43 protein-coding genes (2 of these 43 only partly in view) are annotated in these 57,671 nt (G+C 55.5%); 14 read left to right on the forward strand and 29 right to left on the reverse strand.

Features of this window, described 5'->3' with window-relative positions:
- On the forward strand, nt 1–326 hold the 3' portion of the coding sequence (locus tag AB4Y89_RS00880) for a fibronectin type III domain-containing protein (protein ID WP_442299025.1). It extends 7,051 nt beyond the left edge of the window; only the last 326 of its 7,377 coding nucleotides appear in the window; its start codon lies off the left edge, out of view; its stop codon occupies nt 324–326.
- Nucleotides 327–676: 350 nt separating this feature from the next.
- Entirely contained in the window at nt 677–1,999 is a 1,323-nt protein-coding gene (locus tag AB4Y89_RS00885; RefSeq protein WP_442299026.1) for a sialate O-acetylesterase, read from the forward strand.
- A 174-nt stretch (nt 2,000–2,173) separates the two neighbouring features.
- Here AB4Y89_RS00885 and AB4Y89_RS00890 read toward each other — a convergent pair whose 3' ends face one another.
- A complete protein-coding gene (locus AB4Y89_RS00890; RefSeq protein WP_442299027.1) occupies nt 2,174–2,659 on the reverse strand; it encodes a hypothetical protein in 486 nt (161 codons plus the stop codon).
- 149 nt (nt 2,660–2,808) lie between these two features.
- Nucleotides 2,809–5,232, reverse strand: coding sequence for an ABC transporter permease (locus AB4Y89_RS00895; RefSeq protein WP_442299028.1), 2,424 nt, complete (start codon nt 5,230–5,232; stop codon nt 2,809–2,811).
- A 210-nt stretch (nt 5,233–5,442) separates the two neighbouring features.
- Here AB4Y89_RS00895 and AB4Y89_RS00900 point away from each other — a divergent pair, with 210 nt between their 5' ends.
- A complete protein-coding gene (locus AB4Y89_RS00900) occupies nt 5,443–5,577 on the forward strand; it encodes a hypothetical protein (RefSeq protein ID WP_442299029.1) in 135 nt (44 codons plus the stop codon).
- A 247-nt stretch (nt 5,578–5,824) separates the two neighbouring features.
- Here the strand turns inward: AB4Y89_RS00900 and AB4Y89_RS00905 are convergent, their stop codons facing one another.
- From AB4Y89_RS00905 to AB4Y89_RS00930, 6 genes are all read right to left on the reverse strand, one after another.
- Nucleotides 5,825–6,367: a winged helix-turn-helix domain-containing protein gene (locus AB4Y89_RS00905; RefSeq protein ID WP_442299335.1), complete on the reverse strand. Its 543-nt coding sequence runs from the start codon at nt 6,365–6,367 to the stop codon at nt 5,825–5,827.
- Nucleotides 6,368–6,644: 277 nt separating this feature from the next.
- Nucleotides 6,645–7,568 carry a universal stress protein gene (locus tag AB4Y89_RS00910; protein WP_442299030.1) on the reverse strand — a complete coding sequence of 308 codons (924 nt, stop codon included), beginning with the start codon at nt 7,566–7,568 and terminating at the stop codon, nt 6,645–6,647.
- Nucleotides 7,569–7,725: 157 nt separating this feature from the next.
- The gene (locus AB4Y89_RS00915) at nt 7,726–8,169 is read right to left on the reverse strand and encodes a CBS domain-containing protein (RefSeq protein ID WP_442299031.1); all 444 of its coding nucleotides are present in this window, start codon (nt 8,167–8,169) and stop codon (nt 7,726–7,728) included.
- 225 nt (nt 8,170–8,394) lie between these two features.
- Nucleotides 8,395–9,045: a phosphoribosyltransferase gene (locus AB4Y89_RS00920; RefSeq protein WP_442299032.1), complete on the reverse strand. Its 651-nt coding sequence runs from the start codon at nt 9,043–9,045 to the stop codon at nt 8,395–8,397.
- Between the two features lie 441 nt (nt 9,046–9,486).
- Nucleotides 9,487–11,376: a glutamine--fructose-6-phosphate transaminase (isomerizing) gene (glmS, locus tag AB4Y89_RS00925; RefSeq protein WP_442299033.1), complete on the reverse strand. Its 1,890-nt coding sequence runs from the start codon at nt 11,374–11,376 to the stop codon at nt 9,487–9,489.
- Nucleotides 11,377–11,435: 59 nt separating this feature from the next.
- Entirely contained in the window at nt 11,436–12,404 is a 969-nt protein-coding gene (locus tag AB4Y89_RS00930) for an NAD-dependent epimerase/dehydratase family protein (protein ID WP_442299034.1), read from the reverse strand.
- A gap of 370 nt (nt 12,405–12,774) precedes the next feature.
- Here AB4Y89_RS00930 and AB4Y89_RS00935 point away from each other — a divergent pair, with 370 nt between their 5' ends.
- Together AB4Y89_RS00935 and AB4Y89_RS00940 are read left to right on the forward strand one after the other, a co-directional pair.
- A complete protein-coding gene (locus AB4Y89_RS00935) occupies nt 12,775–13,923 on the forward strand; it encodes a DegT/DnrJ/EryC1/StrS family aminotransferase (protein ID WP_442299035.1) in 1,149 nt (382 codons plus the stop codon).
- 1 nt (nt 13,924) lies between these two features.
- Nucleotides 13,925–15,265 carry a sugar transferase gene (locus tag AB4Y89_RS00940; protein WP_442299036.1) on the forward strand — a complete coding sequence of 447 codons (1,341 nt, stop codon included), beginning with the start codon at nt 13,925–13,927 and terminating at the stop codon, nt 15,263–15,265.
- 48 nt (nt 15,266–15,313) lie between these two features.
- On the opposite strand, the gene AB4Y89_RS00945 is transcribed toward AB4Y89_RS00940, so the two are convergent.
- Entirely contained in the window at nt 15,314–19,915 is a 4,602-nt protein-coding gene (locus AB4Y89_RS00945; RefSeq protein WP_442299037.1) for a beta strand repeat-containing protein, read from the reverse strand.
- Between the two features lie 199 nt (nt 19,916–20,114).
- On the opposite strand from AB4Y89_RS00945, the gene AB4Y89_RS00950 reads away from it, so the two are divergent.
- On the forward strand, nt 20,115–20,681 hold the full coding sequence (locus AB4Y89_RS00950) for a serine O-acetyltransferase (RefSeq protein WP_442299038.1): 567 nt from the start codon (nt 20,115–20,117) through the stop codon (nt 20,679–20,681).
- Nucleotides 20,678–21,961: a glycosyltransferase family 4 protein gene (locus tag AB4Y89_RS00955; RefSeq protein WP_442299039.1), complete on the forward strand. Its 1,284-nt coding sequence runs from the start codon at nt 20,678–20,680 to the stop codon at nt 21,959–21,961. Before AB4Y89_RS00950 ends, AB4Y89_RS00955 begins: the two co-directional genes overlap by 4 nt.
- Here the strand turns inward: AB4Y89_RS00955 and AB4Y89_RS00960 are convergent.
- The 19 genes from AB4Y89_RS00960 to AB4Y89_RS01050 all read right to left on the reverse strand — a co-directional run bounded on the left by AB4Y89_RS00960 (nt 21,941) and on the right by AB4Y89_RS01050 (nt 47,198).
- Nucleotides 21,941–23,512: an IPT/TIG domain-containing protein gene (locus tag AB4Y89_RS00960; RefSeq protein WP_442299040.1), complete on the reverse strand. Its 1,572-nt coding sequence runs from the start codon at nt 23,510–23,512 to the stop codon at nt 21,941–21,943. The genes AB4Y89_RS00955 and AB4Y89_RS00960 overlap by 21 nt on opposite strands.
- Nucleotides 23,496–24,599: a polysaccharide deacetylase family protein gene (locus AB4Y89_RS00965; RefSeq protein ID WP_442299041.1), complete on the reverse strand. Its 1,104-nt coding sequence runs from the start codon at nt 24,597–24,599 to the stop codon at nt 23,496–23,498. The genes AB4Y89_RS00960 and AB4Y89_RS00965 overlap by 17 nt, the downstream gene beginning before the upstream one ends.
- A complete protein-coding gene (locus AB4Y89_RS00970) occupies nt 24,589–25,794 on the reverse strand; it encodes a glycosyltransferase family 2 protein (RefSeq protein WP_442299042.1) in 1,206 nt (401 codons plus the stop codon). The genes AB4Y89_RS00965 and AB4Y89_RS00970 overlap by 11 nt, the downstream gene beginning before the upstream one ends.
- Complete coding sequence (locus tag AB4Y89_RS00975; RefSeq protein ID WP_442299043.1) at nt 25,775–26,974, reverse strand: glycosyltransferase; 1,200 nt, start codon at nt 26,972–26,974, stop codon at nt 25,775–25,777. The genes AB4Y89_RS00970 and AB4Y89_RS00975 overlap by 20 nt, the downstream gene beginning before the upstream one ends.
- Entirely contained in the window at nt 26,971–28,380 is a 1,410-nt protein-coding gene (locus tag AB4Y89_RS00980; protein ID WP_442299044.1) for an O-antigen ligase family protein, read from the reverse strand. The genes AB4Y89_RS00975 and AB4Y89_RS00980 overlap by 4 nt, the downstream gene beginning before the upstream one ends.
- Complete coding sequence (locus tag AB4Y89_RS00985; protein ID WP_442299045.1) at nt 28,377–29,924, reverse strand: oligosaccharide flippase family protein; 1,548 nt, start codon at nt 29,922–29,924, stop codon at nt 28,377–28,379. Before AB4Y89_RS00985 ends, AB4Y89_RS00980 begins: the two co-directional genes overlap by 4 nt.
- The gene (locus tag AB4Y89_RS00990) at nt 29,921–31,831 is read right to left on the reverse strand and encodes a DUF2079 domain-containing protein (protein WP_442299046.1); all 1,911 of its coding nucleotides are present in this window, start codon (nt 31,829–31,831) and stop codon (nt 29,921–29,923) included. Before AB4Y89_RS00990 ends, AB4Y89_RS00985 begins: the two co-directional genes overlap by 4 nt.
- A 19-nt stretch (nt 31,832–31,850) precedes the next feature.
- Complete coding sequence (locus AB4Y89_RS00995) at nt 31,851–36,065, reverse strand: BACON domain-containing protein (protein WP_442299047.1); 4,215 nt, start codon at nt 36,063–36,065, stop codon at nt 31,851–31,853.
- Nucleotides 36,066–36,118: 53 nt separating this feature from the next.
- On the reverse strand, nt 36,119–36,697 hold the full coding sequence (locus AB4Y89_RS01000) for a tyrosine-protein kinase family protein (RefSeq protein ID WP_442299048.1): 579 nt from the start codon (nt 36,695–36,697) through the stop codon (nt 36,119–36,121).
- A gap of 229 nt (nt 36,698–36,926) precedes the next feature.
- Nucleotides 36,927–38,399: a GumC family protein gene (locus AB4Y89_RS01005; protein ID WP_442299049.1), complete on the reverse strand. Its 1,473-nt coding sequence runs from the start codon at nt 38,397–38,399 to the stop codon at nt 36,927–36,929.
- On the reverse strand, nt 38,389–39,495 hold the full coding sequence (locus AB4Y89_RS01010; RefSeq protein WP_442299050.1) for a hypothetical protein: 1,107 nt from the start codon (nt 39,493–39,495) through the stop codon (nt 38,389–38,391). Before AB4Y89_RS01010 ends, AB4Y89_RS01005 begins: the two co-directional genes overlap by 11 nt.
- A gap of 173 nt (nt 39,496–39,668) precedes the next feature.
- Complete coding sequence (locus AB4Y89_RS01015) at nt 39,669–40,223, reverse strand: polysaccharide biosynthesis/export family protein (protein ID WP_442299051.1); 555 nt, start codon at nt 40,221–40,223, stop codon at nt 39,669–39,671.
- A gap of 163 nt (nt 40,224–40,386) precedes the next feature.
- Entirely contained in the window at nt 40,387–41,751 is a 1,365-nt protein-coding gene (locus tag AB4Y89_RS01020; RefSeq protein ID WP_442299052.1) for a glycosyltransferase family 4 protein, read from the reverse strand.
- Nucleotides 41,720–42,841 (reverse strand): glycosyltransferase family 4 protein, encoded by a 1,122-nt coding sequence (locus AB4Y89_RS01025; RefSeq protein WP_442299053.1) that lies wholly within the window; start codon nt 42,839–42,841, stop codon nt 41,720–41,722. The genes AB4Y89_RS01020 and AB4Y89_RS01025 overlap by 32 nt, the downstream gene beginning before the upstream one ends.
- A 70-nt stretch (nt 42,842–42,911) precedes the next feature.
- Nucleotides 42,912–43,676 carry a polysaccharide deacetylase family protein gene (locus AB4Y89_RS01030; protein ID WP_442299054.1) on the reverse strand — a complete coding sequence of 255 codons (765 nt, stop codon included), beginning with the start codon at nt 43,674–43,676 and terminating at the stop codon, nt 42,912–42,914.
- A 210-nt stretch (nt 43,677–43,886) separates the two neighbouring features.
- Nucleotides 43,887–45,296, reverse strand: a complete 1,410-nt coding sequence (locus AB4Y89_RS01035) for an NAD(P)/FAD-dependent oxidoreductase (RefSeq protein ID WP_442299055.1) — start codon at nt 45,294–45,296, stop codon at nt 43,887–43,889.
- 1 nt (nt 45,297) lies between these two features.
- Nucleotides 45,298–45,669 (reverse strand): SMR family transporter, encoded by a 372-nt coding sequence (locus AB4Y89_RS01040; RefSeq protein ID WP_442299056.1) that lies wholly within the window; start codon nt 45,667–45,669, stop codon nt 45,298–45,300.
- The gene (locus AB4Y89_RS01045; RefSeq protein WP_442299057.1) at nt 45,666–46,049 is read right to left on the reverse strand and encodes an EamA family transporter; all 384 of its coding nucleotides are present in this window, start codon (nt 46,047–46,049) and stop codon (nt 45,666–45,668) included. Before AB4Y89_RS01045 ends, AB4Y89_RS01040 begins: the two co-directional genes overlap by 4 nt.
- 24 nt (nt 46,050–46,073) lie before the next feature.
- Nucleotides 46,074–47,198, reverse strand: a complete 1,125-nt coding sequence (locus AB4Y89_RS01050; protein ID WP_442299058.1) for a Gfo/Idh/MocA family protein — start codon at nt 47,196–47,198, stop codon at nt 46,074–46,076.
- A gap of 266 nt (nt 47,199–47,464) precedes the next feature.
- Between AB4Y89_RS01050 and AB4Y89_RS01055 the strand changes: the two genes are divergently transcribed.
- From AB4Y89_RS01055 to AB4Y89_RS01075, 5 genes are read left to right on the forward strand one after another with little or no spacing between them, the layout of a single operon-like run.
- Nucleotides 47,465–48,832 carry a nucleotide sugar dehydrogenase gene (locus tag AB4Y89_RS01055; RefSeq protein WP_442299059.1) on the forward strand — a complete coding sequence of 456 codons (1,368 nt, stop codon included), beginning with the start codon at nt 47,465–47,467 and terminating at the stop codon, nt 48,830–48,832.
- A gap of 35 nt (nt 48,833–48,867) precedes the next feature.
- Nucleotides 48,868–49,707: a glycosyltransferase family 2 protein gene (locus AB4Y89_RS01060; protein ID WP_442299060.1), complete on the forward strand. Its 840-nt coding sequence runs from the start codon at nt 48,868–48,870 to the stop codon at nt 49,705–49,707.
- 54 nt (nt 49,708–49,761) lie between these two features.
- Nucleotides 49,762–50,562: a DapH/DapD/GlmU-related protein gene (locus tag AB4Y89_RS01065; RefSeq protein WP_442299061.1), complete on the forward strand. Its 801-nt coding sequence runs from the start codon at nt 49,762–49,764 to the stop codon at nt 50,560–50,562.
- Nucleotides 50,559–51,671: a non-hydrolyzing UDP-N-acetylglucosamine 2-epimerase gene (wecB, locus tag AB4Y89_RS01070; protein ID WP_442299062.1), complete on the forward strand. Its 1,113-nt coding sequence runs from the start codon at nt 50,559–50,561 to the stop codon at nt 51,669–51,671. Before AB4Y89_RS01065 ends, wecB begins: the two co-directional genes overlap by 4 nt.
- A complete protein-coding gene (locus AB4Y89_RS01075) occupies nt 51,668–52,675 on the forward strand; it encodes an NAD-dependent epimerase/dehydratase family protein (RefSeq protein WP_442299063.1) in 1,008 nt (335 codons plus the stop codon). The genes wecB and AB4Y89_RS01075 overlap by 4 nt, the downstream gene beginning before the upstream one ends.
- Before the next feature lie 243 nt (nt 52,676–52,918).
- Here AB4Y89_RS01075 and AB4Y89_RS01080 read toward each other — a convergent pair whose 3' ends face one another.
- Nucleotides 52,919–54,181, reverse strand: a complete 1,263-nt coding sequence (locus AB4Y89_RS01080) for a sigma-54 interaction domain-containing protein (protein WP_442299064.1) — start codon at nt 54,179–54,181, stop codon at nt 52,919–52,921.
- An 826-nt stretch (nt 54,182–55,007) separates the two neighbouring features.
- On the opposite strand from AB4Y89_RS01080, the gene AB4Y89_RS01085 reads away from it, so the two are divergent.
- Nucleotides 55,008–57,131: a winged helix-turn-helix domain-containing protein gene (locus tag AB4Y89_RS01085; RefSeq protein ID WP_442299065.1), complete on the forward strand. Its 2,124-nt coding sequence runs from the start codon at nt 55,008–55,010 to the stop codon at nt 57,129–57,131.
- Between the two features lie 155 nt (nt 57,132–57,286).
- Nucleotides 57,287–57,671: the 5' portion of an Hsp20 family protein gene (locus AB4Y89_RS01090; protein ID WP_442299066.1), read on the forward strand. It continues 137 nt past the right edge of the window; the window shows 385 of its 522 coding nt (coding positions 1–385); its start codon is at nt 57,287–57,289; its stop codon lies off the right edge, out of view.

Consider the following 57,671-nt stretch of genomic DNA (forward strand, 5'->3'; position numbering starts at 1 on the left):
GGATCACGGATTTTCAATATGCCTTCCCGTACGGTAACGGTGGAGCAGCGCTCACCGAAGTGCATCATAGTCCGTCGTCGCTGACGGGTGTGGTGTTTGCACAGCAGAACACCACTGGTGGCTATCAGATGGTCATGGCATTTCCTTGGACAACGCTCGGAACCACACCCGTTGTGGGACATCAGTATGGTTTAGACGTGATGGTGGATACGGCCTCCGCACAAGGAACGCGTCAGGGCAAGCTGGCCTGGTGGGCAACCTGCGACTGCACTTGGAACAACCCATCGAACATGGGGCCCCTCGTATTGACACAAGCCGCCCAATAGTAGCCCATCAGCGCTTTCATCCCTGGCACTGATGGGCGGCGAACTTCCCGTGAATCCATCCGCAGATGGGTTTGATTCCTGGCGCTCAAGCGCCGAACTGCTGGAGGAGCTTTTGTAACGTGATTGCCAGAACTGCTTATTCAATCGTCATTGCCGCGTGCCTGCTTGGGGGTTCAGTTGCCAGGGTTTGTGCCGAAGTGCGCTTCCCAAAGTTGATCTCCCATCATGCCGTCTTGCAGAGAGATAGTCCGATTCATCTATGGGGCTGGTCCACTCCGGGTGCCCATCTATTGGCGCATTTTCATCTACAAACTGCACCTGCTATCGCGGATGACATCGGACGTTGGAGCTTGTATCTGCAACCCGAATCGGGTGGAGGCCCGTACACTCTCACGGTTTCGGGCGATGGTCCGGACAACACATTGAACGATGTTTTGGTAGGAGATGTTTGGCTGGCGTCCGGCCAAAGCAACATGGAGTTTCCTCTGCAAGGCTTTGGGCCTGATACGCCTTTGAAGAACCAGGAAAAGGAGATTTCGGCGGCGCTCCGGCCGAATCTGCGTCTTCTACGAGTGCAGCCTATGAGCAGTGATGTGCCTGCTCAGGACATCACGAGTTCATGGACGATGTGCACACCGGAGACGGCCAGGAGTTTTTCCGCAGTCGCCTATTTCTTTGGCCGGGAAATCTCGGAGAGGGAGAAGGTTCCGGTCGGATTGATTGACATCAGCTATGGGGGAACTCCGGCAGACGCGTGGGTCTCGATGGACACGCTTGGGAATGATGCTCGGCTTCAGCGAGCGTTCGCCAGTCGTGCCACATTTGCGAATAGATCCGCCGGCCTGGAAGCCGTCTGGGCCGAAGAAAAACGCGAGGACGAAGCCGCCAAAACTGCTGGTAGGCCGATTCCTCGGCATCCGTGGCATCCCAACCCGTCTTCGTGGATGCCGTCCGGGCTTTACAACGGGATGATTGCGCCCTTCGTCCCGATGACGATCAAAGGGTTTCTCTGGTATCAGGGCGAAGCAAATGCCGGCCTGGACCGAGCGCCGTTCTATAGCGACCTGCTGGCTGCTCTTATTGGTGACTGGCGAATGCACTTTGAGCAGGGAAATCTGCCATTCCTGTTTGTGCAGATTTCGAGTTTCAATGCCCCAACAGAGGAGTGGCCAACGGTTCGTGACCAGCAGCGCCGCACGCTAAACGTAGCGAATACGGCAATGGCTGTTTCACTCGATGTAGGCGATGTGACGAACGTTCACCCCTCTGACAAACAGACTATTGGAGCGCGGCTCGCTTTGGCCGCCCGAGCTCTTGCATACGGTGAAGCCATTGACTATCAAGGGCCGCTCTTCCGGCAAGCCACCTCGGAATCGTCTCCGGATGGTTCGAATGCCATGCGGGTGTGGTTCGATCATGGCCAGGGACTGAATATGCAGGGAAAGCTGGTTGAAGGATTTGAGATCGCTGGTGAAGATCGACATTTCGTTCCGGCTTCCGCAACGATACAGGGTACGACTGTGCTCGTGAAGTCCAACATCGTGAAGGATCCCATGTTTGTGCGTTTTGGATGGAACAGCGTTGTTCGAGATAGTCTCTACAACGCAAATGGGTTACCGGCTTCGACGTTCACCTCCGAATCAACCGTTCAGTTCTCCTCTAGCTCGAAGTAATGGAATAGGCAGGAGGGATCCGGCAACCCCATCGCTCATCTGTCATAGTGCACATCAAGAGAGTGATAGATAAGCTCATCGGAAAGTTTATGTTTTCCGATGAGCTTTATCTTTCTAGGTAGAGTGGCTGCTGGAGTTGTCGAGGATGGAGCGGAGCGTTGGCCCCCCGGGTCTCTATTCTCCGACTGGTAGAACTTCTTCAATCCCTGCCCAGGGGCCACCTTGAAGCACGAGATATTTCAGATAAAGCACTGTGCCCATCCGATCTGCGGATCCGAGCAAGTTCTGAGCAGCCCCTTGCACCTGCTCATTTGTGAGGGTTGCGAGGTCAAACGACTCCTCGATCATGCCGTCGACATGGGGAATCTTGAGTAATTCAAGAAACCTGATAATCACGGCACGATGCTCGTGGAGTAGATACTTCTTCAGCAGATCATCCACGACCTGGTCTGGAAGTGACAGGGTTGCCGCCGTCCAGTTGGCCAGCCTCTCAATCGGAGTTTTGCGGACCGTGATCTCACGCATGTTTTTTGCTCTTGCGAGAGATGCGAAGAGGAACTGCTTCTCAACGCCTTTTGACTCAGCCCAAAAAAGTTTACAGGCAGCGACTCGGATCTCTTCCGGCAATTGTCGCCAAATACGATTTGCAGAAACTGACATCAGTGGTCCTCTCGTACGGTGAATCTGAAGGTTCAGCTTTGATGATAGCGATCGCAGGAAAAATTCGTATGGGGACGAGGGTCCCTTCCGACGGGTGATGTGTCACGACCGACGTCCAATCCCGTCAAAACGATATCAATGGATTGAACTCACTCGGAACGAAGTGCCTGCATCGGCTCAACTGAGGCTGCGCGCCACGCTGGGATGAGGCATGCAATCAAGGCAGCAACGAGCAGAACGAGCGAGACGGATGCAAATGCTGAGATATCCATGCGACCAATTCCATACAGCGTCTTCTGCATGCCCCTGCCAACGAAGTAGGCTCCGATGAGACCCAATGACAGTCCGATCCCCGCGAGAATAAGGCCTTCTCGGACGATCAGGGTTACGACCCGGCTTCGATCTGCTCCAAGAGCCATCCGAAGAGCAACCTCATGTGTGCGTTGCGCCACAGAGAATGACATGACTCCATAGACTCCGATTGCAGCAAGCACTAGAGCTACCGCAGCGAAGCAGACGAAGAGAATGAGTGTAAAGCGATCGTTTGAAAGAACCAGATCCCGGACCTCTTCCATTGATCGGGGCTGCGCCAAGGCGATTTCCGGGTCGACAGAGTGTATGGCAGCAGCGATGCTTTTGGTCATGGTGGCGGGATCATTGATCGTTCGAACACCGATACCCGCGGTCGACCAGGGTATCTGCCAGAAGGGGATCTCCATCTCTGGCCTATCCTGGCGAAAGCCACCGCTGCGAACGGTGTGATAAACGCCGATGATCTGCCATTCAACAGGTGGCCCAAGCTTGGTGACGCCGGGGATTAGTTGTTCTACCGAGACCCGCTGCCTCAGCGGATCACTGCCTTTGAAGTACTTTTTTACGAACTCCTCATTGACGACCGCCACCTTTACGCTCGAAGCCGTGTCCTGATCCGTGAAACCGCGACCCTTCACAATTTGGATACCGAAGGTTTTGAAGAAATCGGGTGTCACCATCCCAAATCCCGTATTCGGCCTCATGGAGGGATCATTGAATGCCGGCTGTCCGACGATGGTGAATGGCATTCCGAATCCCGCGCCGAAGAGAGGGAGACCCGTCATGGCGGAGGTCGAAGTGACCCCAGGGACAGCGCTGACCCGGTCAAGGATCTGTCTATAGTAGGCAACGATCTTCTCTGGGTCTTTCGGTCGGGAGTCGGGAACGGGAAGGAAAAATGTCAGAACATGATCGGTGCGAAGACCAAGGTCGACGCGCAGGAGATTGAGAAAGCTATGAATCGCGAGACCTGCCCCGGCCAACAGCGCTAGTGCCAACGCAAATTCTCCGATGACAAGACTCTGCCTCAAGCGATGTCGGCCGCTACCGACTCCTGTGCGGTTGCCTTCTTTGAGCGTTTCGCCTGGATCGACGCGGGAGGCATACCAGGCAGGAGCGCTTCCGAATAGGAACCCGGCCAGAGTTGTGGCAATAAGCGTGAAGAGAAGGACGGGCAGATTAAGCGTGAGATCAGCCTCATTCGGCAGAGTTCCTTCCGGCATGATCGCGATGAGACCGCGAAGCAACGCATAACCAATCCCGACACCAAGCAGACCGCCGGTTATCGCCAAAAGCAGGCTTTCGGTGATGAGCTGCTCAAAGATTGTTCGACGGCTGGCGCCGAGCGCCGCTCGCACGGCCAGTTCTTTCTGTCGCGCAAGACCGCGTGCCAGCAGCAAGTTGGCGACGTTCACGCAGGCAATCAGCAGAATGAAGGCGACGGCTCCGAGCAGGAGCCAGAGCGTCTGCTTGCGTTCGCTTGGAAGGAAGTCATTTTTGAGAGGTTCGACAAAGACTCCCCAGCCCTTATTGCTCTTCGGGTTGTCCTGAGCAATATGGAGGGCAACGGAATCCATGTCCTTTTGCGCTTGTTGGACCGTCACTCCCGGCTTCAGGCGGCCTATCGAGAGAAGCCAATGGAAGTCATGATTGAGTTGCTCCGGTTTGAAGACGAGAGGCACTGCGAGCTGGTCATTACCGCGGTCATCGACGCCCGGCGACAGCACGCCCACAACGGTATATGGCTGGCCATCGATTCGCATGGACTGACCAATAATCTTGCGATTCTCGCCAAGATGCATCCAAAGCTTGTGGGTAAGAATCACTACGTGGTTTTTGCCATCGACGCCTTCTTCCGCCAGGAAGTCTCGACCAAGAAAGAAAGGTCGTCCGAACATGGTGTAAAACCCAGTTGTCACCTGTCTTCCATCGATGTTTTCAGGCTGTTCTTTGCTCGCGATATTGAAGGAGCTTCCAGTAAAGGCATGGAGGTCCCGAAGCGTTGAATTTTCCCGCCTCCAATCGGCAAAGTCTCCTGCGGAGATTCCGTTGTGGAAGCCTTGAATTTTCGACCAGACGACGACCAATTGATCGGGTTCTCGATACGGAAGAGGAGCCAACAGCGTCGCATAGTCAATGGTGAATATCGCCGTGTTCGCACCAATGCCGAGAGCGAGGGTCAGCAGGATTGTGAGCGTCAGGCCAGGATTCTTCGCAAAGCTGCGGAGCGAGTAGAGCAGGTTACGGAGGAAACTCGACATCGTAAAACCTCTCGATTTCGTCTCGAGCGGTTCCTGCCCAAGATCTATTGATGCAGAGAAGAAAATAATTATCTCCGGGCCATTGATGCCGGTCAACCTACACAAAAGCGCCGATCCAGCCTGTTAGCTAACCAACGGACTCCTGGAGTCTCACCTGGCATTGGCACCGTCGTGGCGAAGAGCTTCCTCACTCCAGCTCAAGTGAGCTGGATGGAGCTGTTAAATCGGCAGATTGAAGAGTTGGTGGTAGAAGCCAAACGGCTCTTGATCGATGTAGATGAGGTCACCGCAGCTATTGAGAAACACTGGCAGCGCTTGTCACAGCATGAAGAGGCCCATGGATGACGGTCGTTGCGCCGGCAATTGAATCCCGTCAGTTGAGTAAGCGTATTGGAAAGAACATGCTGCTTGCGCCGCTGGACCTCACGGTTCCGCGTGGAGCTATCCGGTCCGGGACGACAGAGATCTGCTCGACGAGTTACAGCTTCCGTTGGATCGCTGGATCAAACACCTCTCCCGGGGGAGTTAGTGAAGGCCCTGCTCTGTCGGATACATGTCAAGAACTCAGCCTGCGAAAGGTGGCTGAAACCGATTACAACGCAGCTCGGGAGGAAGAATTGAATCTCCGCCAGATCTGGCCTAGAGAATGGACGAATCCCGACCCCCGCGATGGGCGCTTCCACGGGTTACTTTCCGGAGAAGCCAGGCCCTGCTGGGAAATGCTTGCGGCGATCCGGTAGCCATAGCGGGGGACCGTTTCAACGTATTCTCTTCCGTCGGGCATCTTACCTAACGTTAGCCTGAGAAGATAGATCGTTTGGACAAGGGTATGGTCTTCCACGTCGGAGCAAGGCCAAGCTTCGCGCAGCAGGGTTTCTTTCTTTACCGCATTACCTTCTCCCTGGAGCAGGACGCGAAGCAGGCTGAGTTGCTTAGAGGGCGCAGGAATAATCTGCACTCCGCGGGATAGGGTATCGGGAGCGGTCTCGAAAATGTAGTCACCGAAAATATAAACACTTCTCACGGGCCTTCTCCGCGGAGGTCGAAGTGATCTTTCAGGTTCCTTTGTAACGCGAAAGAGATCATAACACGTACCTACTGTAAAAGACATTTTTGTGCTGTTTTCGCCGGGCATCGATCGCTCTGAACAGTAATTCAATGCAACCCGGCTTGTTAGGGGGATGTAATACACACTGGAAAGATCCTTCCTGGCAGGAAATTTCTCCAAAAAGGTAAATTCGAGCTTAGTCAACGAAAGCTATGGCTGCATTCTGGTGTCTAATGGCTTCTATCTCTATAAGGGTCATAAGCCCTAGCTCAGGGAATAACTTATGGACTAATAGTGAATGGAATACTGGCGCAATTTGACGCGAGCAAAACCTTGAGCAGAGTCCCGGGGAAGGGCAGAAAGCCTATCCGCGCGCGGAAATATCGGGTACAGCGAGGACTGGACATTTCGCCACATGTAAGACCTTACTGAGCGTGCTACGCGGAGAGTGGTCTGCCAGGGCCAGATGATGGCCGGTCCCGGTAACAATAAGGGTCGCATCGCAATTGTTTTCCATGGCCAAGATCTCTTCCGCCGGGTCGCCATACGCGAGCTCCATGTGAGGACGGCACCACAAGTCTGCGGCTTCCGGCAGTAGAAACTCGAGTTGCAGCCTGCTTGCGGTCTCACATTCTTCGCGGCGGCCGCCTGCTACAGACTCCTTCTTCTCCATGGCGTGAAACATCGTGAGCATCGATTGGAACTGCTCGGCCAGCGCTACTGCGTATGTGGCGGCGCGTGTGCCGGTTGTAGTCAGGTCGGTCGCAAAGAGGATTGAGCGAAATAAATTGGATATTCGCTGACACCTGGGTCCTGCTATAAGCACAGGGCAAGGAACGTGCCTCATGACGCTTTCGGCCACCGATCCGAGTGCGATGCGAGCTATTCCCAACGAGGCATGGGTCCCAAGTACGAGAAGGTCGATCTCTTTCTCTCGGACAGCTCCCAGAAGCACCTCTTCCGCACCACCGAACGCAACGACTTTTTCGATCGGCGCCACGTTTTTCCGATGCGACCAGATAGCCTTGTCGAGCTCCTCTTTCGCTGACTGGACAAGAGCGTCGACCGCCTCCGGAACAATGCCGGCCGAGGCCATGCTGGGCAGCATCAGTGAGATGGCATGGGCAATGGAGAGATGAGATCCGAACTGTTCCGCGAACTCCAATGCGATATCGAATGCCAGCTGCGCTGGCTCAGAAAAATCGGTTCCAACGAGGATTCTCTCGAAGGAGATTGGCGAAGCTGTCAGATGATTGCCGGACGGTTTTTGAGATCTTGAGATGGTCATTGCCGGCCCTCCGGAGAACGCGACGTCACACTACCGCAGTCGAGGGGATGCTGCAGTGATTGAGGTCACATCAGGAGGGGCCGATTGGACAAGGTCCATGCAGGCTGAACGAGAGTAAGGGCGCATGGAGCTACCGGTTGCGCCCTCTTTTTCGAGGTCAGGCAGCCAAAAGGGGATCAGGCCTTGAGATGGTTGAAACGGTCGATTGCAGGTGCTGCGCATCATCGTGCAAGGCAACATCTGCTTGAGACACTATGCCGATGCAGGACCCGAGCTCGTCGACGACAGGGACGCGGCGAACGCGATGCAGACGCATCTTTTCTTCGCAGACGTCGAGGGGATCGTTGGCCCGGCAAGTGATGGGGTTCATCGTCATTACATTGAAAACAGGGACAGCCGCATTCCGCCCCATTGCAACTAGTTTCATGGCGAGATCGCGATCGGTGACAATCCCGATGAGATGCCGGCTGTTTTTATCGCTGACAACCGGAATAGCGCCCACCTGGTGCCTTCGCATAAGTTCGGCCGCGCGTTGGCACGATTCCGTCGAAACACATGCCACGACAGACTTACTCATTGCATCCTTTACTGTGATGTTCATATCAGATAGTCCCTCCCGCATGTCAGGCCCTATGATTTCTACAGAACAATTGGCGAATCTGTGCAACTGCCTGAGGCGCGTCAGGCAGTTTGCTACGGTTCTTCACGTTCTAGCCATGACCATCTTTCTTTCGTGGTATTCATATTCGTCCTGAGACGCGCCGCGTGGATGTGATACGGGTCACCGTTCCAGCGACCGACGGACAAGTCTCCACCTTTCCGCATTTCATGAAGCCATGCGCATCGGATTTTGATCGAGAAGTGCGACTACTTCCTGATCGGTGGTCTGTCCAAAATCCTCGTAGAATTGGCCCACTGCATAAAAGTCAGTAGGTTCACTTACAACAAACAGTTCGTCAACCTCGCTGGAAAGCCATGCACGGGTAGATTGCGGGGCGACGGGAACCGCGACTACCAGATGCGCAACGTTCATGGAACGAAGCGACCGCACCGCCGCCAGGATGCTCGACCCAGTCGCAATTCCGTCATCGACGAGGATGACTGTCTTTCCCTGTAGAGGGAGAGGGGGTCTTGCATGCCGATAGAGTTGGGCACGTTCGGCTAATGCAATCTTGGCCGCGCGGGTGATCTCCTCCACCTTTTCGGAGGTGATTCCTGCACTGCGCATCACAGAATGGTCAAAATGGCATCCCTCGCCTACTGAGACGGCGCCAAATGCATACTCTTCGTGACCTGGAACTCCGAGCTTACGGGCAAGAAAGGTATCGAGAGGGAGGTGTAATGCATGGGCTACATGAGATGCGACCGGAACGCCCCCGCGTGGGATTCCGAGAACAACGGTGTCCGGCCGATTTGCGAACTTTTCGAGAAGCTGCGCCAGCCGCATACCGGCATCGGTACGGTCTTTGAACTTCATTGCCTCTCCTCGCTCAGGTCGCTGTGGAAGTCGAGTGAGCACTCCTCTTCTTCTTCCTTCTTAAATGAGTGAGCAGGGCGCCGCCTGTTCCTACGATGATGAAAAGAGCGCCAAGAACTGTGACCAGGATGAGAATGAGCGTCTGCATTGACGGCCCCCTTCTGGAGGGGAGGTTCTCCGGATTAGGGCTACCTGTAAGTATCCGCGATTCAGACACAAAGGAAAGTGACGCCAGTCACAACTGGCTGGTTTTCCCTGGTGGTCTCGGTTCCGCCTTAGAGCATTTTCCTGGGGGTGTGATGTAGGGTTTCCGGGAGCTGGTCAACCAAATCGCTGGACATTCCTTCAACATGGGAGGGGTCAATACTACGCTTCGGATTTTCCATAGAACCAGATCCGCATGACGCTGGAATGCAGATCCCGTCTTTTGGGATCTCCTGTTTATTCCACAGTGACGCTCTTTGCGAGGTTGCGGGGTTGGTCGACATCACATCCGCGCTCTACAGCGATGTAATAGGCGAATAATTGCAGCGGAACAACTTCGAGGATGGGCAATAAGGCTTCCACGGTCGATGGAATGAAGATGACGTGCTCGACGAGCCGGGAGATCTCCTGATCGTTTTCACATGCGACGGCAATAACGCGCCCATTGCGCGCTGTCACTTCCTGGATATTGCTGAGGGTCTTTTCGTACTTGAGTACACTTTCGGGATCATTTGGATCTTTTGTCGCAATACAAACCACCGGCAGGGTTTCGTCGATCAGTGCGTTGGGGCCATGCTTCATCTCGCCCGACGGATATCCCTCAGCGTGGATATAACTGATCTCTTTCAACTTCAATGCTCCTTCCAAGGCAATGGGGTAGTGGATCCCACGGCCAAGGAAGAGAGAATCCTCTGCACGGTAGAACGCCTTCGCAAGCTGTTTGCAGACAGGGGCAGCGGTGCGCAGAACCGCATCAACCTGGTTGGGCAACTCCCCCAGCGCCGAGAGAAGGCGGCTGCATTCCTCGCCGCTCAGCGTCTTGCGGATCTGTGCAAGGTAAACCGAAAACAGAAACAGAGCTGTCAGTTGTGCCGTAAAAGCCTTTGTACTGGCAACGCCTATCTCCGGACCGGCGTTGGTGGAGATTGATCCCAGGGCTCTGCGGGGAATGGCGGATCCGATAACATTGCAGACCGCGAGCGTGGGCATTGTGTGTGCGATCATCTCAGCCTGCGCGGCGAGTGTATCTGCAGTCTCTCCGGATTGGCTGACGAGGATTCCCAGATCAGTCTTTCCTAAAATCGGTGTGCGATAGCGAAACTCGCTTGCGTAGTCGACCTCAACGGGAAGACGCGCAAGGCGTTCGATCATGAACTTCGCCACCAGGCCCGCATGCCAGCTTGTGCCGCAGGATGCGATGACAACACGTTGTACCTTGAGAAGTTCTTCTTCTGACAGCTTCAGATCAGGCAGGCTGACTAGGCCCGTGGCCAATGAGAGGCGGCCTCTGATCGTGTCACGGACCGCGCGGGGCTGCTCATAGATCTCCTTGAGCATGAAGTGCGGGTAGCCTTCCTTCTCAGCCTGGGTTGCATCCCACGCAACATATTGCGGCGGCCGCGAGAGAGCATTGCCTTCGAAGTCGCTGAACTGCACGCCGGCAGGTGTCAGCACGGCGACATCGCCATCCTGGAGGAAGGCAATGTTGCGTGTATGGTGAAGAATGCCCGGTATGTCGGAAGCGAGAAAGTATTCGCCGTCTCCGAAACCGATTACAGCCGGCGGGCCGCTTCGGGCTGCGACCAGTTTGCCGGGATCATGCGCAGAGAGTACACCGATAGCGAAGGCGCCTTTCAACTTTCGCACCGCACGGCGAACTGCTTCTTCCAGGGGCAGAGGCGCCGCAGAGCCCGGCGCATCATCCGCGTCGAAGAACTCCTGTTCGATCAGATGAGCAATGATCTCTGTATCGGTCTCTGTAACGAAGACATGCTCCTTGTCCTGCAGATCCCGCTTGAGGGTGAGGTAGTTCTCCACGATTCCGTTGTGGACAACAACGAGGGAGCCGGAGCAGTCACGGTGAGGATGTGCGTTCTCTTCTGTGGGGCGGCCGTGTGTGGCCCATCGTGTGTGTCCCAGGCCATAGCTGCCGGTTAGCGACATACCGGCAACCAGAGCCTCCAAATTGCGAAGCTTACCGGGTGCACGATAGACAGACAGATCGCCAGCACCATCGGCAAGTGCGATGCCGGCCGAGTCATATCCTCGGTATTCAAGGCGGCGCAGACCTTCAATAATGACAGGGACAACAGGTTTCGGGCCGACGTATCCGACGATTCCACACATGAGGTCTCCTTACTCAAGATCCCGTGATCTTATGTAGATGGGCCGCACTCCCGGCGGCGTTAGGCTGTGTGTTTGGTGATGGTAAGTGCTTCCCGCTCAAGGAACCATTGCACCGTTTTTGCGATACCGTCTTTGAAGTTGCTAACGGGGGCGTACTTGAGCGTGCGTTTCGAAAGACTGAGATCAGCTTCAGAGTGCTGAACGTCGCCGAGCCTTGGCGCCGTATAGAGCGCTCTCTTCTTGAAGCAGAGGAAGTGGGCCAGAAGATCGTACGTCTGGTTAAGGGTATGACTCTGGCCCGTACCGATGTTGAAGACTTTCCCGGAGACCTCAGCGGCAGGAGTAGTGCAGGCCAGGAGATTCGCAGAGACCACATTGTCGATGAAGGTGAAATCCCGGCTCTGATTGCCGTCACCAAAGATCAATGGAGATTCGCCTTTGAGCATCTCAGATGCAAACTTCGCGATAACGCCGGAGTAGGGAGAATCAGAACTCTGCCTGGGGCCAAAGACGTTGAAGTAGCGCAGGCACACGCCCTCCAGCCCATAGACATGCCAGAAGCTACGGACGTAGTACTCGCCTGCAAGTTTCTGTGCCGCATACGGAGAGAGAGGATCCGGCAACATCTCTTCATGTTTCGGCTGCGACGACTTATTGCCGTATGCGGAGGACGATGCGGCATAAACCACTCGGGAAACGCCTGCATCCCGTGCGGCCATGAGGACGCTCAGGGTTCCATCGACATTGGCAACATGCGTCGAGAGAGGGTCGCGGACAGAGCGCGGAACGGATGCGAGTGCTGCCTGGTGAAGAACAAAGTCTACACCCCGGCAGCACTCGCGCAGGCGGCTGGTCTCGTTTACATCCATGACGCGGAAATCGAGGTCCCGAATGATGCCATCAAGATTATGAACGTCACCGGCGGTAAGGTTATCTACGCCGATCACCTCGTGCCCTTGTTGTAAAAGTTCATGCGCGAGGGAAGATCCGATAAACCCTGCTACACCAGTGATGAGATAACGTGCCATCCTGCCCACTCCTAGGCCATTCTGAGAATCGCGATGGTTGGTGCATTTCAAAGACCATCGCGGGCCGGTCCAACGACGGCCCTTCAGGTTCACAATTTCCGCAACTGGCGTACGGATGCGTAGAGAGCGAAAGGACTTGCGACACCCGCTAAGCGAATAATCCACGGGCAGCACTTTTGTAAAAGTGTGCAAACCGTTGCATCGCAGCGGGAGCTTGCAGGCCCCTGCAAATCCCCGTTTCCTGCCCGTAATCCGCGCATAGTCGCCACTTTGAAGCAAGCTCAGGTTCTGGCTTCCAGCGTGCAGAGAAGCCGGATGACGGTGACCTGCGCCTCATAGGGCCGACGGATCCACGGGGAGGAAAGAGTCAATGCAGAAGATTCAAATGCTTAATCTCGAGCGCCAATATGCCTCGCTTCGCGAAGAGATCGACAGCGCGATTGAAAACGTGCTGGAAAAGCAACATTTCATCCTCGGACCTGAGGTTGCCGCTCTTGAGTCGGAGGTGGCGAGCTATTGCCAGGTGGGGCACGCCGTGGGTGTCGCCTCGGGAACCGATGCACTGCTTCTGGCCATGAAGGCCGCCGGAGTTGGCCCCGGAGACGAGGTCATTGTTCCGGCTTTTACCTTTGTTGCCACGGCGGATACTGTGAGTTTGCTGGGAGCGACACCAGTCTTTGCCGACATTGATCCAGTTACCTACACCATGGACGTGAAGGGGCTTGAAGCACTGGTAGGTCCGGCGACAAAAGCGATTATTGCCGTGCACCTCTATGGACAGGCGGCAGATATCTTCGAGATTGCGAAGTTTGCGCGTGCGCACAATCTTGTCTTTATTGGGGACACGGCGCAAGCACTCGGCGCCAAATATGCCGGAGATGCGGTCTGCTCGTTTGGCGATTTCGGATGTCTGTCCTTCTTCCCCAGTAAGAATCTCGGCGCTTACGGAGACGGCGGCATGATCGTGACCAAGAGCGCCGAACAAGCCGCATATCTGCGAATGGCGCGTGCTCACGGCAGCGCGAAGAAATATAAGAGTGAATTTCTTGGGTGGAACAGCCGCCTCGATGAGATTCAGGCGGCGATCCTGCGGGTCAAGCTCCCACATCTCAATCGATGGAACGAACAACGGCGTGAACGCGCCGCTCTCTATCACCATGTGTTACGGAATATCGATGAAGTCGTCCTTCCGGAGACCGTCGCGGGACGGACGCACGTGTTTCATCAATATACGATCCGGGTCCCGAATCGTGACGCGGTGCAGACCGAGCTACGCCAGTTAGGGGTGGAAACTGCGGTTCATTACCCCATTCCGCTGCACCTGCAGCCCATGTACGAACACCTAGGATATAAAAAAGGCCGTTTGCCAGAGGCGGAGAGGGCCGCCGGGGAGGTGCTCTCATTACCGATCTATCCCCACCTGCTTCCTGAAGAGATCCACTACGTCGGTGAAGCGTTGAAGCAGGTCATGGCAAAACCCGAGATGCGGACCAAGGTGATCCTGGCACGGGTGAGCTGATATGAAGATTTGCGGAAAAGCATTGCCTCCGAGGGCGGCGCTGCTCCTCTCATTGGACTTTGTTGTTCTGGTGATTGTGGCGCCGCTGCTCTTTATCCTGCCGCTGGTCGCGGGATCGAGCAGCAAGCCCATCGGTTCGGTTCTGCTTGGCCTGCTGCGGCTGATGCTGGTAGGGATTGTCTGTCAGGTTATCTTCTACTATCACGACCTCTATAACCTGCAAACAGTTCGAATTCCCAGAACTACGATTGTGCAGGTTCTGCGTGCCTTTGCTCTCTTGTTCCTGCTGCTGGCAGCGGGAGTATTCCTTCTTCCCTGGCTGACTCCCGTGCTGTCAAAGGTGTTGCTGTTCGCCGGCTTTCTTGCGCTTGTGACGCTGGTTTCGAGAAGACTGGCTCTGCCTAGCAACCGGCAGCGAGTCCTTGTTGTTGGGGCCGGTGATGAGGCCGCGGAGTTACAGGCAATTGTGCTTTCAAGTCCGGAATGGAATATGGAAGTCGCCGAAATTACACCGCCTGCCATGCTGACCAAGGTGCTTCAAGGGGGGAAGAGGGCAGGCGAAGGCTTCGAACGTATCATCGTGACGAACGTGAAGGCGCAGTCTGACGACAACCTGGAAACCTTGCTGAGTTGCAAGATGGCCGGTATGGAGATCGAGGACGCTCAAGCCTTCTTTGAGAAGGCGACTGGAAGAGTCCGCGTCGATCATTTGAGTGCGGAACAATGTATCTTCTCTGACCGCTATAGCAATCGGATAGGGAAGCGGTTTGCGAAACGGATCTTCGACTTTCTGGTTGCCGGAATGCTGTTGGTTGTTACGAGTCCGGTCGTTCTTATCGTTGCATTGGTGGTTTATCTGCAGCAGGACGGTCCCGTATTTTACCGGCAGCAGCGGATCGGGCTTTTTGGAAAGCCGTTCAGCATTCTGAAGTTCAGAACGATGTCACCGGTCACATCGGTCCAGAAGACCGGATGGGCGGGGAATGAGACACACCGCATTACGCGGCTTGGGAAGCATCTGAGGAAATATCGTATTGATGAGTTGCCGCAGCTCGTCAATGTATTGCGCGGCGAGATGAGCCTGATTGGGCCAAGACCTGAGCAGCCTCATCTATGTGAAGTACTCGAGCAGCATGTGCCGTTCTACAAACACCGCCACTCGGTTCCTCCTGGACTGACCGGCTGGGCGCAAGTGCGGTACCACTACGGTTCCACGATAGAAGAATCAAAACGCAAGCTTGAGTATGACTTGTTTTATGTAAAACATCTTTCATTGTGGCTCGATTGTGCAATTGCGCTGGAGACGGTGAAAGTGGTCCTGGTGGGGCGGGGCGCTGTCTAAAAGAAAACGGGGAGCGCAGACTTCGCGCCCCCCGGTGCAGAGAGGATTTTATTGGTAGGCTCCCATCGACGGCGCAGAGCCTCGAGAGGCGCCTACGATGTCGATGGTGGAGGTTGTGCTTGTAGTTCCAGTCGACTTGGCGGGCGACTGTGACTGCAGCGCGAAGTTGCTGGTTGAGAGGAAGAGCGGGTTCGAGCCTATCGGCGATGAATCCCAGGATGGAGCGGCGCCTGCACCGTACCACAGGTTATGGGAGCCGCTGACATTCGTCGATCCACCTTCGACATAGGGCTGCGAACTGGATGGCTGTGAACAGATATTGTTCGTCATGTGTAGTCCGGCTCCGCCGCTCACAACACCAAAGCAACCGTTCTGGTTTCCGGTCGAGTAAGCTCCTGCATCGACAACGGTGTTGTTATAGACCTCAACGTTACCGCTGCTTGAACCTGCAGCAGGGTCAGTGTTGATGGCGATGCCGGCTTCATTGGCAACTCCATACGGATTGGAAGCAAGCGCAACATGTGCCACAACATTGTTATAGATTTCGACCGTTCCCTGTGACGGATTCACGGAAGCAAGTGCAATGCCGTCGCAATAAGAGTTGGTCACAACATTGTCGTGAATATGCAGATCGTACTGGTTGCTGCCGAGGGTGGCGTGGAACATAATGCCGCGGCAGTATCCCTTGAAGTTCTGGCCGACATTATTCCAGCCCACGTCGGCATGATTGACGTTACTCGAGAAGTAGACGGCGTGATAGGTCTTGTCGACGTTGCCACCGGTGTCGTGCACATTGTTGCCGTGGACAGTCCAGGTTTCGGATGGGTCAGTGGTTTCTCCAAGGAGACATGCCGTGCCGCTCAGGCCCGAGGGCGGTGCGGGGCAGGAGAGGCTGTTATTGATGATGCGGGCATTTCCAGCTTCAGCACCGATTGCCGAGCTTTGGCCTACGATATTGAGGTTCGCGATGGTGACGTACTTACCCCATCCGTGAACGCCATACGTAATGGAAGAGCTGCCCACGTTCACCGTTCCGCCGGGATAACCCACGATCGAAAGCTGGCTGGTCGGAGAGGAGCCGCCAATATCCGTCGAGATCGCCGACTTGTACCCGCGGCCGTCATCGAAGCTGACATCCGTACCCGGAAGCAGATAGATGACCGTATTACGTACCGGGGTCATCGAGTCGGACGAAGTGACAGAGTTGAAGGCTGCACGCCACGACTTGAAGGGCGAGGTGAAGCTGCCTGTGTTGGTATCGGCCCCATTCGGAGAGACGAAGACAATATCTGTCTGCGTGACCGTGAAGGGGACGCCATTCGAGGCCGCGCCATTTACAGTGACGACAATATTGCCGGTCGTCGCCGCACTACCGAGTTGCGCAATGATGGTCGTATCGCTCCACGAGCAGAGGCTGCAGTTCGTGATCAACTGTCCGCCGAGGGCGACGGTACTGCTGCCCTGAGTCGAGCCAAAGTTGCTGCCGAAGATGCGGACATAGACGCCGTTTCCGTTGTCTCCACCGGTGCCGCTGCCAACGTTCAGATCGGTGTAATTGATGTGCGGTCCTCCTCCCGACGATCCCGAGGAAGGAGCGGCATTGACCGTCACGACCACCGTGCCCGTGGTGGATGCAGTGGGAGAGCTGGAATCCGTGGCTTTGATGGTGAGTGCGGAGGCGCCCGCAGTTGTTGGCGTGCCAGAGAGCGAGCAGTTAGTCAGGGTGAGACCTGCAGGAACTGTCCCGCCGCTCAGGGTGCAGGTATACGGTGCGATTCCTCCGGAGACACCGATTGTGCCGTTGTAGGCGGAACCCACCGTCGCTGTCGTCGGCGAGGTGAGCGTCAATGTAGCAGCGGCGGCGGCTTTCACGGTAACCGAGACAGAGCCGGTCGTCGAGTTTGCAGGGTTGCCGGAGTCCGTGGCCTTGACGGAGAACGAGTAGGTTCCCGCAGTGGTCGGCGTTCCGGTGAGGGAGCAGCCACTAAGTGTCAGCCCTGGAGCCGAGCCGCTCACGAGCGAGCAGGTATACGGTGCTGTACCACCGGAGATACCGATCGCGCCGGTGTAAGCAGTCCCGACCGTGGCAGTCGCAGAGGGAGATGTAATCGCCAAGGAAGCAGCAGCAGCCTTTACGGCGACGGAGACAGAGCTGGTCGTCGAGGTTGCGGGGCTGCTGGAGTCGGTTGCCTTGACGGAGAGCGAATAAGTTCCAGCGGTAGTCGGCGTTCCGGTGAGAGAGCAGCCGCTGAGCGTGAGCCCTGGTACCGATCCGCTTACAAGCGAGCAGGTGTACGGTGCGGACCCGCCGAAGACACCAATCGCACCGGTATAAGCAGTACCCACCGTGGCGGAGACGGGCGAGCTGATAGTAAGCGTGACAGACGCTGCGCCGATGATGTTCAGGGGCACCGTTGCCGTCGTCGTGTTTGCCGGTGAAGCGGAGTCTGTTGCCTTGATGGACAGGCTATAGGATCCAGCCACAATCGGTGTTCCGCCGATGGTGCAGTTGTTGAGCGTAAGTCCGGAGGGCATGCTTCCGCCAGCCAGTGAGCAGGTATACGGAGCTGTGCCCCCCGAGACACCGATGGTTCCGCTGTAAGCGACACCAACATTTCCAGAGGATGGCGCGGTAAGGGCCAACGTTACTGGAGCGGCGGCGATATTGAGTGTGACCGGTCCAGTTGTAGCGTTGGCCGGACTGCTGGAATCGATTGCCTTGATTGAGAAGGTCGAGTTCCCAGCAGTGGTGGGTGTTCCGGTCAGTGAGCAACCGGTCAGCGTCAATCCATTGGGAATCGTTCCACTCGCCGGTGCGCAGGAGTAAGGTGCCGTTCCACCTGCAACCCCAATAGCGCCGTTATACAGTGCTCCAACGGTGCCCGATGGCGGCGAAGAAATTGTCAGTGTTGCTGGTGCAGCGATGACGGTCAGCGTGATCGATGAGGTTGCCGAGTCCGTAGGATTGTTGGAATCCGTCGCTTTTACGACGAGGCTCGTGCTGCCTGCGACCGACGGGGTTCCTGTGATTGTGCAGTTGCTGATGCTCAAACCCGAAGGAAGAGTTCCGCTGACAATCGAGCAGGCATAAGGAGAGGTTCCGCCGGTGATGCCGATCGTGCCGTTGTATGCCTGGCCGACGGTGGCTGAAGATGGCGAAGTAATTGTCAGTTGTGTTGTGGAACCCTGGACAACAACGGAGATCTTCTTCTTCCCCTGAGCCGTGGGTTTGGAGGAATCCGTTGCGCTGATACCAAGTGTGTAGACACCAGCCGTCGTCGGAGTGCCCTGAAGCGTGCAATTGTTCAGAAGGATGCCGTTGGGCAGAGTACCGTCGGTCATATTGCAGGTGTATGGACCCTTTCCACCTGAGACGCCGATGGATGCAGAGTAGCTGACACCGACGGTTCCTGAGGCCGGGGAGGTAATGTCCAACGTGGCTGCGTCCGCAATGGTGAACGCCAGGCTCTTGCTGGAAGCGGATGTGCCGGCCGCATCAGTGACTGAGAACACCAGCGAAGAGTTGGCGGCAGCAGTAGGGGTTCCGTTGATAGCGCAACCCGAGAGCGACAAGCCGCTGGGCAAGCTGCCGGATGTAACTGCGCAGGCATAAGGAGATACCCCTCCCGCGGCGCCGATTGCCGCAGTGTAGGCAGTACCGACAGCGCCAGATGGCAATGATGTCGTTGTGACAGTCAGCGTTGACGTTGACGCAGCAACGGTAAGTGTAAGGGGAGTGGATGTCGATGCCCCCGTGGCATCCGTGACAGTCACTGTAACCTCGGAGGTGCCCGCATTGGCAGGCACTCCACTGATGCTGCCTGTGGAAGCGAGTGTGAGACCGGTTGGAAGCGAGCCTGGTGAGGCAGCCCAGCTATACGGGGAAGAGCCGCCGGAGGCGGAAAGCTGAGTCGAATACTCTGCGCCTACCGTACCGTGTGGAAGAAAACGGGACGTAATGGTAATCGGAGATACTGTCGAGCCGACGCGGATCGTTTTTGGGGTAATAACGTTCGTCTGCGCGTTACTGGCGTCGGTCGTTTTGAACGTGAACGTATATGTGCCGGCAGCGGTGGGGGTGCCTGCGATTTTGCTGGTGGACGGGTCAAAGGAGAGGCCCTCCGGAAGACTGCCAGAGGAGATCGATGATTGAACTGGATTCGATCCTCCCGAAGTTGTCAGCGAACCCGAGTAGGAAGAGCCAACTGTGGCTGAATCCAGATTCGCCGTCACCGTCAGCGCCGGATTAACGGTAACTGCGATGGACCCAGCGTCGCTTACCGTGGCAAGAGTGGCATTGATGGTTGTATGGAGCTGGGATGATACCGCCTGCGGCGCGGTGTAATTGATGTATCCAGATCCCGGGGTAACGGTGCCGCAACTTCCATCGGAGCATCCCGTTCCATTGACGGCCCAGGAGATGTTTGACGTAGTTGTTGCGGGAATCTGGATTGATTGACCGGCGTTCAGCGTAATCGTTGATGTATTTGAAGCTGCGTTGACCTTGGATCCCCCCCAACCGCACCCGTTGGTGCCCAGGAGGAGCAGCGTCAGACTGAAGAGGAGTAGAGGAAACCCGAAAGAACGGGCGCAAGATGCGGTTCGATGTTGAGTAGTTCCTTTGAAGCAAACAGAAATTTCCTTGAGCACGCGCTCGTCTCCCTGAAAAAGGTGGGGTGAAAAAAATATGTCGAATGGAGCCCGACTTGGTGAACGTGTGCAAAGGCTTGCAATCTTGTCTCCGCTAATGCCAAGCGCCTAAGTCATTGATTTTTCGTTTCTCTTTTACCTGGTTCCCGGAGATTTAATCCCTGTCCCGGAAAAAAATTCCGATCCATGAGCGCAGTAAATGGCCTGCGACGTGCTCGGAGACAATCGGGGGCCAGTCCGTTGCCTCAACGAGCTGGATGCTGCATTGGTCACAGAGTTCAAAGAAGATCTAGGGCGATATCGCGCCTATGGAGAGTCTTACCGGCGAATCCTCTTCAATCCTGCGGTTTGGTGCATTTTCTGGTACCGCCTGGGACGTTGGGTATATAGCCCGGACCGGAACCTGCTTGTTAGGTGCCTGGGAAAGCCTCTCCATCTGATTGGGGCCACCTGGATCGAGGCGTTTTTGCAGACCTTACATCCCGAAGTCGTAATAGGGCGGCATCGTGACATCGCGCATCATGTCACGCTGGGTACCCGAGGCGCCGGCTCGCAAGGAGCTCCCAAACTTGGAAACAATGTCTACGGCGGTACGAACGCAGTTCTGATTGGTCCAATCCGTGTAGAAGACGGAGCCAGGATTGCAGCGAATTCGCTGGTCAATCGTGACGTTCCCGCCGGAGCGACCGTCATGGGAGTGTCGGCTGTCGTCGTAAAACAGAGAGCCGTGAAAGAAATCGCGGAAGCGCCGGAGGTGACTGTATGACGAAGTCAAAACATCCTCTGCTGCTCTTTGCCGCTCCATATTTTGCCCCCGCATATCACGGCGGTGCCGTTCAGATTTATCTCGGTCTGCTGACACGGCTAAAACGGTACAGAGTGGTTGTCGTCGGCGATCGATCCAATGTGTCACTGGCGGCATTGCAGGAATGGGACGCGCTGGCGAAACAACGTTACGGCCTGGATGTGGAGCGTATCGATGCGTTCGAGTTCCATCTGGGCGATCGAAAGACAAGGCCGATTGGCAGCCTTATGCAGTTGGCCCGATTCCTGCTGCAGGGGCGACGGCAATGGCAGGAACTCTGCAGCAAATACTCACCCGATGCCGTTGTTTGCGGTGGAACATACTCTGCCGGATGGCTGATGAAGAATCTTCCCAAGCGAACGGCGCTGGTGAACTACATTCATGGAGAGGAGTTGACGATGGCGGTTAAGCCCCGCTTCCTGGCTCCCTATATGCATTATTGGCAACATCGCTGTATTCGACGAGCCGATATGAATCTTTCGGTAAGCAGCTATACGGCACACCTGGTATCTCGAATGACAGGAGCTCCCGTGGAAAAATTAAAGATCCTTTCCAACTTCATCGACCTCAATCGCTTCCATATCTCTGGGAAGCGCGCCGAACTGCGCGCCGGTTACGGTTGGCAAGAGAAGACCGTGCTTTTGACAGTGGCAAGGCTGGAGAAGCGGAAGGGAATCGATCAGGTGCTTCGCGGGCTTGAAGTTTTAAGGCGGCAAGAGAAACTATCTCCGTCATGGCGATATGTGATCGGAGGCAAGGGGCCTGAACGCGATGCCCTGGTTCAGCTCGTGAAAGAGCTGGACCTTACAGAGTATGTCGAGTTTCTCGGCTTCGTTCCAGACGAGGATCTCCCCGGACTCTATGAGAGTGCAGACGTGTTTGTGCAGCCCAACCGGGAGATCAATGGTGATACGGAAGGATTCGGTGTCGTCTTCCTGGAAGCGAATGCGTGCGGTTTGCCGGTAATTGGAGGCGAGGCCGGCGGTACTGCGGACGCGATCGCGCACGGTAAGACAGGATTTCGAGTGGATGGTGAATCGGTATATGAGATTGCCGCTGCGATCTCCATCCTGATGGAAAATGACGAGCTGCGCACCCGCCTGGGGCAACAGGCAGTGGAATGGGCAGCTAACTTTGATGTGAACAATGCGGTACATCGGTTCGAGAACCTGATGGACGAGGCCTTGTTTAAACATGGTGCCGCGCCCAGAAACCTTACGTCAGTAAGCGCCGATATCTAGGTGGCCTTTCTCTCGCGGTTGCCCCAGCAGGTTCCACGTCAAGTCCAATAACGTGCCCTTGCCAATGGCGGGGCTTCCGGAGGCTGGTGCAAAGTCGCCGTGTGCAGGATCGCGCAGTAACGGATTTGCAATCGTGAAGCCTGCATAGGTCGGTGAGGAGGCCGCTCCATTGAGCCACCAGACCAGGTTTGACTCCGCTAGCATCGGCGCCGATGTGCTATTTGGTGAAAACAGAGGAACCTTCGAATCGAGAACGATCAGGTTATTTCGCAGACGAACGGTCTGCCCTGGAGATCCCCGCGAAAAAGAGATAGCGCCTGAGTCCATGTTGCGGCGGCCACCGCATCGGTACATCGTATTGTTATAGATTTCGACCGTACCGGTCCCTGTCGTACCGTAGTTTGCGCCGCCTTGAACGTAGATACACGAATAGTTGGAACCCCCATCGGGCGGATCCGGTCCCTGACCGACGTTATAGAAAAGATTGTTATAGGCTTCCACCGTTCCTCGGGACGGATCTATGGTCGCGAAATTTATGCCATTGCATACAACATCGTGAATGATGTTGTCGTGCACATGCAGATCGTATTGGTTACGTCCGGTGCCGCGGTCCGTCGGAGTGGAGTGGAACTGAATGGCCCGGCACCCATTAACATTGGAGATCTTGTTCCATCCAATATCAATGTGATTGCTGTCAGTGCTGAGGTAGAGTGCGTGGTAGACCTTAGTCGTTTTGGGTTGTGCGACGTTGTGAATGATATTTCCCAGGAAAGCGACATCCGATGCCTGGGAGAACTCAATACAGCCAGTGGGACCGAATCCGTTTGGGCAGGTAAAGTCGTTCCCGACAACTCTCCAGTCGGTCGATGAGGTTACATCCAGCGCTTCCTGATAACCAACGAAGTGAATATTTCCTATCACCCAATGATCGGATGTGCGTTCCACGTTAGGCGTGCGTGCTGCAATACGTGGCGCCTTGGCGGAGCCGATGGTGACATGTGCTCCGGGATATGCCAAAAGCGCAATGGGTGCATCGTGGCGACCGCTGGACATGATGTTGACTGTCGCTTCGTATCGGTCTAAACCTGCATCGCTGAACCCATCCCGGACATACAGGATGTCGCCGGACTTTAGTTTACCGACGGCCGAGCTTAGCTTTTCCCGCGTCTTTGCGGCAAGAAACAGGATCCGACCAGGGCGGACCTTGAATGGAATACCGTTTGAGACAGGTCCGCTGCCGGTGTGCAGAAGAATCTGACCCGATTTTGCATTCCGTCCAAGTTGGAAAGAGATCTTATCCTCGGACCAGACCGGATAGGATACAGCCGCTACGTCACCTATCGTGACGTAGCTTGTGCCTCTCGACGATCCAAAGCCGGAGCCGTAGATCGTAACAAAGGCTCCTTGATCGTTTTGGCCTCCCGCGACTGGGCCGCTGAGCAGATCGCTGAAAAAAATCCTGGGAACAGGCGTGCGCGTTTGGCTGTCACCGGGTAGGGCGCGGATGAACAAGGCCAGCAGGATAAACAGAGTTCTAGTGCCAGGTCGCATGGCTCGGACGCCAGAAGAGAGTGTGTGCAAGGCTGTTTTCATTGAATGTCCCATCAGAGGAGAGCAGCGATCCATCCCAGATGTTGACCCTGGGGATTGAGAGCGATTGGCATCTTCCTGGCCAAACACCAGGCACGGTCGTGAATCCGTACCGATATCCGGCTTTTTGTGCGGCAGCCTGAACGGAGCTATCGACATCTCCATTGGGATACGAAATCCAGGCGGAACTGCCGGCGCCCTGCCAGACCTTTGTGTTGAGAGCGATCCACGAGTTGCGGAGCTCCTCTGCCACGGCCCTGCCACCAAGGTGTGTCAGAAGTGGATGCGTGCACGTATGGGAAGCGAGCATGTGACCCTGCTTTGCAAGAGAGCGCATTTCCTCCCATGTCATAAGCCGCTCATACGGATCGCTGGCGATGCGATCGAGAGCCGGGTCCAATCTAAAGAGCGCTTCATCAACCCGCTCAAGAATCTCTGCCGCGCTGAACTGCTTCAGCCATGACAAGACCTTCTCCTCGGAGCCCGACACGATCTCCGGGCGGGGGCGATTGTTTGACTGGACATGGAAGCTCTCCAGGAAGCTCTTCCAGAGATCGCTACGGTGCGCCTGCTGGGTCAGACGGTGCAGCCAAAGCACATGTTCGGGCCAGAACGGATGGGAACATCCTGCATAGGCTGTCACAACGAAGAAACATGCCTTGATATTGAAAGCGGCCAGGTACGGAGCAGCCACCTCATAGTTATCGGCCCAGCCGTCATCAAAGGTCACGAGGACCTGAGGACGCTCGCTACGCACGCGTGCGTGTGACAGATCAGTGGGGGCAATGATATCGGTCTCAGCACGAAGGTACTGCAGCAACGCTCGAAAACCGCTTTCGCGGAGCACCATGCCGCGAGGCGACCGGCATTGATGCATCTGGCCGTCCGGGATGATTCGGTGCAGCATCAGCACAATAACGCCGTGCTTTCTTGCAATATTGCTGCGTGCCGCCTGAAGCTGGCCGCATGCATCAAGCGTCTGGATCCTGATCTGACGCAGGACGGTTCTCAGGGGCGCACCGCCGTTATAGTTTCTCTCACTGTGCACGCGATACCTCCCGTTCTGGTCTCCACGAGACGTAACGTTCACCCCGCACAAACTGGACGATAGCTGCGAGCGCCGCGGCATTCACAATACAAAAGTAGAGAGGAAGTGCGAGAGGCCTGGCCAGCTTCTGTACGGGAACGAGAGCTGTAAGCATGGCGACGGCATAGACGAGTGCCTGCGCAACGAAGATCAACCGATAAAGAGAGATCTGGATCAGAAGAGATGAGGATAGAAACGTACCCAGGAGGAAGAGGGGGACACTGTATCGGAGCAACTTATGCGAATACAGCTGCAGCGCGATCCACGGGTATTTCCAAGGCAAGAGAAGCGAGCCTACGCTGCTGATCCCATGTAGCGCTCTGGTAATGACGCGGACCCGCATCGAGAACTCTTTGCGGGAGGTGTTTGCGGTTGACTCACGCGCGACAGCACGAGGTTCCAGCTTGACTTTCGCGCCTTGCAGCAGGACATGCATCGGCTCTACGAGGTCACTGATGATGTGTGGTTGAAGCGGTGTGTACAACGATCGACGAACTGCGTAGATGCAGCCGCAGCAACCTGTAATGCTGGCGATCTCCGATTGCATCTTACGGATGCGATTGTCGTAACCCGCAAAAGCCTGTGCACCGGAATTGGTTGATGACTCTTTTTCCGGATCGAAATAGTAGTAGCGGCCCGAGACTGCACCGACAGTCGGATCGGCAAAGTTTCCGGCGATGTACTGAAGTGCGTCCGCCTGATACTCCGTTGTTGCATCTGAGAAGACGACGATGTCACCCGTGGCATATTGCACGGCGACATTTTGTGCGTTCGTCTTTCCCCGCTGTTGTGGAATGACGACCAGAGCAACTCCCCGGTCCGAAAACGACCGGACAATCTGAACGGTGTCATCTGTGCTGCCGTCGGACGCGACAACGATCTGCAACCGGTCATGGGGATAGTTGAGTGCAAGACAGCCAATGAGCCTTTTGCCGATGTTTCTGGCCTCGTTGTGCGCGCAGATGACTATCGTGATACTCGGCGCTGTCGATGGTTCTGAATGACGGGGCCGGCGAAGCTTTGTCAGCGCCCACAGCATGAGCGGATAGCCGGCATAGGTGTATGCGATGACAGTGACACACGCCCAGAAAGCCAAAATGGCATAACGGTCGAAGTGGGGACCGAGCAGGCCGGCTTTAGGCAGATAGAAGAGCATCGTATACCTCAATATGCCGTTGAACCATCGTCTCGATCGAGAATTGCTGCTCTACAAGAGCCCTTGCTGTATTCGTAAGGCAATCTCCCCGAGGGGGGAATGACAAGAGGGACAGAACGGCGGCGGCTGCGGCGAGATGGTCCTCAGAGGGAACAAGATAGCCGGTGACACCATCTGTCACTACCTCAGACGTCCCACCAACGTCGGTGGCGACTACCGGAATCCTTGCCGCCATCGCCTCGATGACGACATTCGGAAACCCTTCCGTTCGAGATAGCAAAGTAAAGATGTCAGAGCTCATTAAAAGAGACGGGATATCGGAAACCCGTCCAAGGAAGAAGACGTTCGAGGAGAGATCCAGTTCCTGAACGCGGTTCTGAAGCGTCTGATAGTGCCCTAAATCGGTCTTATCCCCTGCGATCACAAAGGCGATCTCGGGATATTGGTTGTGGACGATGGCGGCAGTTTCCAGGAAGACGTCCAGGCCTTTCCATGGATTGATGTTGGCGATCGTCGTGACTACCGGGACGTCGAGGGGAATGCCGAAGGCTTTGCGCGCCCGGTTTCTATCGATACGGTGGTTATAGGTAGCAAGGTAGACACCGTTATAGATGACCTCCATCTTTTGCGGTCCGATGGCGTCCTGCTGTTGATGCCACCCCGCGACTCGTTTTGAGACGGCGAACACTCGGCTGTAGAGCGGTGCGCAGAGTTTATAGAGCAGCGTATGCTTTCGAGTTCTCAGAAGCCCCATGTCACGGCGGCTGGAGCAGATCTTTCGCACTCCGGATAACCGGCAGACCACGGCGCCAAACAGGTCTGAGCTTTCAAAGTAGGTCTGTGCAATGGCAATGTTTTTCTCGCGAATGATCTGTCTTATCTTCCGCGCAACGCCGATAGCTCGCCATGAAAGGCAGGAGCGAACCGGTAACACAATGACCTCGATGCCATAGGTATAGGCTTCCGGGCTGGGATTCTCACGGAAGGTGATGATGGAAACCGCGTATCCAAGCTTCTTCAGGCGATTTGCCAGCTCAAACATCATCCGTTCTGCCCCACCCATCTCGGTCAATTGATCGATCAGGAAGAGGATGGAGCGATCGGTAGTGCTTGCTTGAACCTTTCCAGGAAACTGGGCCATCTTCCGCTTCGGGAGCGCGTTGTTTGTAAGGGGAGTCATGACATCACTTTTTCATGTGTCAGTGAGGCTGCGGGAATCGCCCATGGCGCTTTGACGATGGTTGTTGAGGGTTGTGGACGCTGTAGCTGCTTACGGCTTTCAGCGGCGAGGGACGACCCGCAGATGACGCATCCGAGGAGGATCCAGAGGTTCGAGTCCACCTGGATAAACGCCCATCGATCCCCGAAGAGGTTCACGATGGTGGCGGCTACGATCATGGCGGCGTAACCCAGGCCAATAAGCGACAGCAGCGAATCTCGTGCTCTTGCAAAGAGCCGCATGCCTTCACGCAAGAGCAGCAGGAGTTGGAGAATGAAAAGACAGAGGCCGACGAGGCCGGTCTCCACAAGCATCTTCAGATAGAAATTGTGAGTGTCTTTATAGGAGCCAACCCGGTTGAGCTCGGCATATGTGAGAAAGCCTGTGCCAAATACTGGATTATGACGAAACAGATCCATGGCATCGCTCCACAGCATAACCCGCTCTTGAGCAGAAGCATCCAGTTCGGCCGCCATGCCGGGGTCGGGACGTGAATAGGTCATGGCAATACGCTCGCGGACTGCTACAGGAAGAATGGCTTGCCATCCAAGCAGCAACAGCAGGATTGGGATGAAGAGAGCGCGTACCCTGACAACAGCGAGAAAACACAGAATGACCGCAAGAGCCAGGTAGGCTTCGCGCGAATAGGAGAACAGAAGGCAAACCGTATTCGCTACGGCGACCGTAAGTGCAAGTAGTCTGAGCCAGGGATTCTTCTTCACGACAATCAGTGGAAGGATGAAGGCGGTCGCCTCCACCAAGTAGGAGGCGAGACCGTTCTCACCGGCGTAACCGAGAGGGCCGGCATCTCGTGTTTCTTCAGAGTAGTGCGTGAAGTCCCGGTCAACGGACGATTTCAGGTAACTACAGTCAACAACCATCGCTGTGAGGCCACACAGAACAACGATTGTGAGGATCTGTCGTTTGGTCCGAATAGTACGGACAACCGCGAAGGCCAGGACTGGCATGACGATGAAGTTTTTGTAATCGACGAGACGATGGTCCGAAAACCAGATGGGGAAATCTCCGCCGAGGTAAAATGCTCCTCGCCATAGGGACAGGAAATAGAAGATCGCTAGACACGCGAAAAAAATTACGATACGTGGGCGGTAGGCAAGCTTGGACTGCGGGCGTATCACGGTGCCAATTAATACACAGAGCAGCAGGATGTCGACGATCTTGGAGCCGAGCGGAAACGCATGCAGGTGATACCGGGTTGTTTGCAGGGGAAGCAGAACCGTAAGGGCATAGATCCCGATCTCCGATCGCCACGCAAGGGTAAGGAGTGCGCCAATTACAACTGACGCATAGAGGAGGATGCTGCGTACTCCTATCGTTGTCGATGGATCCAGGTCAGCGAGGATCATTGGGATACTCCTTGGCCAGCGTTTGACGTCTCACACTCCTCGATGATTTCGGCCTTTGCGGTGTGGCTGCGAAAGGCGAATCTAGACCCCGCCCGCCTCCATGCGGTAAGCATGAGTGTTCGGAAGCCGGAAGAGATGGCTAGCATGCTCGTAAGGAAAACGAGGGTGTAGCCGGCGAGCCGTGCCAGAAGCGTGACAACTGGCAGATGAAACGTAGTAAGAGATGGAAGAGGATATGCAAGAGCCACCGCCGCAACGCCGCTCAGGATGAGTGAAGCGTTCGGTGTGAGCGGCAGGATATTTCTATTGATGATGATGAGGCTGGCCACCATTGCGATATAGCCGAGAAGCGTGGCGAACGCGGCTCCCATAAGCCCGAACCGTGGGACCAGGTACAGGTTCAACGCGATGTTGATCACTGCTGCCAAAGCTGCAATGGTTGCAAGCAGTGTCGTTCGTTTTTCGAGGATCAGGCCGACATTGAAGAAGATGTGCAGGGCGTAGATCATGAGTGAGGGGATAAGGATTGTGAGTAACCGGTCCGCTCCGGCAAAGCGTGCCGATGCGAGGAGTGTCAGCATCTCCCGCGAGCAAAGAGCACATGCTCCCACGATGAAGAGGGCCGCAAGGATGAACCAGGAGACCGCGGTGGAAAGAAACTGCTCGGTCGCCGGCTTGCCCTCTTCATTCCATATCCGCATATAGATCGGAAAGATAGCGAGATTCAGAGGCGTCATCACAGTGTCTTGAAGATATCCGGATACCCCATAAGCTGCGGAATAAAGACCCAGCTGATGATCACCAAGATAGCGCTGCACGATGATGCGGTCGCCTGAGTCCAATACGAGACTGGAAAGCTCATAGATGATGAGCGGTGCGCCAAAAAGGAGCGAATCGCGGATCAAAGTCCAGTCCATCGCTGAAAGACGGAACAACCCACGTCTCAAAAAGCTGATGAGCTGCGCCGCGACAATAGTGAACTCGCTTGCCAGAACACCGAGCAGCACTGGAAATGCATGGTGAAAGCCGACAAATGCGAGAATCACGAAGGCGGCGAGGGTGCTGACTTTGGTGGTGATCTCCACGATCGTATGAAGACGGCTCTTGCCTTCATTCCGGAGGAAGCTGAGCAGGATCGCCTGTAGAGTCCGAAAGAAGACGACCGCCGGCGCGACCATAAGGCACTGATACAGGATCTGGTCTCCGCGAAATACAGGTGTAAAGAACAGAAAGGCGTAGTACAGCAGCGAGACCAGAATCACAATGCAGGCGGGGCAGAGAAGCAGAGTTGTGTAAAGACGTCGCTGCTCCAGAACAGAGGATGCGCCGGCCTTAAAAAAACGTGCCGCTGAGTATTGAAGCCCGCACTTCGACAGGACAACCAGCACAAGAACGATCCGCAGCGTAAGAGACAGAACGCCGTATTCGCTGACCGAAAGCAATCGAGTCAGCAGAGGAAAGGTGATAAGCCCCAGCAGGATGAGCGATCCCCGGCCCATCAGGTAGTTGGCCATGTCCCGGAAGAGTGTAGACCGCGCATTCATTGTGCTGCCTCCTCGGGGAAGCAGCCTTTTCCGTGCGCAGCGGGGTTCTGGAGGACGGTAAACTGCGGAGTTTTGTAGAGCACGCGAAAAGCAGGGTCTTTCGGGGCATTCTCCAGAAGTGCAGCGTATGCCGTCCGGTATTCCGGGTTTGCATTGATGTGCGACCAGTCGTTATCGAGGATCAGGTATTCGTAGACCGGGTGGTGATATTGCGAAAGCCGGTGAGTCTGGTATAGGCAATCGCGATTTGCCAGAGACGGTAACAGATAGCGAGGGGCCGCGACCGAAGCCTGATCAGGAATTAGCTGGGCGACCTGGCGGGCTTCCTGTGTCCAGGGTTTGGAGCGCAGTTCGCTGGCCTGATCTTCTCCTGTTACAAAGATCAGGGTCGCGACACAAAGTGCGAGGCAGATTGCCGGGGCCACGGCGTTGCTCCTGATCCACAATCTCGAGACTCCTTTCAGAAGTCCGCGCGTGCGTGTACCGGCAAGCAGGGCGCTGGCGAAAAGCAGCACCGCCGGAATGACCGAATATTGGGCATAGATGATTGTCGTGATACATTTTCCTGCCCCGGCAGCGAGATTGATTCCGATAAACGGCAGCGAAGAAAGAACGAGCGCATTGCCGAACGAAAGGACCAGCGCCGTAGGCGTTAGCAGTTCCTTGAGGTACACAATATTGCCGCGGGGCAGCACCGTAGTTTGCGGACTGCTGCATACATGAGCCAACATCTGTTTCGGAGTTGCGCCCAGATGGCTGAAACATGCATCTGTGACAAATGACGAGCCATGCAGCGCATGTGGAAGCACGATGAAGTATGAGAAGTAAGCCCAGGCGATACCAGCGACGAAGGGAACGCTGATCCAGCGGATGGATTTTCGCTGGATCAGCGCAACGATTGAGAGGGCAACCGCAAAGATTGCGAGGTCCTCTCTTACGGCCAGAGTGAAGGTCAGTGCGACACAGAATGGTAGAAAGCGAGACTGCTGGAAAAAGTAAACCGCAAACAACAAGGGAAGCGCGACAAAGCTCAGCGGATAGAAGTCAAATGTGGACTGATAAAAGATGGTTGGCACCAAGAAAAACGCAAGTGACCAGAGCCGGGAAGTGCTTTCACTGCAGTATGTGCGGGCTATCTTGTAAATCGGATAACAGCAGGCAAGCATGGCAGCATTGCGTAGGACGAGCAGCGTTACAGGACTGGGAAAGAGCCCATAGAAGGGCACGAAGAGAAACATAAGGGGCGAGTTGTGCCCTGCAAAGTCCGTGGTTACCGGATAGGAATACAGCAGATCCTGCAGCAGGGAACCCCAGAAGAGATGACCGTGGAGGGTTGTATGCATGATCTGCGCGAAATAGGCGAGATCCTGCCCAACATACCCAAAGACGTAGAACTTGCGAATGGCAAGGCCCGTCAGCGTAATGAAGAGTATGGCAAGTGTTGCGAGTGGCCAGTATGTCTTTTGCTCTGCCCAGTCTCGAATACCTTCGGCCTCGCGGCGGCAGAAGTGATAAAGCGCAATCCAAAGTATGGTCAGTGTGATGAGCAACAGGGAAGAACGTAGGACTGGCGGGCGCACCCGAGCCGTATATTCAGGAAGAAACAGGAACAGTAGAGCAAATGCCATGGAGCACTTCGCTAACTCACGACGAAGTGTGCGTGAGCCGCTGCCATCGAGCATGGCTACCAGACACGAACTGGCTGAGAAAAAGGCAAAGGTTAGTGCGCACGTGATGGCAGTCCAGACAATACCCTGCCGCGCAAGTGGGCGGAAAAACGCCAGCCAGCTCCAGACGGCTATGGCGGAGGAGCCGAGAGCGATGGGCAGCCGGATGGCCCATCGCTCTGCGATGCTCTTCCCATGGTCCTGCTCGTATCGTGCTGAAACAGGCACAAGAGTCGCCATAATTCTTCGCCCTTTCCTGCTACTGTTGAACACTGACGTTTGCAAAGCTGACTGGCTGCGATGAAACATCCAGGGCGATAGCGCCAGAAGTAAGCGTGCTGTCGGACGCCGAAATGATAAGGCTGTTGTCGCGGTACACCATGATCTGGTTACCCGCGAACTGGAGGCGGAGGGTATGCCGCGCCGTATCCATAACGATCGTCGGCGATTGTGCAAGCAGCGTCAGCCCGGCAGAGTCGATTGACCAGCCTGTAGCGCGGAACAGCTTGATGACGTTGTCTGCCGGATATTGCCAGACCGCGTAGGACGCGCCAGTAGAGAGGTTCACACGGCCACGTATGCCCCCTGGATAGTTTGAGAGGTTAGTCAAAGTGACATCTGCAGAGAAGACGTAGTCGGTCCAGGAGGAGCTACCCGCATACTGCTGCGTGTGACCGCCTCCGTTGTAATTGAAAGAATTGTTCGATACTGTCCAGTTTGAAGCGAGACCAAGTGGAGAAGCGGTCCATTGCGACGAGCCCGTACTGAAGTTATCGCTGAATAGCTTCGTCCCAAGATGAAGCGAGACTGGGAGCGTGAATGAGTTAGTCGCATTGCTTGAACTGACAGTGACGTTCGCCATTACCGTTCCCGCAGCGAGCGCGGCGCTGGACGGTGTTAGCGTCAACGTGCCCGGCGCACCCGAAGAAGCCGGCGACGGGGTGAGCCAGGAGCTGTTGCTGGTTGCGGTCCACGGCATACCGCCTGTCCCAGTGTTCTGCACTGAGACGGTAGCTGGCGGCGGTGATGAGCCGGTAGGACTGAAGAGATATAGGCTGGAAGGCGTGACGCTGATGACTGCCGTTGGCTGTGAGCTGACGCTGAAGGTCACCGGAATCTGAATCGACGCGCCGGCAGATGGACTCAGCGTAAGTGTGGCTGAATAACTCCCAGCCGCCAGGCTTGCTGCGCTCGCCGTGACCGCAATGGATGCAGGAGTGGAGGCTCCTTGCGTTGGCGAGCTGGTAAGCCAGGCCGCGTTAGAAGAGGCCGTCCAGGAAACGCTGCTCGGGGATGAGGTAAGCGTTACCGTCTGAGCGGCTGCCGTGGCGCCCGGCAAGGCGCTGAAGGCTAAGGATGTAGGCGAGGCGCTTGCCGTGGTTTGTGGAGCAACGGAATTCGTGATCGAGACGTTGCTATAAGTGACAATCTGGTTCGACGGATCCAGGGCTATGAGCCCAGAGGTATAAGTCGAGTCTGTGGACGAGAAGAGCTTCGTCCCGTCGTAATAGACCGATATCGTACTTCCAAGGAACGATAGCTTGTACGTGTGGGCGCTGGTGTCAAAGGAAAGCTGGTTGTAGCTTCCGATCAAAGTGTACCCGCTGTCGATGCTCCAGTTGACCACTCTGTAGAGATTGATCGTGTGGTCCGGTGGATAGCACCAGAGAGCATACCCGGATCCATTGGCTGGGTTAACGCGGCCCCTGATGCCGCCAGGATAATTGGAGGCCGKCAGCGTCATCGTTACGGAGAGGTCGTAGTCCGTCCATCCGGCATTGCCGGCATAGAGCGGAGCTTCGCCGCCGCCGTTATAGCGAAGAGCGCTGCCGGTTGATGACCATCCGGAAAGGCCGCCGAGAGGCGAGATCGTCCACCCACTAAGGCTTGATGTGGATATGACGATGGGCGGTGTGAGCACCTGGAATGTAACAGGAACAGATACGGACAGCACAGGATTGGTTGAGCTGACGGTAACCGTTCCACTGTAGGTGCCAGGCGATAGTGAGCCTGCAACGACTGAGACATTCAGTGTGCCGGGCGTGCCGCCGGTGGTCGGAGAGACGCTAAGCCAGGAAGCATTGCCCGAAGCGGTCCAGGTGACATTGGTACCGCTTGGATTCGTGATGGAGAGTTGTTGTGTTGTAGCCGTTGTGGTGTTGGTATTCTGGCTGAAGGACAACGAGGTCGGACTAGCGACCAGTGATGCATTGCTCGGATTAACACTAAGTGAGACTGCAACCGTCTTTGGGCTGCCCGCCGCCGTAGCTGAAGTGAAGGTGATAGTGGCACTGTAGGAACCGGCAGCCAGGCTGGAGCTATTGACGGATACCGTCACGGTGTTACTGCCCGCCGTGCCGCTCGCAGGGCTTACGCTCAACCAGGATGCATTGTCCGAAACCGTCCAGTTATAGGTGCCGGAGCCGATGTTTGAGATCGTGACGGTCTGCGATGCAGGCGACGACCCGGAAGGAGTCGCAAAGCTCAACGTGACCGGTGTGACCTGCATCGTCGCAGGCTGCGTGTTCGTGTAACTGTACGTACCACCGTTGCTGAAACCAGGAACGGCGAGAAGCGTTCCCTCGTCGTCTCCGTAGAAGACGTATGCTTTGGTTGGAATGAGGTGGCCATCGGCGTCGGTTGCGGAGCCAGTGAACTTCAGTGTAATGGACGAAGCGGTGACCGTTCCGCTGGTAAGCAGCGAGTGATTACGGGCACGAAGATAGTCACCCATGCCATCCATGTACTGGTGAATTCCTTTATTCGTTTTGAACCAGGTCGAAAGTTGAGAAATGAAACTCTGGCGGTTTGCCGTTGTCGTATATTCGAGATTGTTGCCGTCGTGGGTGTAGATCTGAACCGGCATCATGCCTGACCAGAAGTGCCACATGTAGTACTCCCATTGATTCAGGCTCTGGGCGACGGTATAGCCATTCTGTGAGCTTGGCCAGACGGCGTCAGGACGACTGAAACGGCCGCCGGATTGTCCTACCTGGGACGCGAAAGCAAAGAAGGTCTGTGCGGGCTTTCCGGCGACGCTGTGCACCACCATGTCATCTGCATAGAAGAAGGGAAATGTTTCTTCATAATCCACTGAATAGACCGGGGGTTGTTCGTAGATGCGGAACGGTCCATAGGGAATTCTCTGGGCCGTTGTCTTCGGAAAATTGAAGTAGTAGGTGCCAGGATTTTGGGGTGTTGTGATGTAGCGGATTCCGAGGCTATTCCACATCTCGTATCCGGCGTTGTCCGTGACATCCCAGTAGTGGCCTACCATCGCACGGCCAAAGGTGGGAAAGGTGTCCGTCCCGCCCTGCCCGAGCTTCCATTGCAGAGTCGAGGTTACATTCGATTGCCACTGTGCGTCGGTATTCGCAATACTCAGATTCCAGTAAAGATCCCCCCCCGAACCATAGTTCAGACCATGCGGAGTCGCATGCAGAAATCCGGAGTTGACGGCGCTGATCAACTGGGCACGCTCGCCACCGGGTGTGGACAGCGACGAGAGCTGCATGTTCAGTTGCGGGAGCCAGGGACCGCCTGTGCCATCGGAAGCGACGGTGCCGGTAAGAGTTGTGTTCCACATATCCGGAATGCGAGACATGACACCGGGTTCATTGTCGTCCAGCTGAATCGCCGCAAGGCGCGGATATCCGCGAAGCACGAAGGGCTTGCGAGCTGCCCATACCAGGCTGCGCCAGAATAGATCGTCGACACCTTCGACAAACCCGAAGCGGTCGGCGTGCAGGTAGTCATAGGTGGTGAAATCGACGATGCGCCCCTGGCCGTAGGTGCTGACCAGAATCAGAGGATCGGTTCCGAGTTGAGCCACGACCGTCCCGGTACCGCCGGTGAGAATCGTGGCATTGGAAGCAATCGTTGTTGATCCGTTGCCGTGGTAGTTGTAGGTGATGTCGCCAGCCGGGTCGCCGAGCCAGTGACGCTGGAGTGCTGCAATGTAGTGCGGCGTGGATCCACCCACCTGGACCGCCGCGGGAACGGTAATGCTTGTCTGCGCGTCACCTAACGTGGCGCCGGTAGCATGAAACATCGTCATCATATGGTTCTGCGTGCCGATCGCCTGATCGCTGTCAAGGTTCACGAACCCTGTACCGTTTGCGACCGCGGTCAGAATTGCGTTCTGCCACGCGGCACTCGGCTTCAAACCGTTATGGCCCGCAATAATCAACTGCGATGCGGTCAGATCGGTAGCCGAGGTCTGACTGATATCGACAACTTTATATGGAACCTGCAAATGGACGAGATATCTCTCGGGGCCCATTTGATAGGATCCCGGGCTTGTGCTGCTGGTGCTATAGCCGGAGGGAACAGAGGAATTCACCAGCACGACGACCGTAAGATCCTGGCTSTGCGCCACAGCATGGGATATCGAAAACAGAGCAAAAGCAAAGACCAATCCACAGAGTATGAGCAGGCGACGATGACGGAAGACCCAAACATTTGACGTGTTCATGGCAGTTCCCTTATTTCGAGTGGTCGTGACATTCGACAGCTTGCTGCGGAAATTCAGCGATATCCGTAGCCGTATTCACTGGAGAGTGAAACGTTGTTATAGATCACGAAATTCAGCCGTTCGCCAAGGTGTTCTACAGTGCGTTCCACCATCGCCCGTGGCGTACCGCGCTCACGAACGACCAGCAGCACAAGGTCGGCGCGGGGCAAGATCTCTTCAACATCGGATACCGCCAGAACAGGTGGGCCATCCATGATGACCCACGAAAATGTCTGGCGCGCCCAGCCGAGCAGGTCCTGCAGCGCCTGAGACCGCAGCAGATCTACCGGCTTCGAGGCCGGCTTATTCAGGCCTAAATAGAACAACGGAGCATCACTGAGTCTGCGTATCGCGGACAAGGCGGTGGTCTCTCCCGTAAGAACATCGACCAGGCCGGACGGCTGCGGCGTCGGAATATGGCGGTTTTGGCTTGGCCGGCGCAGGTCGAGTTCAAGCAGCAACGTGTTGTTGCCGGCCTCGGCCAATGCCCACGCGAGGTTGTAGGCATTCAGGCTTTTCCCGTCTGAGACACCTGGGCTCGTGATTAGCACTGCCCCGCCTGATGGACGGATATTGGAAAGGCGGTGTTGCATCAATCGAAACTGCTCTGAAGCAATCCCGTTAGCGTCGGTTTCGAACACAGAGACTTCGCGTGCCTGGCCATTACAGCTGGTGTCAATGCGTTTTACCCCGTCAAGCCCGGATGCGGCGTCGAAGGGCGGTTCTGTATGGCGCGCGGAGTCATGATCAGAGTCTGATGTTTGAAGTCGTGAGCTCTGGCTACGCAGATCAGTTTTAGGTTGAAGAGAAAGAGAGATCACCTTATTGGCCCCCTAATAAATAGCGTTGCGGAGCAAGTGTGCGGGACATGCCGCGTGCTTGTTCCATGCTCGGTGTGATACCAAGAAGTGGAATGCCGGGCAGGCAGTCCCGTAACTCGAGCTCCGACTTTACGGTGCTGTCCATCATTTCGCTGACAAATGCTGCGCCGATGCCGGCGATTAAGGCCAAAAAGAAGGCTCCAATAAAAAGGGGCATACGTTTCGGGCCGGCGGGCGCGTCAGGAATGCGGGCGTAGTCCAGCATGGTGAAACTGCCGCCCTGTTGCTGATGTTCCAACTGCGCTGCCATCTGGGCGGAGTAGTTCTTCTCAAGCAGGGAACGGTAGTGTTCACGTGCCGTATCGTAATCGCGCAGAAGCTGCGAGACCTCCTGCTCACGAACGGGTTCAGAATCGACCCTCGACTGATAGCGATTGATCGCCATCTGGATATTCTGTTGTTCGTTCGCCAAGCGGGCACGGTCCCGGCGGATCAGTTGCAATTGCGGATTTGAGGCTGGCTGCGGGTCAGAGGAAATCGCAGTCGGATCCATGTCGGGAGTTGCGGCAATCCTCTCGTTAAGGGCCTGTACTTCAGCCTGTTTCTGTACTACATCGGGAAAGCTGTCGGTATAGTGCTTCCGCATCTCAGAGAGCTCCGCTTGAGCGGTCTGTCTCTCGCTGATAAGTCTTTGCCGTGCGCTGGGTGCTATGCCCTGCGAACGCAATGTTGTCTCAGGCGCCATGGTGGAGGCAAGGAGCGCTTCATGGTCAAGACGGCTCTGCGCTTCGGTGTTCGATTGAAGTTCCACCTGAAGACGGGAGAGCGTCTGCATGTTTGCCTGTAACTGATCCGGCAGCTCGCCAAGGTGTCTCATCTTGTACACCCTGAGCCGTTCTTCCAGGCTGTCGAGTTGGCTTTTCGTCGTGCTGAGCTCGTTGGCAAGGAATGCAGTCGTCCCTTGAGCCTCCTGCTCACGATCATGTAGGTTCCAGGTGATGAACGAATCCGCGAGCTTGTTGGCAACCGCGGCGACTTCCTGGGCTGAGTCTCCGGTATAGCTTAACGTAAAGGCGCTCAAACCATCGGAGTTATGCTTCAACTGTATGCCAATGTTCTTCCGCATGCGCTCGATGAGTTCTTCCCGAGTGACCTTTCCGCGCAACTGGGGAAAGAGGCCGAAGTCTTCCAGAATCCTTTCGAGCCTTGAGGAACTGAGAATCTGCTGGCTCAAAGTATTCAGGCGTTCGCTTGCACCCATCGAAACGGCGCTGCTGACATACTTGTCCGAGACCCGCTGAGGGTTTACCAGGATCTGAGTTTGTGCCATGTACACATCCGGCATCTGCTCGATATACACCGCCGATCCCGCAAAGACAACGGCAAGGACGATGAGAGTCAGTCGTAAGTGGTATTTCAGCGCACTGAACAACATCGAGATGCGCTCGGAAATGGGAATATGCTCATCTGCCATGGGAACCTCCATGCTGCCTCGACCAGGTGAATGTTACGAAAAAGACCGTTCTGGCCAAATCGACCGAAGAGACGGTGCGTTGAAAATGACGTGCTGTAAATGACCATTCCGCCCATTGCGAAAGAGGACGGTGGTACTCGCCCGACAGGAAATAACCATTGATGTCGGAGCTTGTATCCGTCAAAGCTCCGCCATGGTAGCTGCTATAACCACCGTTGAATGCAGCCGTGAACCGTCTGGGATTGCCAACCTGCACTCCGCCATAGACTGAGGTCTCCCAAAGGGACCCTGCGACGGCACCATTGCCGCGTTTACGGCTTGTACCGATGTAGGCCCGGTTTCCTCGAGCGTTCTGCGCTGAAACGGCAAACTCGTATTGATAATTGCCGGTGCATTCTGCAGAACCGAAAACCGGACCACCTGAGCCTTCGACCCGCATCGCTGCGGTCATCTGGTACGTGGAGAAGGCTCCAAGCGCGGCGGTTACGCAGGTACCCGCTCCGAAGTTCTGTTGTGCAGCATCGCCTCGAACCCCGATGAGCAGGCGGCGACTCCACAATTCGCGATAAGCCGCATTTATCTCGTATTGCCGGGTGGAGGGGGCAGCCCCAAGGAAATTATGGAAGCCTGCGCTTGCGCCGAAAGATAGCGCACTTACTTCTGAAGTTTCGTGGTCGACAAGAAATGTTACGTATTGCTGAAGCGTGTCGCCGGTGATGAGTCCCGTTTGTACGCCGTTATTGTTGATTGCTGAATTTACATTAGCAAGACTGACGCTGCTTCCCGCGCGCGCCGCATCTGCGCCGTATGCATTTGCAGCGTTCAGACCCCATACGGTACGGGGGCTGGTGATCTCAGTCATGCCGATGGTTGTCCAGTGATACTGTTGCATTTTGATATCACTTGCCGGGAACTGAAGTACGGTGGCGTCGTGCGTAAGATAGCTGGAGAAGCGGTGTCCCACCGAACTGATGCCGACGTGGCCCTGTAATCCAAGGGTGTTGGACTTCAGGTCCGGTGCGTTGTTTATGGCAGTATCCCGGCCATACGAGAGCGACGCTTCGAGATCAAAATAAGGCCGTTCTTCGCGTGGCATCGCTGCGTCTACCCACGTCGGACGGATCTCTTGTTGTGTTGAGGATTGGCCATTGTCTACCCGTACGGGGTCCTGAGCCTGGGAAGACGTTTGTGTGTGCGCAGCTTGAGCAACTACACCGGCCGGGGCAGTAAGGCAGATAAGACAGAGCAAGGAAACAGGGTTGAGTACTTTCACGGGATCACCACTGTGTCGCCGGGATTGAGCTGCAGATTGTGATTCGTATCGGAACCTTGAATCAGAGACTTGTAATTCATCCAGATCCCGCTGGCTGGCCCGCCTGCACGAACTACGTGAATCTTTTTCTTGGAGGCGAATTGGTTGAGACCACCGGCCTGCGCGATTAGCTGAAGCACTGTGATCGGGGTGTTCAATGGGTAGGCTCCGGGACGTGCGATTTCTCCGGTGATGTAGACCATTCGGCTGTGTATCTCGGTTACTGTGACCGTCACACGCGGCTGTACCACCATTGACTGAAGGCGGGTCTGGATTAGGTCTTCCAACTGGGACGGTTCTTTGCCTGCGACATAAACTTCGCCGAGCAGTGGGAGTGAGATCTTGCCATCGGGACGGACAACGACCGTCTGGCTCAGATCCTTTTCTTTCCAGACCTGGATGTTGAGGACGTCTCCGCTTCCAATCGTGTACTGGGGCGTGGCAACGGCAGGGGTAGCGCGAGGGTCTGCTTTCGGCACACTCGGAGCGTTGGTCTTGCCTGCATCTGCCACGCGCTGTTGTCCGTAGCAATTTCCAGCGCAGAGAAGAGCCGAGCATGCTAGCGAGAACCAAATGGTATGAGACCTGGGCTTCATAATGGCCATCCTTCCGATGCTTGAGGAAGCAATCAAAAAGCCAAATCTGCCCTCTATTTGAGGGCGTTTCTGGCGAATATCAGGATTTGCGGAAGGATGCCTTTGGAAATGTTTGCAGGATCTTGCATACTTTCGGCTGCGCAGCTTTGGCTGTGATTGTCATCCGGTACACCTCGATCGTTTGCCGCGCGATCTGATCCCAGCCAACGTACCTGCGATGGTTATTTGCTGCTCCCATGAGAAGGTCGAGATAGATGTTTCTGCCTGCCTCCGCTCGTGGCTGTCGATGTAGGTTTGTGATGCCGTCAACCGCTTCTTCGAGTGCAGAGGAAAGCGCTGCAACGTCTCCCGGAGGCACCAGCAGAGCGTTCTGGTTTGGTTCCAGATACTCCCGGAATGGCGGCAGGTCGGAGGCGATAATTGGCTTCCGGTAGCACAAGCCTGTCAGCAAAGCGCCGCTGGTCGTTATCGATCGATAGGGATACACCAGCAGGTCGGCAGCCTGGTAGTAGGAGGGCAGTCGGCTTGTGGGGATGTAGTGAATGTCAGCCCGCACGGTGTCCGGGAGGGAAGCGGCTGCTGCTTGAACCTCGGCCTCAACGTCTGAGGAACCCGTTCCTGCGATGACCAGCAGGGGCATAACCATCGATCGATTTTTCCATCGAGGCACGTTGGCCGTCCACGCCTGGAGCAGCAGGTCTAATCCTTTATAGGACGCCATGACGCCCTGCCAGAGAACAATCGGGCGGTCTTGAGGAAGGTTCAGCGTTGCACGGGCGTCGCTGGGACTCCTATGATCTGCGGATTCAAAGAGGGGCCCATGCGGTATGACAGAGATGAAGATGGAAGGTATGTCGAATCGAGCCCCCAGGGCATCTGCGATATCCCGCGAGTGACAGATCAGGTGATCCACACTGCGATAGAGGCGGCCGAAGATGTTTTCCAGGCGATTCCCAGTGTCGTGCGGAAGCAGGTTATGAACGGTGTGCACAACCGGGATGTGGCATCTCCGGGCGGCTCCGAGCAGCTCAAAGTCGCTACCGATGTTGTGGTTTAACAGAGGGAGCTGCTGCAGGTGGATAATGTCGGGGCGCTTTGAGGGAGTACTCTCCAGTGTTCTTGCGAGTGCAATGGAATTCGAGATGGCAGCTGCGCAGCGCATGACACGCCGCAGTGATGATGGCCAGCCATTTGCCAGATTGTCGAAATGAAAAGGACCCGGATCAGGAGAGAGACTCACCTGGGAAAAATACTCAGGCTCACGAGAGACGCTGGCACTCAGCAGCCGCAGGGAGACATTCGCTGAAGCAAGGGCGCGGGCTAGCGAGGCTGTATACCAGGGGGTAAAACACAACGGATCACTCAGCCATACACGCAAGGATGAGCCCTCCGGTTGCGTGCCTCCTGTCGCCTTATGCGATGTTGCGATCGGTACCACGCCCATAATATGCGCCTGCTTTCTCCGAAGGGCTAGTTCTCACCAGGAGATGACGCTTTGCCATCGCTTCCTTGTACGTCATGAGATAGCCGTCGAGCATGACCGAAACGTCGAAACACGCGGCAGCCTTTTCTGCCGCGCGAGCCGCCAATTCTTGTTGCTTCTCCGGTGAAGAAAGCAGCCTCAGAATGGCGTCTGCCAGCATATCCGGATTATTGGGCGGTACAAGCAGGCCTGCCTTGCCGTCTTCCAGCAAACGAGGAATTTCGCCGACTGCCGAGGCTATGATGGGTTTTTCAGAAGCCATCGCCTCCAGTACTGCCAGAGGCATCGCTTCGATTCTCGATGGCTGGATGACAAGTGTGCAACGCGACAAAAAACGAGCGGTGTCGTCACAGAACCCAGGTAGGTGAAGAGCGTGAGAGACGCAGAGCTCGGCCGCTAACGCGAGAATGCGCTCCCGTTCGGGACCTTCTCCCGCAACGACGCACTGCAGTTCGGGATAGGCCGCCAATAGTTTGGGAAGGGCCCAAACCAGAACATCGACCCCCTTTTCTTTCGAAAGTCTCGAAAGGCAACCGAGAATAATACGCCCAGACCGGTTGGGCGTTTGCGATGCGGCCTTGTATGTAGCGACCTCAATGCCATTGGGGATCTGCCGTATGCGCCGCCCGGGCACACCGGCACGTCGCAGATTCGACAGGACTCCGTGCGATACGGCTGCCACACGGTCAAAGTGACGGAGGAGAAACCGGTCGAGCGTAGCGTATTGCCGAAGGGATGCGGTCCGGTTGGTCCAGTTGTGACAGGTTGCAACAAGCGCGCAGCCTGCGAGACGGGCAGCCACCAGCCCATAGATATTCGCTTTATAGCCATGGGTGTGCAGCACTTCGATATGGTTCATCCGGAGCCATCTGGCCAGAAGCACAATGGTCCTAAGGCTCCACCTTCCTTTGCAGGCGAGATTGAGTACCGGCAGATTCTGACGTTCAGCCTCCTGGACAAAACGCGAACAGGATGCACTTGAGCCATTGAAGACGCCGATATAGACCTCAGCTCCGGCGCGTTGAAGAGCGGCCGAGAGGAGGCAGATCATTCTTTCCGTGCCGTAGAAGCCGGAACTTGAGACAAGTTGAAGAACCCGCATACACTACACCCCACATCGTTCAGCCTGGCATCGCACGGAAGAGGGAAGACCAGATTTGTTGATAGCCCCTGTCTCCGATCATGCGTTTAGCAAGTTGACGAAACCGATACATACCGCGAAGCCGGCTGACAGCGAAAAGATCGCCTTCAAGGTAGGCGGCAATTGTGCGGAGTGAGGTCTTACGGCGTACCGCAAATCTTCCAATAACCGCAGGAAGCCGTATGCTGTTCTCGACCGTAGCTGTACGGTACATGCCAGGCTCCGAGGTATAGACTTCTTCGTATCCCGCCACGGCGCAGGCACGAATCACAGTGTCATTCCAACGCCCGCCAGGCATTGAAATCGATGTGACAGCCTGGCCGATCTTGGCTTCGAGGGTCAGTCTGGAACTGCGAACCTCCTGTTCTAACTGGGAGGGGTTGCAGGCCGATAAAAAGATGTGAGTGGCACCGTGGGAGCCGATCCGATGCCCCTGGTCGGCGATCGACCGTACATCGTTCCAAGTGACATATCCGTGCTTCGATCCCACCCAGGCCGTAGGAATGAAGAAATGTCCCTGTGCGCCGAGCTCATTCAGAATGGGAACCGCCCATCGCATATGCGACACATGGCCGTCGTCAAACGTAATATACGCCGATTGTTTGACCGGTTCAGCTTCATGGGCGGCAGCCCACATATGGCTCATGAAGGTATCCGGAGAGATGCAATAGACATCCGCCGAATTCTGGTCGTCGATCTCGTGATAGGCCAGGACGTGCGGAACGATGGTGGATGAAAGGTTCATAGGGAACTGTCTTCTGTGCCTTGATGGAGCATCTGTGTCTTTGTCGGCACAGGGATCTGGCTCCGTTTGGCACGCTGGATTACCTCAGAGATGAGGAACAGACATCCGGAAATCAAAAGAAGTGAGATCACCGGGCGGCCAAGCAATAGGTGATCGATTGCTTGGAGAATGGCCTCGATGGAGATCATGGAGATATGCATAGTGGGACACCTACCGTGCGAAAGCGGGCCTGAGCGCCTCTTCCGTCCCTTTCGGCGCTAAGGTCTCGACCTGCTGCTGCAACGGGATATCTTTCATGAGTTCGTCGCATGTAGCCTGGGCGATGGACGTCATCGCGTTATTGTTGAGCGTGTCATTCAGTATCTGAGAGGTATTGGCAACATAGACGCCGGCGACCGGCGTCCGTGCCGGAGGCAGAATCTCGGAATACCCTAGCGTCGGCACGGGTTGAACGACCCGCTCGCGGAAGACAAAACGATGCTCAATGTCCGCTTCCGTAAGGTCGGGGTGCATCCGCGAAAGATCGGTCCAGACGTGCTGCCAGACTGCATCGTCGGAGGCCTCGAATAAGGTATCGTCGGGAGCAGCGTAGCGGGGCAGATACACGAGATGGCGGTTGTTGGTCTCCTGCGCGGGATCGATCAGGTTCGTCATTTCGATGACGCCCGTGAAGCCGATCTTTTCTGTCACGTTCGTTACATAGAACGGGCTCAGACGCCTTTTCAAAACCAGAACAACGCAGATAATCCCGAGGTACATTACCTGCCCCAGGCGGGCTTTGTAAGCGGCATCGTCCGTGTCGAGCAAATCGGCGATGACTCTGTTCGGCGCGGTTAGAATGGCGCCGTCAAAGTACATATCTTTATGGCAGGCTTTGACGCGGATATGTCCTTCCTGCGTAGGGTTATTCGAGGAGATACACCGGATCTTCACTCCGGTGTTGGTCGAGCCTCCAAGTGACACAACGACCTGCTGCAGTCTGTGAAAAACAGTGCTATATCCCCCGCGAACATAGCCGAGCTGCTCCTGTTGCCCCGGACCACGCTGCCGTGTCGATGCAAGCCGGACGAGCGTACCCCAGAGGAATGCCGCCGATGCATACCTGCGTAGTTCGCCGAGCTTACAGCGGAAGAGCGGCTCCCATATTTGCTCGTATACCTTCCTGCCGAAGATATGGCGGGTCCATTGAGACAAAGGAATGGATTCCAGAGCAAGGCCGTCTTTGATCTTTGTCACATATAGAGTCATCAGCGCCAGGCGGAGCTTGGATGCGAGTGAGAGATGACGATAACGGAGTAGATCCATCGGGCTGGTCATCTTGTGCAGGGCGCCCTGGGAGAACAGACCGACTTCAGTCTTGGTCCACTGGAGTTGATCACTCAGCTCCAGGTCGGTGAGAAGACCCAGCAAGGCTTTATCCGACGTAAGGATGCAGTGATAAAACCTGTCCCAACGGAATGGGCCGAAATTGTGGGTGCTGGTCAGGCCGCCCAGGTCCGACCGGCTTTCCAGGATCGTTACTTTGTATCCGGCGCGCAGCAGGCGGAAGGCGCATACCATGCCTGTAAAACCGCCGCCCACAACAGCGATATGGGAAGGTCGCAATGTGCCTTGTTGCATGTCAGATACTCCCCGCGACGAGTGCGGCGCCGCATGTAATAAGTCCAATTGCCAGCCAGTGCGATCGGGATACATGTTCGTCCAGCAGAAGGGCTGCCAGGCTTGTTACCAGAACATATCCCAGGCTGAGGAGGGGATAAGCGTATGAAATATCCAGATGGCGCAGCGCGATGAGCCAGCACACGGTTGCCAGTCCAAACAAAATGATCCAGAGACCGACCCATGGGATGGCGACAAAGCGGCCCGCCTTCTGTTTCTTGGCAAGGGTGTTCGTCAGATGCTTGAGGGTAATCTGTGCAAACGACCCCGAGGTGATACTTGCGGCGAGTATTCCCCACGAATATGCCAGCGATGGCGTGGTATCGGCATTCATCTGACCATTCCCCTATCGGTTTTGGAAAGCAATGCAATGCCAACCGCCATGACGGTAATACCGGTCCAGCGCCTGGGCCCCATCGATTCGTGCAGAAGATAGTGGCCCAAAAATCCCAGCAAAATGTAGTTAACGGCAGCGAGAGGGTAGAGGTAACTAATGTTCTTTTGCGCGACTGCGGCAAACCAGAGCAGCGTTCCAACTCCGTAGACACAAAGCCCGATCAACACCCCCCATGGGAGACTCAGTGGCCAGTGGAGGGCCAATAGACCAAATCTACCTTTCCCCAAAAGGCCGACTTTGATCAGTATCTGCCCGGCCGCAGCCATGGCCACTGAGCCTCCCACCAACATCTCTGTCTTGTAGCGAATCGTTCGCATGAAGATCCTGTTTTTTTAACTGGTCTAGGAATGCGCGACTACCGGCATGGCCGGGACCATCGGTAGGCTCGGCGTCCACTGCCGGTTAATGGTTTGTGGTGGGTGGAGTGTTTTGGAAACGCTGCCCGAGTGAAGCGATACAGGCAGGCCGTCCATTTCCAGGGATTTTTGAGCCGCTTCCAGAATGCGGACGACACGTAGACCGTCCTGAGAGTCGCTCCTTGGGGTGATGCGCTTCTCGACACAGTTAATAAAATGCTGGAACTCAAGTTTGAGCGGCTCGGTCGTGATCAGATGTGGTATCTGAATGTCGCCGAAACGCACCTGGATCGCTTCGCCGTATGAGCATGTAGCTGGGCTCTGTGCACCGCTGTCATAGATCCGAAGTTTCTCGGAAGCTGCCGCGTCGTCGAAGACCAGCATCTTCTTGCTGCCTACGACGGTCGTGCTGCGCATCTTGTGCGGGTCGAGCCATGAGATGTGGATATGCGCCATCCGGCGATTCGCGAAGAACAGGCTGAGGAAGACGACATCTTCAATGCCGTCCTGGATAAATGACTGTCCCCTGGCGCTCACATCGACCGGATCCTCGCCGAGTATGTAGAGAATCTGCGAGAGATCGTGTGGCGCAAAGCTCCAGAGGGCGTTTTCATCGCCACGAATGCGGCCGAGATTTACCCGCTGTGTATAGATGTAGTAGATCTCCCCCAAATCGCCGGACTGGATGATCTCGCGGATACGATTGACGGCGGGATGGTATTCGAGAAGATGCCCAACCATAAGGATCCGTCTCCTCGCCGCCGCCAAGGCCGATAGCTCCTCGGCATCTCGGACATTCAGGGTGAAGGGCTTCTCTACGAAAACATCTTTGTCGGCAAGAAGCGCCTTCTTCGCGAGGCTGTAATGGGTCGTAGCTGGAGAACTGATGACCACAGCCTCGATCTCGGGGTGTTGCGCGAGCATTTCATCAAGTGATGCAACGGTTTGCACATTCCAGTTGCGTTGCGCCATCGAGCAGCGGCCCTCGTTCAGATCGCTGCAGATCACCAGGTCGCACTCGGGCATTTCATAGAGGCACCGGGCAACGTTACAGCCCCAGGCGCCCAGACCCACAACTCCTACCTTCAATCGAGCTCCCATATCGTGCATGTCTCCTTGTATGAACTGCATGCAGACACAGGAGCAATCTCTATGCCAATTCGGATCGCACCTTAGAGGGAGCAGAAGCCTGCCATTTGCACCCGAAAATGGCAGGTTACGCGCAACTCTTTGCATACTTTTCCCCTCTTTGGCCGGGTATCCGGGACCCCAAAAGAGGGGCACGATAGCGCAAATAAGCAGTTACAGAGTGGCGCTCCAGCAATATCGCTAAGTTGGGCCAGAGGATTTGGCATATCCCGTGCAATCTTCGCGGCATGAACTTAGTAACCGTCTCCACGCAAACTCGTCAAGCGGAGCGTCAGCTCGAAAAGCTCCAAGCGAAGACCGCAAAGGTCGGTGTTATCGGCCTTGGATATGTTGGTCTCCCCCTGTCCCTTCTTCTATCGGAAGCGGGCTTTACAGTGCAGGGCTTCGATATTGACGCCCGCAAAGTGGAACAGTTGGAAGATGGGAAGAGCTATATCTTCCGCATTCCGGCGACGGAAATTGAAATGGCCCGTTCACGCGGGTTCCGTGCGACGACCGATTTCAGCAAAATCAGCGAACAGGATGCCATCATCATGTGCGTCCCCACGCCGCTGACGGATCATCGGGATCCTGACCTCTCGTTCATTCAAAAGACAGCAGAATCCATCGCCCCATGGCTGGTCCGGGGCCAATTGGTCGTTCTGGAGAGTACGACTTATCCGGGCACAACCGAAGAGGTGCTGATCCCCATCCTGGACCGTGGCTGCCCCGAAGGCCTTCAGGCCTATGAGCGGGGTATGGATGTAGACGCGAATGTCTTCTATGTTGCGTTCTCGCCTGAACGTGAGGATCCGGGCAATAACACTGTGGCTCGCCGCGATATCCCGAAGGTTATCGGCGGGCATGGCGCAGTTGCCGGAAAGCTGGCAGGCGCGCTCTATGGGAATATTTTTGGCCGCACAGTTGCGGTCTCATCGACGCAGGCGGCAGAGATGACCAAGCTGCTTGAAAACATTTACCGGTGCGTAAACATCGCGATGGTAAACGAACTCAAGCTGCTCTCACTCCGGATGGGAATCGACATCTGGGAGGTCATCGATGCCGCCGCGACCAAACCGTTCGGTTTCCAGCCGTTCTATCCCGGTCCTGGTCTGGGTGGTCACTGTATCCCAATCGATCCCTTCTATCTGAGCTGGAAGGCCCGGGAGTGGAACTTCCACACCCGCTTTATCGAGCTGGCCGGCGAGATCAACGAGGGAATGCCTCGTCACGTGGTGCACTCGGTCTCAGAGGCTCTTAACACGCACCGCAAATCGATGAACGGGGCAAAGGTCCTGGTTCTCGGTGTCGCTTACAAGAAAGATATCGACGACCTGCGTGAGTCTCCGTCGCTCGAGATTATCGAGATGCTGCAGGAAGAGAAGGCAAGCGTCGACTATAACGATCCATACTTCCCAACTGTTGGCCGGGGACGGCATTACGACCTGGGCATGACATGTACTCCCCTGGATCGTCTGGCTGACTACGACTGCGTCGTTATTGCCACTGATCACTCTGACTATGACTACGAGGCGATCGTGCGCGATTCACAACTTGTTGTGGACACGCGCAACGCCACCCGCGGAATCGTGTCTTCCAAGATCGTTCGTTGCTAAACAAGGTGCCTCGGGGATAGACAAGGAGAGATTGAATGCATGACACGCGACATAGCCCTAGCCGTCCTCGAGTTGCTGTAGTCATACCTGTTTGCAATGAGCAGGAATCACTGCAGGTGCTCAGGATCCGGCTCGCGGAGTTACAGCGGAGTCTGCAGGATCGCTACATCACCTTTTACCTGTTTATCGACGACGGAAGTACGGACCGTACCGTGGCGCTTCTGCCACGGACGGCACCGTACGGGACCTCTTACAAAGTGGTTTCACACCCCAACAATCTCGGTGTCGGCGCCGCATTCCGCACCGGATTTGAGATCGCAGCAAGCGCGGACATCATCTGCACCCTGGATGCGGATTGCAGCTACCGCGCGGACCACCTTGCCCAGATGGTTCATTTGATCGTGGAGGGGAAGGCGGATGTGGTTGTGGCATCTCCGTATCACCCTCAAGGCTCCGTCGAGGGTGTCTCGCCGTGGCGGTATGCTCTCAGCCGCTATTGTTCGCGGCTCTATCGCTCGATCTCGCCGGTCAAGCTCTACACCTATACAAGCATGTTCCGCGCATATCGGGGTTCTTTCATCAGGCGAGCACATTTCCGGAGCAACGGATTTGTCTCTACAGTGGAGATCTTGATGAATGCATCCTATCTTGGCTATCGGATCCACGAGGTGCCAATGGCGCTGCATCGACGTACTACCGGATGCAGCAAAATGCGGATTCTTCGCACAGTCAAAGACCACTTGAAACTGGCTCTGGATTGCATCTTCGCCGGAAACAATGGATATCCGTCCTTCTGCACGCCCGAGGCAAAGCAGGACGGGCAGGAGAAGAGGGAGGATGTAGGGCGAGTGATGAAGATTGTTGGAAGCCGTTAGTCTACGCACGTCCGGCAGGATCATTCTTGCTCCGCCGGAAAGATAGAAGGTCCTATGAGTTTTGAATTTGTCGCATCTGAAAATGCTCTTCTCCTGGAGCAGGAAAGAAATAGAAGATATCCCAACGTGCATTTCGGCAGGAATGTAGTCGTGGGCCAGAACGTCAGTATTGGGGAAGGCACGGTAATCGGGAATCATGTAGTACTTCATGATCACGCCACCATTGGTAAGGACGTCCGGATCGACGACGGGGCCATCATTGGCAAGAAGCCTTTGAAATCAAAAGCCAGCGCTATGACCGGAACCAAGGAGCTGGGGCCGGCTTTTCTAGGCAACGGCTGCCTGGTTGGCAGCAACGCTGTGATCTATTCAGGGGCAATTGTCGAAGATGGAGTTCTGATCGCTGACTTTGCCAGCGTGCGTGAAGACACGGCTATCGGCGAGCTCAGCATCATTGGCAGGGGTGTCGCCATTGAAAACCAGGTCAGGGTAGGGCGATGCTGCAAGATCGAAACCGGGGCCTATATCACTGCGAAATCCGCAATTGGAGACCAGTGCTTTGTCGCTCCCGAGGTGACCTTTACCAATGACAATTTTGTCGGACGCACGCAGGAGAGGTTCGAACACTTCGGCGGAGTAACCATGCAGAAAGGCTCCCGCGTTGCCGCGAACGCTACGATTCTGCCTGGAGTGTTGATCGGAGAAGATGCTCTGGTTGCAGCGGGATCCGTGGTAACGCGCGATGTTCCGGCGCGCATGGTTGTTATGGGGGCTCCGGCAAGAGTTGTCCGCCCGGTCGATATTGACCAATTGTTGCCGTACGAAAGCGAGACCAAGCCGGGAGAAACTCCGTGAAGATACTTTCCATCGGTGGAACGCGGCCGCAATTCGTGAAGATGGCAGTCCTTGTAAAAGCGATCGAAGAGTATAACCGCGAACACCAGGGTGCAATAGAACACAGGCTGCTGCATACAGGACAGCACAGCGACCCGATGATGTCATCGGTATTTTTTCAGGAACTCGGGCTACCGAAGCCGAGATTGCTGGAGACGGTCAGGATGGGGACACCCGGAATTCAGACTGCGCTTATGCTTGCCGGAGTTGAGGCTGAATTATTGGAGTGGATGCCGGACGCCGTGATCGCGTATGGCGATACAAATTCGACCCTTGCATCTGTGCTGGCGGCAGCGAAGCTTCACGTTCCCGTGATTCATCTTGAGGCTGGGCTGCGCAGCTTCAATCGGATGATGCAGGAAGAACTAAACCGAATCGTTGCGGACCATATCTCGGACCTCCTGCTATGCCCGACGCCCAATGCAGTAAAGCAGTTGGAGCTGGAGGGGCTCGGTGAGCGAGCAGTATTCGTGGGAGACGTAATGCTTGATGCTGTCAGCCTCTTCGGCAGGGATGGACAGTCTGCCATACAGCGCGAGCTCCACTTAGGAACCCAGGAATATGCTCTCGTTACCATTCATCGAGCCGAAGCGACCGATGAGCCCGAACGGCTCAACGGCATTCTTGAGGCTTTAAAGAAGATGGATGTCCCCATCATTTTCCCGATGCATCCGCGGCTGCGGAAGCGCCTGCTTGGAACGAGCAACTCTGATCTGTTTCTTGTGGATCATGTGCATGTTATCGAGCCGGTCGGATACCTGGACATGCTGGCTCTACAGCGAAATGCCAGGTTCATCATGACCGATTCCGGCGGCCTGCAGAAAGAGGCCTACTTCATGGGGGTACCGTGCCTCACGCTCCGGGAAGAAACCGAGTGGATCGAGACGCTGCACGGGGGATGGAACATATTGGTCGGCAACGAGACGGGAAAGATCCTGGATGGAGCTCGCCGTCTGGCACGCTTCGGACGCAACAGCATTCAGGAGCCCAGGGATCTGGTCGAGTTCGGTGAAGGCCATGCAGGAGAACGTAGTATTGGTCGAATTATGGAAATGGTGAGGGCTGCATGACAAAACGTGTACTTATTACTGGGGCTGCCGGCTTCCTGGGATCGCATGTAACCGATCTGATGCTTGCAAAAGGTTACGACGTCGTAGCTGTCGACGATATGTCGCACGGGAACTCAGCAAACCTTGAGTCAGCGAAGCAATGTCCTGGGTTTGAATTTCACTCCGCGGATGTATGCGATTACGACGCCTTGCGGCAGGCAGCGGGGAAGGTCGATATTGTTCTTCATCTGGCGGCATATAAGATCCCGCGCTACGAAAATCCGAAGAAGACGCTGATGGTGAACTTCCACGGGACGCACAATGCGTTGCAGATCGCCGTCGAGAACAATGCTCGCTTTGTGATCACATCGACCTCGGACGTATATGGCAAAAATCCCACGGTGCCTTTCTCCGAGGATGCGGACTCCGTTCTCGGTCCCGCTACGGTGGCGAGGTGGGCGTATGCGGCTTCGAAGATGTTCGATGAACACCTCGTGCTTGCCATGGCGGAAGAAGCAGGAATCAATGCGACCGTTCTGAGGATATTTGGTTCGTATGGGCCACGTCAGAACCTGAGCTGGTGGGGAGGCCCGCAGGCTGTCTTCATCAGCGCTATCCTGCGGGAGGAGGTCATACCCATCCATGGCGATGGCCTGCAGACGCGATCCTTTACGTTTGTTCAGGACACGGCGCGTGGCATCGTAGCTGCAGCCGAATCCCAGAATGCCAATCGCGAAATCGTCAACATCGGGGACAATACTGAGATCTCAATCCTGGAATTGGCACACAGCATTCATCGCTTGAGTGGAAAAGAGGGAGCGCTACGTATTACATTCGTCCCTTACAACGAGATAGCAGGACGTAAGTACGAGGATGTCCGCCGTCGAGTTCCGGATATCCGGAAGGCAGAACGACTGTTTGGCTTCCGCGCGGAGGTGCCACTCGAGATCGGTCTTATGAAGACAATCGCATGGCAGAAGGAACAACTTCAGGCGAGTGGAAGCCTTAAGGCCGCGCTGGTCTAGAGCCCATGTGGGCTCTAATTCCTATCTAACCTGACTCCATAAGCGTCCCCCCGGCGAACAAACTTCGCGGGGGCAGACGCGCTCTATGCTAACTCAGGCTACCGCCCCAGGTCTCCAGCAGCCCTCTGATAGGACAAACATAATGGGCTTTAGCCCTGCGCCTTCCCTTTATGAGGAAAGCCCAGCGCTAAAGCCCAATCTTCGCGAAGCTGATTGCTATGGTACCCCGGTCTCCGGTGCTCCTTAGTGACCCGTTGAAAACCGCATTGGTGCTCTAGCTTCCTTCAAGTGATACTGGTCGATTTTGTAAAGCAAGGTGCGATAGCTGATGCGAAGCGCGGCAGCGGCGTGCCTGCGATTCCAGCGAGCTGCCTCCAGTGCCTGCTGTATCAGCCGGCTTTCGGTCTGGTCCTTGAAGTTCCGGACGATGGAGCGCATATGGGTCACGCTGGCATCGGGTTCTCCTTCAACCGTCGGGCAGACCTGCTCCGTGATGGTGGCACGGCCCATTACCTTGCTCTCGATATCGGCGACGGAGGCATCGCTACCCTTGAGGATCTGGATGCGTATGACGGCATTGGACAGCTCCCTCAGGTTTCCAGGCCAGTGGTATTCCTGCAGCAACGAGACGATGCGTGGTGAGATATAGACCGGGTCCTGCTGGAACTGAGCGGCCTGCCGCTTAACCATCTGTTCCACCAGGAACGGAATCTCCTCCCGCCGTTCGCGCAACGGAGGAATATTGATCGTGAAGGCGCTGATGCGATAGTAGAGGTCTTCGCGAAAGAGCTTATCCGTGATGGCATTCTCGATGTTAACGTTCGTGGCAGCAATCACCCGGACATCGGCGGTTGAGACAGTCCGTGCACCGAGACGGGAGTAACGGCCGTCCTGCAGGACGTGAAGCAACTTAGCCTGCATCGGAGCGCTCATCTCGCCGATTTCGTCCAGCAGGAGGGTTCCCCGATCGGCCAGCTCGAACTTACCGGGTTTCGCCTTGACGGCCCCGGTAAAGGCGCCCGCCTCATAGCCGAAGAGCTCGCTTTCAAGCAGGTCCGGGGGAAGGGCGGCGCAATTGACAGAGCTGAAGGTATGCGACGAGCGGCGAGAGTGCTTGTGAAGGAGATTGGCAACGACATCCTTGCCAACGCCGCTCTCCCCGAGGATAAGTACAGGGACATCAACGGCAGCAAGCAGGCGAATGTTCTCGTAAATTCGCATCATGGCCGGCGAGGCTGCAAGAAAGTAGCGGTTATGGCCTATCTCCTCCAGATGATAGCGCCCGGAAGTTGACCGGACGTCATGATCCGCCTCGCGAGTAACTGCAAACTCCTCCGCCAACTGGGAGAGTTCCGTAAGCATCTCTTCGAGCTCAGGGCGTTGAACCGGGGCTTTGAGGAAGTGGTGAATCCCAAGCGTCTCTGCATCCTGAACCCACGGGCTCAGACCCAGGGGGGGCGCCAGCCAAATGCGATGCGCACCCACCTGCTGACTAAGTCTCGACAACGAAGTCTCATCTCTGGGAGGACGTGCGGAAACGTCCAAAATGACAGCATCGAAATGGCGTGTCTGGCAAGCCGCCAAGGCTTCTTTCAGGGATTCGAAGACCTCAACAAGATGTCCCTCGGATTGAAGCGTAGCCTCGGCAGTCTGAATAAATGGCCTTGAGCTTGTAATAATTGCGACTACTTTAGTCCTTAGCATCACGGATACCTTAAGTACGTCAATATGTTTGAAACGGCTCGTTTTTTTATGTGAACAGGCGTATGGTGTACCCCAGATTCCAAGGCGCACCTGTGCCGGTTGTTGAGACGCCTAAACTCCTACGGCGAAGTGTGCTTCAATGCCTGCAGGTTTGGTCGCCCACTTGCTGGTTTGCGCTGCGTGAGTTCCGACGGAGGATGGAAGATGCGTTCTGTACCCAGATCTCCAAGAGCGAAACGGTCCAGGCTACCTGTAGTACTCCCAGTGCAGCCAGCCATCCACTCGGGAGCCCGGCCTTGATGAGAGACATCCAACACATCGAAAAGATACTGACTCCAACCAACGTAAGTGCGACAACTGGGAGATATGGGCTCCGGATCAGCAACTTTTGCGGAACATGGGAGGTATACAAAGCAGGGCCATAAAACGACCGATGCAGTCCAGTAATTGCCATAATGGTATGTCCTTTAAGAAAACCAAATGCAGTACAACGGGCCCGATCACGATACGGAACTGAGACCCGACGAAAATGAAACTGGCTCAAAGTACATAGAACGGGTAGATATAGTCCTCAAAACCGTAATTGATGCTGGTCAATTGATCCATTGTTATATCCAGGTCTTTTGTAATGAAAGAGATACAGTTTTTTGGAGAATATACGTTTGAGAAATCTCCGCTACTTGTCATGCGCGGAATTGAGATGATTGATCTCACACCAAGGCAATTAGAGACCTTATCTTTGCTGCTTGAAGCTAAAGGGGAGGTCGTTAGCAGAGAGACATTCCTGGACAAAGTCTGGGGAGACGTTATTGTCGAAGAACACAATCTGACCCAGACAATCTTTCTCCTGCGCAAGACCTTAGGGAGGTTACCAAATGGTCAGGAGTACATAGAAACAGTACCCAAAAAAGGGTACCGCATGTCACCATCCGCATTGTCTCTCTCAACAACGCGCGAACCCGCTCCCTCCCTATGGGACAAGGCGAAAAAGAAGATTCCCTCGCCAGCTTTGCCGAGTGTTCCTTTGATGGAAGGGAAGCGCTCCAGGAACATTATTAAGAAGATGTTTCTAATACAGGCTGCCGTCATTGTTGTCACGATGGCAGCTACGCTGCTCCGCGGCTTTCAGGCAAGGCCACACTTATTGAAAGTAAGGCAGCTAACGGATGACGGCGTCTATAAGGTAAGTGATGCTCCCATCTTCCTGCGCGATAATAGGCTCTTTTTTACGGAGCGCCAGGATACCCGGAATGTGTTGGTAAGTGTCTCTCTCGATGGCAGTATCTCCAGGAACCAGGTGCTTCCGTTTCGGGATGGAGTTCTGTCTGGTATCGGCAAGTCTGGGGAGGAAGTGCTGATTGCCAGGCCGGGTGATAAAGGCACAATCACCGTGGCATTGCTAAACGGAGATAACGCTCGCCCGTTAAGTGAATTCAGTGGAGAATCGCCTTCGTGGTCGCCAGACGGCAAGCGTCTGGCGTTCATTCGCGGACAACAATTGTTCACGGCGGACGAGGGGGGCCAGAACCCCGTCCCCCTGGCGGCAGTGCAAGGAATCCCATTCTGGCCGGTATGGTCGCCTGACGGTACTGCTATACGGTTTTCGGTTCGCGAGCCAGATGGGGGACAAAGCATTCACGAAGTAAACCTTGCGACGAAACGCCTTTCGCAGGTGCTCCGGGGCGAGCCACATGAACATCGTGCATGTTGCGGTGCATGGACCTCGAACGGAAGGTATTTCGCATATGTTGTCGGAAACTCCGCGTCGACGTCACTATGGGTGCAGCACGAAGAGGTTCTTGGATGGAAGGAGATCAAGCGTTCCTGGGAGCTGGCATCGGGGCCGGTGGATTTCTGGCGGGCGCCCGTTATCGACCAGGATCATATTTATGCGATCGGTGAACAGGTGAGGCACAGGCTCGTTCTGCTCAACTCGAAATTTGCTCCTTTTCTTCCGGCGGTTTCGGCGAATTCATTGAGCATCTCTCATGATGGAGCGTGGATTGCGTACTCCGTGTATCCGGAGGGTTCACTCTGGAAAAGCCGTCTGGATGGTACCGAACGGACCCGTCTTTCGGCGCATGACGAGTACACACGCATGCCGCAATGGTCGGCCGATGATCATGACATCTTCTATCTGCGCATGACCGAAGGCAAGCCGTGGAGTTTAGCGCAGGTGGATGCGCGTGGCGGTAAGCCGGGCATTCTGGCAATCGGCGGCAGCGGAACGAGTGAGCTGGCCTATAGTAGCGCCGGCGATCAACTTGTCATGGATCAGACGGGCCTGAGCAGCACGAGATCCGGGAAGCTCGCCATCCTTTCTTCAAAAGGGCAATTGATAGAAGAACTGCCAGGGTCTGAAGGAATGACCGCTGCAAGGTGGTCAGCGGATGGGCGATATATCTCTGCTATAACTGCGGATCGAGAACAACTACGCGTTTTTGACAGGGTGTCCAGAAAGTGGGATGTCGTGTTCACCTCAGCCACGATCGGAGCTAATGTCTGGGATCGCAAGGAGAATACCCTCTATTTCATGGCCCGCCAGGAGTCCACGGCAACCCAGGAGCAGCGGTGTACCCTTTTCAGGTTTCAGCCCGGCGGGCAGGGGGTAAGCGAAGTGATGGAGATACCTGAGGTCTATGCGAATGGTGATGTATCCCGAGCATTAGAGGCCACCGCACGCGGAGACCTGATCTTCGAGTACCTGGAGGGTGCGGCGGAGATCTATGACCTGAATGTAGATCTCAAGTGAATCGCGTACGGGACTGGAGCTCCATAACTTCCTTCCGGGAGATCTCCCCTGTAAGTGATCACCGTCACTAGGGACGGTGCAGATGGTCACGGTCTTCCTGTATCGAGCCTGTTATGTAGCCATGTGAGCGCGCTTGCGCCGAAGGAGGGCTTGTCATGCCTACTACGCTAACCGTCCACTCAGGCAAATCGCTTAAGACTGCTATTCAATTTCCTCATATTCATAATCTTTTTGAGGACATGGAGCGCCTTACCGAACGTATCTCCAAGCGTGCTTTCAGTCTCTTCCAGCAACGCGGAGGGGCCGAGGGCCGTGACTGGGATGATTGGTTTGAGGCTGAAGCGGAGTTCCTGAAAGCGGTTCCGGTAGAGATTGTAGAGTCAGATCAAAATTTTTCCGTCCGGGCGGAAGTGCCGGGGTTCAAAGCCGAGGAGCTTACCGTTCAGGTGGAGCCGAATGGAGTCTATATTCGCGGTAGATCCGAAAGCAGGAAGGAAGAAAAGGGGAAGGGAGCTGTCACGTATAGTGAAGTGTTTTCGA

The sequence above is a fragment of the Terriglobus sp. 2YAB30_2 genome (assembly GCF_052114765.1).
In the GTDB taxonomy this organism is placed as follows: domain Bacteria; phylum Acidobacteriota; class Terriglobia; order Terriglobales; family Acidobacteriaceae; genus Terriglobus.

What these genes read in the sequence shown, in the direction of transcription:
- AB4Y89_RS00890 (WP_442299027.1), bottom strand. Translation starts at nt 2,659, where the DNA reads ATGTCAGTTTCTGCAAATCGTATTTGGCGACAATTGCCGGAAGAGATC.
- AB4Y89_RS00895 (WP_442299028.1), bottom strand. Translation starts at nt 5,232, where the DNA reads ATGTCGAGTTTCCTCCGTAACCTGCTCTACTCGCTCCGCAGCTTTGCG.
- AB4Y89_RS00900 (WP_442299029.1), top strand. Translation starts at nt 5,443, where the DNA reads ATGGAGCTGTTAAATCGGCAGATTGAAGAGTTGGTGGTAGAAGCCAAA.
- AB4Y89_RS00905 (WP_442299335.1), bottom strand. Translation starts at nt 6,367, where the DNA reads ATGCCCGGCGAAAACAGCACAAAAATGTCTTTTACAGTAGGTACGTGT.
- AB4Y89_RS00910 (WP_442299030.1), bottom strand. Translation starts at nt 7,568, where the DNA reads ATGACCATCTCAAGATCTCAAAAACCGTCCGGCAATCATCTGACAGCT.
- AB4Y89_RS00915 (WP_442299031.1), bottom strand. Translation starts at nt 8,169, where the DNA reads ATGAACATCACAGTAAAGGATGCAATGAGTAAGTCTGTCGTGGCATGT.
- AB4Y89_RS00920 (WP_442299032.1), bottom strand. Translation starts at nt 9,045, where the DNA reads ATGAAGTTCAAAGACCGTACCGATGCCGGTATGCGGCTGGCGCAGCTT.
- glmS (WP_442299033.1), bottom strand. Translation starts at nt 11,376, where the DNA reads ATGTGTGGAATCGTCGGATACGTCGGCCCGAAACCTGTTGTCCCTGTC.
- AB4Y89_RS00930 (WP_442299034.1), bottom strand. Translation starts at nt 12,404, where the DNA reads ATGGCACGTTATCTCATCACTGGTGTAGCAGGGTTTATCGGATCTTCC.
- AB4Y89_RS00935 (WP_442299035.1), top strand. Translation starts at nt 12,775, where the DNA reads ATGCAGAAGATTCAAATGCTTAATCTCGAGCGCCAATATGCCTCGCTT.
- AB4Y89_RS00940 (WP_442299036.1), top strand. Translation starts at nt 13,925, where the DNA reads ATGAAGATTTGCGGAAAAGCATTGCCTCCGAGGGCGGCGCTGCTCCTC.
- AB4Y89_RS00950 (WP_442299038.1), top strand. Translation starts at nt 20,115, where the DNA reads ATGGCCTGCGACGTGCTCGGAGACAATCGGGGGCCAGTCCGTTGCCTC.
- AB4Y89_RS00955 (WP_442299039.1), top strand. Translation starts at nt 20,678, where the DNA reads ATGACGAAGTCAAAACATCCTCTGCTGCTCTTTGCCGCTCCATATTTT.
- AB4Y89_RS00960 (WP_442299040.1), bottom strand. Translation starts at nt 23,512, where the DNA reads ATGCGACCTGGCACTAGAACTCTGTTTATCCTGCTGGCCTTGTTCATC.
- AB4Y89_RS00970 (WP_442299042.1), bottom strand. Translation starts at nt 25,794, where the DNA reads ATGCTCTTCTATCTGCCTAAAGCCGGCCTGCTCGGTCCCCACTTCGAC.
- AB4Y89_RS00975 (WP_442299043.1), bottom strand. Translation starts at nt 26,974, where the DNA reads ATGACTCCCCTTACAAACAACGCGCTCCCGAAGCGGAAGATGGCCCAG.
- AB4Y89_RS00980 (WP_442299044.1), bottom strand. Translation starts at nt 28,380, where the DNA reads ATGATCCTCGCTGACCTGGATCCATCGACAACGATAGGAGTACGCAGC.
- AB4Y89_RS00985 (WP_442299045.1), bottom strand. Translation starts at nt 29,924, where the DNA reads ATGAATGCGCGGTCTACACTCTTCCGGGACATGGCCAACTACCTGATG.
- AB4Y89_RS00990 (WP_442299046.1), bottom strand. Translation starts at nt 31,831, where the DNA reads ATGGCGACTCTTGTGCCTGTTTCAGCACGATACGAGCAGGACCATGGG.
- AB4Y89_RS01000 (WP_442299048.1), bottom strand. Translation starts at nt 36,697, where the DNA reads ATGCAACACCGCCTTTCCAATATCCGTCCATCAGGCGGGGCAGTGCTA.
- AB4Y89_RS01005 (WP_442299049.1), bottom strand. Translation starts at nt 38,399, where the DNA reads ATGGCAGATGAGCATATTCCCATTTCCGAGCGCATCTCGATGTTGTTC.
- AB4Y89_RS01010 (WP_442299050.1), bottom strand. Translation starts at nt 39,495, where the DNA reads ATGCCACGCGAAGAACGGCCTTATTTTGATCTCGAAGCGTCGCTCTCG.
- AB4Y89_RS01020 (WP_442299052.1), bottom strand. Translation starts at nt 41,751, where the DNA reads ATGGGCGTGGTACCGATCGCAACATCGCATAAGGCGACAGGAGGCACG.
- AB4Y89_RS01025 (WP_442299053.1), bottom strand. Translation starts at nt 42,841, where the DNA reads ATGATCTGCCTCCTCTCGGCCGCTCTTCAACGCGCCGGAGCTGAGGTC.
- AB4Y89_RS01030 (WP_442299054.1), bottom strand. Translation starts at nt 43,676, where the DNA reads ATGAACCTTTCATCCACCATCGTTCCGCACGTCCTGGCCTATCACGAG.
- AB4Y89_RS01035 (WP_442299055.1), bottom strand. Translation starts at nt 45,296, where the DNA reads ATGCAACAAGGCACATTGCGACCTTCCCATATCGCTGTTGTGGGCGGC.
- AB4Y89_RS01040 (WP_442299056.1), bottom strand. Translation starts at nt 45,669, where the DNA reads ATGAATGCCGATACCACGCCATCGCTGGCATATTCGTGGGGAATACTC.
- AB4Y89_RS01045 (WP_442299057.1), bottom strand. Translation starts at nt 46,049, where the DNA reads ATGCGAACGATTCGCTACAAGACAGAGATGTTGGTGGGAGGCTCAGTG.
- AB4Y89_RS01050 (WP_442299058.1), bottom strand. Translation starts at nt 47,198, where the DNA reads ATGCACGATATGGGAGCTCGATTGAAGGTAGGAGTTGTGGGTCTGGGC.
- AB4Y89_RS01055 (WP_442299059.1), top strand. Translation starts at nt 47,465, where the DNA reads ATGAACTTAGTAACCGTCTCCACGCAAACTCGTCAAGCGGAGCGTCAG.
- AB4Y89_RS01060 (WP_442299060.1), top strand. Translation starts at nt 48,868, where the DNA reads ATGCATGACACGCGACATAGCCCTAGCCGTCCTCGAGTTGCTGTAGTC.
- AB4Y89_RS01065 (WP_442299061.1), top strand. Translation starts at nt 49,762, where the DNA reads ATGAGTTTTGAATTTGTCGCATCTGAAAATGCTCTTCTCCTGGAGCAG.
- AB4Y89_RS01075 (WP_442299063.1), top strand. Translation starts at nt 51,668, where the DNA reads ATGACAAAACGTGTACTTATTACTGGGGCTGCCGGCTTCCTGGGATCG.
- AB4Y89_RS01085 (WP_442299065.1), top strand. Translation starts at nt 55,008, where the DNA reads ATGAAAGAGATACAGTTTTTTGGAGAATATACGTTTGAGAAATCTCCG.